Source organism: Adhaeribacter sp., assembly GCF_057359045.1.
In genome coordinates this window covers 1-57,671 of the sequence record NZ_JBMQUD010000104.1, presented here as the reverse complement: position 1 = coordinate 57,671, position 57,671 = coordinate 1, and the positions used below count along the sequence as shown (strand labels likewise).

Annotated in this window: 39 protein-coding genes and 1 pseudogene (1 of these 40 running past the window's edge); 14 read left to right on the top strand and 26 right to left on the bottom strand. The window is 44.4% G+C overall.

Going from position 1 to position 57,671, the window contains the following annotated elements:
* From ACO1R6_RS15915 to ACO1R6_RS15885, 7 genes are all read right to left on the bottom strand, one after another.
* The coding region annotated (locus tag ACO1R6_RS15915) for an ABC transporter permease (RefSeq protein ID WP_486265948.1) crosses the window boundary (this coding region is incomplete at its 3' end): on the bottom strand, positions 1-109 show 109 of its 767 nt. Its footprint begins 658 nt before the window's first position.
* 285 nt (positions 110-394) lie between these two features.
* On the bottom strand, positions 395-2,815 hold the full coding sequence (locus ACO1R6_RS15910; RefSeq protein WP_486265947.1) for an ABC transporter permease: 2,421 nt from the start codon (positions 2,813-2,815) through the stop codon (positions 395-397).
* A 72-nt stretch (positions 2,816-2,887) separates the two neighbouring features.
* Positions 2,888-5,260, bottom strand: a complete 2,373-nt coding sequence (locus tag ACO1R6_RS15905; protein WP_486265946.1) for an FtsX-like permease family protein — start codon at positions 5,258-5,260, stop codon at positions 2,888-2,890.
* A gap of 30 nt (positions 5,261-5,290) precedes the next feature.
* Positions 5,291-7,639 carry an ABC transporter permease gene (locus ACO1R6_RS15900; protein ID WP_486265945.1) on the bottom strand — a complete coding sequence of 783 codons (2,349 nt, stop codon included), beginning with the start codon at positions 7,637-7,639 and terminating at the stop codon, positions 5,291-5,293.
* 44 nt (positions 7,640-7,683) lie between these two features.
* Positions 7,684-10,068: an ABC transporter permease gene (locus tag ACO1R6_RS15895; RefSeq protein ID WP_486265944.1), complete on the bottom strand. Its 2,385-nt coding sequence runs from the start codon at positions 10,066-10,068 to the stop codon at positions 7,684-7,686.
* 48 nt (positions 10,069-10,116) lie between these two features.
* Positions 10,117-12,540 (bottom strand): ABC transporter permease, encoded by a 2,424-nt coding sequence (locus ACO1R6_RS15890; RefSeq protein ID WP_486265943.1) that lies wholly within the window; start codon positions 12,538-12,540, stop codon positions 10,117-10,119.
* Positions 12,541-12,645: 105 nt separating this feature from the next.
* Entirely contained in the window at positions 12,646-13,335 is a 690-nt protein-coding gene (locus ACO1R6_RS15885) for an ABC transporter ATP-binding protein (protein WP_486265942.1), read from the bottom strand.
* 162 nt (positions 13,336-13,497) lie between these two features.
* Between ACO1R6_RS15885 and ACO1R6_RS15880 the strand changes: the two genes are divergently transcribed.
* On the top strand, positions 13,498-13,800 hold the full coding sequence (locus tag ACO1R6_RS15880; RefSeq protein WP_486265949.1) for a four helix bundle protein: 303 nt from the start codon (positions 13,498-13,500) through the stop codon (positions 13,798-13,800).
* 66 nt (positions 13,801-13,866) lie between these two features.
* On the opposite strand, the gene ACO1R6_RS15875 is transcribed toward ACO1R6_RS15880, so the two are convergent.
* The 3 genes from ACO1R6_RS15875 to ACO1R6_RS15865 all read right to left on the bottom strand — a co-directional run bounded on the left by ACO1R6_RS15875 (position 13,867) and on the right by ACO1R6_RS15865 (position 18,361).
* The gene (locus ACO1R6_RS15875; protein WP_486265941.1) at positions 13,867-15,129 is read right to left on the bottom strand and encodes an efflux RND transporter periplasmic adaptor subunit; all 1,263 of its coding nucleotides are present in this window, start codon (positions 15,127-15,129) and stop codon (positions 13,867-13,869) included.
* A 461-nt stretch (positions 15,130-15,590) separates the two neighbouring features.
* A complete protein-coding gene (locus ACO1R6_RS15870; protein WP_486265940.1) occupies positions 15,591-16,166 on the bottom strand; it encodes a hypothetical protein in 576 nt (191 codons plus the stop codon).
* A 122-nt stretch (positions 16,167-16,288) separates the two neighbouring features.
* A complete protein-coding gene (locus ACO1R6_RS15865; protein ID WP_486265939.1) occupies positions 16,289-18,361 on the bottom strand; it encodes a CocE/NonD family hydrolase in 2,073 nt (690 codons plus the stop codon).
* A 304-nt stretch (positions 18,362-18,665) separates the two neighbouring features.
* Between ACO1R6_RS15865 and ACO1R6_RS15860 the strand changes: the two genes are divergently transcribed.
* From ACO1R6_RS15860 to ACO1R6_RS15850, 3 genes are all read left to right on the top strand, one after another.
* Positions 18,666-20,048, top strand: a complete 1,383-nt coding sequence (locus ACO1R6_RS15860; protein ID WP_486265938.1) for a sigma-54-dependent transcriptional regulator — start codon at positions 18,666-18,668, stop codon at positions 20,046-20,048.
* Positions 20,038-21,390: a sensor histidine kinase gene (locus ACO1R6_RS15855; protein WP_486265937.1), complete on the top strand. Its 1,353-nt coding sequence runs from the start codon at positions 20,038-20,040 to the stop codon at positions 21,388-21,390. Before ACO1R6_RS15860 ends, ACO1R6_RS15855 begins: the two co-directional genes overlap by 11 nt.
* A gap of 437 nt (positions 21,391-21,827) precedes the next feature.
* Entirely contained in the window at positions 21,828-23,864 is a 2,037-nt protein-coding gene (locus tag ACO1R6_RS15850; RefSeq protein WP_486265936.1) for a M13 family metallopeptidase, read from the top strand.
* A 250-nt stretch (positions 23,865-24,114) separates the two neighbouring features.
* Here ACO1R6_RS15850 and ACO1R6_RS15845 read toward each other — a convergent pair whose 3' ends face one another.
* Positions 24,115-24,777, bottom strand: coding sequence for a hypothetical protein (locus tag ACO1R6_RS15845; RefSeq protein ID WP_486265935.1), 663 nt, complete (start codon positions 24,775-24,777; stop codon positions 24,115-24,117).
* A gap of 445 nt (positions 24,778-25,222) precedes the next feature.
* Positions 25,223-26,971: an exo-alpha-sialidase gene (locus ACO1R6_RS15840; RefSeq protein ID WP_486265934.1), complete on the bottom strand. Its 1,749-nt coding sequence runs from the start codon at positions 26,969-26,971 to the stop codon at positions 25,223-25,225.
* A gap of 509 nt (positions 26,972-27,480) precedes the next feature.
* On the opposite strand from ACO1R6_RS15840, the gene ACO1R6_RS15835 reads away from it, so the two are divergent.
* Positions 27,481-29,751, top strand: coding sequence for a helix-turn-helix domain-containing protein (locus ACO1R6_RS15835; RefSeq protein ID WP_486265933.1), 2,271 nt, complete (start codon positions 27,481-27,483; stop codon positions 29,749-29,751).
* Positions 29,752-29,825: 74 nt separating this feature from the next.
* Here the strand turns inward: ACO1R6_RS15835 and ACO1R6_RS15830 are convergent, their stop codons facing one another.
* Together ACO1R6_RS15830 and ACO1R6_RS15825 are read right to left on the bottom strand one after the other, a co-directional pair.
* Positions 29,826-30,161, bottom strand: a complete 336-nt coding sequence (locus tag ACO1R6_RS15830) for a hypothetical protein (RefSeq protein WP_486265932.1) — start codon at positions 30,159-30,161, stop codon at positions 29,826-29,828.
* 357 nt (positions 30,162-30,518) lie between these two features.
* Positions 30,519-33,134: a DUF5686 and carboxypeptidase regulatory-like domain-containing protein gene (locus tag ACO1R6_RS15825; protein ID WP_486265931.1), complete on the bottom strand. Its 2,616-nt coding sequence runs from the start codon at positions 33,132-33,134 to the stop codon at positions 30,519-30,521.
* Positions 33,135-33,800: 666 nt separating this feature from the next.
* Here ACO1R6_RS15825 and ACO1R6_RS15820 point away from each other — a divergent pair.
* The 3 genes from ACO1R6_RS15820 to ACO1R6_RS15810 all read left to right on the top strand — a co-directional run bounded on the left by ACO1R6_RS15820 (position 33,801) and on the right by ACO1R6_RS15810 (position 36,606).
* Positions 33,801-34,688 (top strand): carbon-nitrogen hydrolase, encoded by an 888-nt coding sequence (locus tag ACO1R6_RS15820; protein ID WP_486265930.1) that lies wholly within the window; start codon positions 33,801-33,803, stop codon positions 34,686-34,688.
* Positions 34,689-34,896: 208 nt separating this feature from the next.
* On the top strand, positions 34,897-35,937 hold the full coding sequence (locus ACO1R6_RS15815) for an agmatine deiminase family protein (RefSeq protein ID WP_486265929.1): 1,041 nt from the start codon (positions 34,897-34,899) through the stop codon (positions 35,935-35,937).
* A gap of 183 nt (positions 35,938-36,120) precedes the next feature.
* Complete coding sequence (locus tag ACO1R6_RS15810) at positions 36,121-36,606, top strand: regulatory protein RecX (protein ID WP_486265927.1); 486 nt, start codon at positions 36,121-36,123, stop codon at positions 36,604-36,606.
* Between the two features lie 228 nt (positions 36,607-36,834).
* Here the strand turns inward: ACO1R6_RS15810 and ACO1R6_RS15805 are convergent, their stop codons facing one another.
* The 5 genes from ACO1R6_RS15805 to ACO1R6_RS15785 form a co-directional block, all read right to left on the bottom strand.
* On the bottom strand, positions 36,835-37,464 hold the full coding sequence (locus tag ACO1R6_RS15805) for a DUF4230 domain-containing protein (protein ID WP_486265926.1): 630 nt from the start codon (positions 37,462-37,464) through the stop codon (positions 36,835-36,837).
* Positions 37,465-37,511: 47 nt separating this feature from the next.
* Entirely contained in the window at positions 37,512-38,423 is a 912-nt protein-coding gene (locus tag ACO1R6_RS15800) for a 1-aminocyclopropane-1-carboxylate deaminase/D-cysteine desulfhydrase (RefSeq protein ID WP_486265924.1), read from the bottom strand.
* Positions 38,424-38,495: 72 nt separating this feature from the next.
* Positions 38,496-40,928 carry a YfhO family protein gene (locus ACO1R6_RS15795; protein ID WP_486265923.1) on the bottom strand — a complete coding sequence of 811 codons (2,433 nt, stop codon included), beginning with the start codon at positions 40,926-40,928 and terminating at the stop codon, positions 38,496-38,498.
* Between the two features lie 117 nt (positions 40,929-41,045).
* On the bottom strand, positions 41,046-41,309 hold the full coding sequence (locus ACO1R6_RS15790; RefSeq protein ID WP_486265922.1) for a DUF4834 family protein: 264 nt from the start codon (positions 41,307-41,309) through the stop codon (positions 41,046-41,048).
* Positions 41,302-42,051: an FkbM family methyltransferase gene (locus ACO1R6_RS15785; RefSeq protein ID WP_486265920.1), complete on the bottom strand. Its 750-nt coding sequence runs from the start codon at positions 42,049-42,051 to the stop codon at positions 41,302-41,304. Before ACO1R6_RS15785 ends, ACO1R6_RS15790 begins: the two co-directional genes overlap by 8 nt.
* Positions 42,052-42,373: 322 nt before the next feature.
* On the opposite strand from ACO1R6_RS15785, the gene ACO1R6_RS15780 reads away from it, so the two are divergent.
* Together ACO1R6_RS15780 and ACO1R6_RS15775 are read left to right on the top strand one after the other, a co-directional pair.
* Positions 42,374-43,132: an energy transducer TonB gene (locus ACO1R6_RS15780; protein WP_486265919.1), complete on the top strand. Its 759-nt coding sequence runs from the start codon at positions 42,374-42,376 to the stop codon at positions 43,130-43,132.
* A gap of 213 nt (positions 43,133-43,345) precedes the next feature.
* Complete coding sequence (locus ACO1R6_RS15775; RefSeq protein ID WP_486265918.1) at positions 43,346-44,479, top strand: tetratricopeptide repeat protein; 1,134 nt, start codon at positions 43,346-43,348, stop codon at positions 44,477-44,479.
* 102 nt (positions 44,480-44,581) lie between these two features.
* Here ACO1R6_RS15775 and carB read toward each other — a convergent pair whose 3' ends face one another.
* From carB to ACO1R6_RS15760, 3 genes are all read right to left on the bottom strand, one after another.
* Entirely contained in the window at positions 44,582-47,395 is a 2,814-nt protein-coding gene (gene carB, locus ACO1R6_RS15770; protein ID WP_486265917.1) for a carbamoyl-phosphate synthase large subunit, read from the bottom strand.
* 396 nt (positions 47,396-47,791) lie between these two features.
* Positions 47,792-48,724 carry a DUF2167 domain-containing protein gene (locus tag ACO1R6_RS15765; RefSeq protein WP_486265916.1) on the bottom strand — a complete coding sequence of 311 codons (933 nt, stop codon included), beginning with the start codon at positions 48,722-48,724 and terminating at the stop codon, positions 47,792-47,794.
* 181 nt (positions 48,725-48,905) lie between these two features.
* On the bottom strand, positions 48,906-49,307 hold the full coding sequence (locus ACO1R6_RS15760; protein WP_486265915.1) for a thiol-disulfide oxidoreductase DCC family protein: 402 nt from the start codon (positions 49,305-49,307) through the stop codon (positions 48,906-48,908).
* A gap of 174 nt (positions 49,308-49,481) precedes the next feature.
* On the opposite strand from ACO1R6_RS15760, the gene ACO1R6_RS15755 reads away from it, so the two are divergent.
* The 3 genes from ACO1R6_RS15755 (at position 49,482) to ACO1R6_RS15745 (ending at position 52,953) form a co-directional block, all read left to right on the top strand.
* The gene (locus ACO1R6_RS15755; protein WP_486265914.1) at positions 49,482-50,072 is read left to right on the top strand and encodes a 3'-5' exonuclease; all 591 of its coding nucleotides are present in this window, start codon (positions 49,482-49,484) and stop codon (positions 50,070-50,072) included.
* A 773-nt stretch (positions 50,073-50,845) separates the two neighbouring features.
* On the top strand, positions 50,846-51,316 hold the full coding sequence (locus ACO1R6_RS15750; RefSeq protein ID WP_486265913.1) for a hypothetical protein: 471 nt from the start codon (positions 50,846-50,848) through the stop codon (positions 51,314-51,316).
* A 122-nt stretch (positions 51,317-51,438) separates the two neighbouring features.
* Positions 51,439-52,953 (top strand): HTTM domain-containing protein, encoded by a 1,515-nt coding sequence (locus ACO1R6_RS15745; RefSeq protein WP_486265912.1) that lies wholly within the window; start codon positions 51,439-51,441, stop codon positions 52,951-52,953.
* Between the two features lie 95 nt (positions 52,954-53,048).
* On the opposite strand, the gene ACO1R6_RS15740 is transcribed toward ACO1R6_RS15745, so the two are convergent.
* Positions 53,049-53,513, bottom strand: a complete 465-nt coding sequence (locus tag ACO1R6_RS15740) for an OsmC family protein (RefSeq protein ID WP_486265911.1) — start codon at positions 53,511-53,513, stop codon at positions 53,049-53,051.
* A gap of 393 nt (positions 53,514-53,906) precedes the next feature.
* Between ACO1R6_RS15740 and ACO1R6_RS15735 the strand changes: the two genes are divergently transcribed.
* Entirely contained in the window at positions 53,907-54,605 is a 699-nt protein-coding gene (locus ACO1R6_RS15735; RefSeq protein WP_486265909.1) for a hypothetical protein, read from the top strand.
* Between the two features lie 194 nt (positions 54,606-54,799).
* On the opposite strand, the gene ACO1R6_RS15730 is transcribed toward ACO1R6_RS15735, so the two are convergent.
* The 3 genes and pseudogenes from ACO1R6_RS15730 to ACO1R6_RS15720 form a co-directional block, all read right to left on the bottom strand.
* Positions 54,800-56,068 (bottom strand): zinc dependent phospholipase C family protein, encoded by a 1,269-nt coding sequence (locus tag ACO1R6_RS15730; RefSeq protein WP_486265908.1) that lies wholly within the window; start codon positions 56,066-56,068, stop codon positions 54,800-54,802.
* 324 nt (positions 56,069-56,392) lie between these two features.
* Complete coding sequence (locus ACO1R6_RS15725) at positions 56,393-57,259, bottom strand: endonuclease/exonuclease/phosphatase family protein (protein ID WP_486265907.1); 867 nt, start codon at positions 57,257-57,259, stop codon at positions 56,393-56,395.
* A gap of 194 nt (positions 57,260-57,453) precedes the next feature.
* Positions 57,454-57,671, bottom strand: a pseudogene (locus tag ACO1R6_RS15720) (hypothetical protein); the annotation flags it as partial.

The window sequence follows — 57,671 nt, the reverse complement described above, 5'->3', positions numbered from 1 at the left end:
TCAGAATCGCTCCCGTAATACCCAGCGATAACCCCAAAATATTAATAACCGAATGACTCCGGTGCCGCAGCAGGTTGCGCAACGCTATTTTCAGGAAATTGTACAACATGTTATTTTCTTGCTATAGAACACGACACATAACTAATAAATATAACCACCCCCGAACCCCTCCTAAATCAAAAGGGGAACTCGGCCGCCGTCGCCGCTAATACTTCGCCCAATAGTTTATGTCGTTGTTCTTAAATGTTACTGGTTAAACTAAATTAATCCTTAATTAAGCTTGCTACAATAAAACCTATATTCCCAAAATAAGTCGAAATGCTGGGAAAGCTTGGTGGTTATTTGGTTATTCTGGCTAATCCCATCAGTACACAAGTATTTACCTCCTATTTACTTACTCACTTCGCAATGATTTTACCGGGTTGGCTACCGCCGTCCGGATGGCCTGGAAACTGATGGTGAGCAAGGCAATGAGTAAGGCCCCTAAACCTACCAGGCCAAATACCCACCACCCAATGGCGGTGCGGTATTCAAAATCGCGGAGCCATTGCTGCATGGCCCACCAAGCCACTGGCCAGGCAATCAGGTTGGCTATAAATACCAGTTTCAGGAAATCGCGGGAGAGCAAGGCTACAATATTGGTTACCGTTGCGCCTAATACTTTTCGGATGCCAATTTCTTTTTTGCGCTGCTCGGCGGTAAACGTAGCCAAGCCAAACAAGCCCAGGCAAGCCACAAAAATGGTCAGCCCCGCAAATATGGCCAGAATACGACCTACCTTTTGCTCGGCGGCGTACGTTTGGTTAAACCGTTCGTCCAGAAATGAATACACAAAAGGCTCCTCGGGGTTTAAAGACGCCCACTGTTTTTTTAGCGTAGTCAGCAAGCCGGCGGTGTCAGCGGTTTTGGTTTTTACAATCAGGGTACCGGCATTATTGCCCAGGGTCATTATTAGCGGCGAAATGCGCTCGTGCAACGATTTAAAATGAAAGTCCTGGATTACCCCGATTACCCGGAATTTTCTTTTGCTGCCTTGCTGGGTAGTGGTGGTAAAGGTTTGGTTTAGGGCGTTTTTATCCCAGCCAAAAGCCTGGGCAGCCGTTTCGTTTAATATGGCACTGGCGGTATCGGAGGCAAAATCTTTCGAGAAGTTACGTCCGGCTATAAGTTGCATGCCCAGCGTCGGAATATATTGGTCATCTACGTCGTAGCGAAGCGTTTTAATTTGTTGGGCCGCATCCTCGCCGGGATACACGAAAAAATTATTATTGTTGGTGGGGCCCGCCGGCAAATACCCCGACATGCTTACCCGCACTACCCGCGGGTCTTGCAGAATTTGCTGTTGGAAAATTGCTTCCTGCTGGCCCAGCATATACGTTTCGGGCAGCACCAGCACCTGGTCTTTGTTGTAGCCTAATTTAACATTTTGGATATACCGGAGCTGCTGATACACTACCGTGGTACTTACCAGCAAGGTAATAGAAATGCAGAACTGAAAAACCACCAGTCCGCTCCTAAAGCTTAAGCTGTTTTTGCCGGTGGCCAGCGTGCCCTTGAGTACGGTAACCGGCCGAAACCCCGAAAGAACAAAAGCCGGGTAGCTGCCCGCCAACACCCCAACTAGTAAGCCAAACAGCACCAGGCCCGGTACCAGCCAAAAATTAGCCAGGGGCGGCCAGCTTAGGTTTTGACCAGCCAGTTGGTTAAATACCGGCAGAGCCAGGTTCACCAGCAAAATGGCCAGCACCAAAGAAATAATGGTTAGCAGCATAGATTCCAGCAGAAATTGCCAGACCAACTGCCCTTTAACCGAGCCCAGTACTTTCCGGATGCCCACCTCGCGGCCTCGTTTGGCAGCCCCGGCCGTAGAAAGATTCATGAAGTTGATGCAGGCAATGAGCAGCATAAAAACCGCAATGGCCCCAAAAATGTAAACGTATCGTACATCGCCCCGCGGCCCCAGGTCGTTCATAAAATCGGAGTGCAGGTAAATATCGGTGAGGGGCTGCAGAAACAAACCAATATCGTTGCCTTTGGCCCGGAACTGCGCCAGGCTGGTACCCATGCCTTGTTGCATTTGCGGCCCGATATATTTCTCTATCACCTGGGGCAATTTAGCCTCTAGTTGTTTGTAATCGTAACCTTTGGGCAGCACCAGGTAAGTATAATAATTAGAGCCCATCCACGACGGCGATTTGGCTTCTGGTAAACTGGCCATCGAAGCAAAAATATCAAAACGAAAATGGGAGTTGGCGGGGATGGTGGCTATTACCCCGGTTATTTTACAGGAATTATTCGTGCCTTTAAAAGTTAACACTTTGCCCATGGGGTCTTCGTCGCCGAAATATTTTTGGGCCACCGCCTCGGTAATAACTACTGTATTGGGTTGCAGCAAAGCTGTTTTGGGGTCGCCCTTCCGGAAAGGGAGCGTAAACACCTGAAAAAAGTTAGCATCGACGAAGGCAAAACTATCTTCCCGAAACGATTTATTCCCGTAGGTAACCCGGGGCATGCCGTAATCACGTAAGCGGGTGGCAGCCTCCACTTCAGGGTAATCGGCCAGAAGCGCCTGCGCCACCGGCGGCATTACGGTGGCTTCGTTTAACTTTTCGCCCTGCACCTGCCCCCGGAAAATTACCCGCACCATGCGGTCGGCCTTCTCGTTAAAGCGGTCGTAGCTTAGTTCGTGCCCCACAAAAAGCATAATTATTAAACAGGTGGCAATGCCAATGGCTAGGCCCAGAATATTAATAGCCGAAAAGGCTTTGTGGCGCCACAGGTTGCGGAAGGCAATTTTTAAATAATTTTTAAACATGGCGGATAAAATTAAAATGTCTTCATCAGGATTTACCCTGTTTATTTGTTGCTGATAATTTGAGCTGGTTGCTTATTCATCTTTAAGGCTATGCGCCGGATTAACGCGCGCGGCTTTGGCGGCTTGCAGGCCCACGGTTAACCAGGCAATAATTAAAGCCCCTAGCCCGGCTCCAAGAAAATACCACCACGCTAAATTTATCCGGTAGGCAAAGTTATTTAGCCAGTGCCGGGTGGCTAACCAACTCAGGGGTAAAGCCACGAAAATAGCAACCAGAACCAGTTTCGTAAAGTCGCCGGAAAGCAGGTAAACAATGTTTAAGCTACTGGCACCTAATACCTTCCGAACGCCAATTTCTTTCCGTCTTCTTTCGGCGGTAAAGGCGGCTAAGCCAAACAAACCCAAACAGGAAATAAGAATAGCCAAGCCCGCAAAGTACCTTGATAAAGCCGAAACCCTTTGTTCTGCTACATACAAGGCCTGATAATCCTGGTCCAGAAATTTATAATCGAAAGTGAAGCCCGGGTTAAATGTTGCATACAGGTCTTGGAGTTTACCAATAGCTTCTTTTTCTTTTCCGGCCCCTATTTTAACCATGATGGCGTGAGTTTTCTGAGGTTCTAACTTAAAAAACAGGGGTTTTACATTTTCATGGAGCGATTCAAAATGAAAGTCTTCGGTTACGCCCACAATTTCCAGGTCTTGGCCCCATAAGTTAACTTTTTTACCGATTGGGTCTTTAAGCCCCATAGCCGCAATAGCAGCCTGGTTAAAAATAATCTTTGACTCATCGGTGGCAAAATCCTTGGAAAAGGCCCGGCCGGCAGCCATTTGGATGCCCAGGGTTTGAATCAGGTCATAATTAGCTCTTATCATTTCGAAGGCCGTATTTTCTTCCGGATTCTTGCCTGCCCAATCCAAACCACCGGTCGTATTGTGGCTCCCGATAATACTGCGGCCTACGCTGGCGGCATTTACAACGCCGGGTATATTTTTTACTTCCGCCAGAAAGGCATCTTGTTTTTGGTAAAGGCTACCATCTTTCACAAAAAAGAGTAGATTGTCTTTGTCGTAACCCAGGCGTTTGGTCTGGATGTATTCTATTTGTTTGTAAACAACCACAACCGCCACTATCAGCATCACGGATAACGAAAACTGAAATACCACCAGCCCTTTGCGGATGAATATTTCGCCGAGAGAATGCGGCAACTTGCCTTTTAATACTACAATTGGCCGAAAACCCGATAAGTAAATGGCCGGATAGCTACCGGCTACTAATCCGGTAATTACCGTAATACCCAGAAAGACTGCTATCAGGGTAGTATTAATGGGTAGGGCAAGCTGTTTACCGGTAATCTGATTAAATTGAGGTAGCAAAAGCATAACCAGTAAGATAGCTACACCTAAGGACACCAAAGCCATTAACAACGACTCGCCCAGGTACTGAAAAATAAGGGTACGCCGGCTGGCGCCTATTACTTTCTTTACCCCTACTTCTTTAATCCGGCGGGTTGCTTTGGCCGTGGATAAATTCATAAAATTAATGCAGGCAATGAGCAGGATGAAAATGGCGACAATAGCAAAGAGCTTTACATACACGATTCTGCCGCCCGCTTGCACGCCGTTTTCGTAGTTGCCATACAAATACTTTTCGGAATAAGGCTTTAGAAACAGCTTCCGGTTCGAGCCAGCATTTCTGCTCTCTAAAAAATTAGCAATTTTAAGATTGAATGGCGCCACATTGGTGCCTTCCTTTAAAACTACATAGGTATGGGTGCCATCATTCTCCCAATTTAAAACCGATGGTTCTATATTTTTCCAGGCTTCAAAAGGCAGCAAAAAGTCGAATTGTTCAGATGAATTGTGGGGAACGTCTTTGAAGATACCCGATATGATTACCGGCTTTTTAAAAGGTCCCATTTCCCATTGCAGGGTTTTGCCAATAACATTTTGGGTAGTCCGGAATAATTGCCGGGCCAGTTTTTCCGAAATAACAACCGCATTTTTATCACGCAACACAACTGCTGCATCGCCCTGCATCAGCTCGTAGGAAAAAACCTGGAAATAATCCTGGCTGGCAAACTGGCCGGTAGCTTTTATTTTATATTCTTCCCGGCCCGACAAAATAGACTTTGGAAAGTTAGAATAATGCAAAACCGCGGCAGCATATTCTACTTCGGGCATTTCCTGGGGCAGGGTCTCACCCACCAAACCAGCCGTTTTATCACTTACCAGAATGCCACCAACTACCTGCTGGCGCTCCATCACCTGAAAAAGCCTGTTATCTTTCTCATGGAATTTATCCACCGCTAACTCATCGGCTACCCACAGGTAAATAAATAACGTGCAGGCTAACCCCGTAGACAGGCCAATTAAGTTAATGAAAAACGTACTTTTAAACCGGAGAAAACTGCGGTAAGCCAAGAGAAAAGTGTGCCGGAACATAATAATACTTTAGCGGATGTAAAGACTTAACTATTCACTGCGTAAACTTTTTACCGGATTTGCTACTGCCGCGCGTATCGCCTGAAAACTAACTGTAAACAAGGCGATTAAAACCGCCAGTGCGCCGGCCAGTACAAAAATCCACCAGGAAAAAGGCGTACGATAAGCAAAATTCTGTAACCATTGGTGCATTATATACCAGGCCAGCGGCCAGGCTATAATATTGGCAACTAAAACTAATTTCAGAAAGTCTTTGGAAAGCATACCCACAATACCCGCAACGGAAGCGCCTAATACCTTGCGAATACCAATTTCTTTGGTGCGTTGCTCGGCGGTGTAAGTTGCCAAACCAAATAAGCCTAAACACGATATAATAATAGCTACCAACCCAAACGTATTCACCATGCTGCTGATTAACATTTCGTTCCGGTAAAGCTTTTCGTAATCTTCATCCAGGAAATGGTATTCGAACGGATAAGCTGGATTAAGCTGCCGCGCGATTCTTTCGGCAGCCCGAACAGCATCGGCGGTACGTCCGGGCCGGGGCCTTACCAGGTAAAAATTGGTCCAGGAGGCATGATATTGCAACACAAGCGGCTGAATGGGTTGGTGCAGGGAAGCCAGGTGAAAATCTTTCATGATGCCAATAACCCGGCCTTTTTGCCTCTGAAATGTAACTGGTTGCCCTAGAGGGTCTGGTAAACCCATTAGTTTAGCCGCCGCTTCATTTATCAGCACATTAACCGAATCGTTCCCGTTTCCTTCGCGAAAATCCCGCCCGCGTAAGAGTGGAATTTGCATGGTTTTTACAAAATCATTCCCTACGCGCATCTGCCAAACGGTTTCAGTGCGGCTTTTCGGGTCTTTGCCCGGCCAAAACAAATTACCCGTGGTATTCGATTGTATATTAATTGGCAAAGAACCGGTAGTAGATACCGCACTTATAGCATCGGAACGCAGCAATTCTTGCCGGTACACCTGGCGTTTAATGCCTAAGTTTCCTTCTATGGGCACGTAAAAAACATTTTCCCGATTTAAACCTAAGTTTTTGGTTTGCAGATAATGCATTTGCCGCCCCACCACCAGCATACCTACTATTAAAAAAATAGACAATACAAATTGAAAAACAACCAGCCCTTGCCGGAGCCGGGCGACATTTACGCTGGTTTTAAGTACTCCTTTAAGCACCCGTACCGGCGAAAGCGAAGACAGGAACAAAGCCGGGTAACTACCAGCCAATAAGCCGGTAATTACCACCAGCGCTAACAGTCCGGCCCACAATTGCGGCGAAGCGAGGTTAAGAAATAATTGTTTTTGGGTAAGATTATTTATAACCGGCAGCGCCAGTGTAGTTATAACCAAAGCCAGCAGCAAAGCCAGGAAAGCCATTAGCAGCGATTCGCCGATAAATTGCTGCATCAGCGATGAACGGTTGGCACCAATTACTTTACGCACGCCCACTTCCCGCGCCCGGCCCGCCGAGCGGGCGGTAGATAAATTCATGAAATTAACGCAGGCAATAAACAGTGTAAACAGGGCCACCAGCCCAAACAAGCGTAAATATTCAATACGTCCGCCTACGGGTTTGCCGAGATGGTATTTGCTGTATAAATATACATCGGCTAAGGGTTGTAAAATAGGCCGGACGGTGCCAATACGCGGGTCGGGGTCATATCTTTGTATCAGGCCCCGCATACTTTCCTCGGCCTGGGCTGCTGTTACGCCCGGCCGTAATTTCACGTACGTCTGAAAGCTATTATTACTCCAGATACGCATCCAATCCTGCTCAAATACTTTAAAATTTACAATCCAGTTAAAGCGCACCGACGAGTTTAAGGGCACGTTTTCGATAACGGCTCCTACCACATAATCTTTGGCATTATCTAACCGGATGGTTTTCCCAACTACATCGGTTGAATTAAAATAAGTAGTGGCTACTTCGCGGGTAATAATAATTTTATCCGGCGATTGCAATGCCTGTTGCGGGTTGCCCCGGAGTACCGGAAACCGGAATACATCAAAAAAATCGGCAGAGGCGTAATACCCCGGCTGTTTAAAAGACTTTTCGCCGACACTGAGCAGCAGGTTTTCTGGCCAACTTATTTTCGTGGCTTTTTCTACTGCCGGAATATCTGCTTTCAGAGCTTCGGTAAGCGGGCTGCTGGTAATATCGTTGGTGTACTCACCCTCTAACAGGCGTACCGCATAAATGCGGTCTAGTTGGGGGTAAAAACGGTTAAAGCTTATTTCGTCTTGTATCCAAAGTCCGATTAGCAACGTACCGGCCATGCCCAAGGATAAACCAAATAAATTAATAAAGGAAAATACCTTGTGGCGCAGCAAATTACGAACGGCAATTTTGAAGTAGTTGTAAAACATAGTTTTATGGTTTATAACACGCAACTAGTTGTAAATTATTTATATTATTCACTCCGCAAGCTATTTACCGGGTTGGCAATGGCAGCTTTAATGGCCAGGAAGCTTATGGTTATTAAAGCGATAAAGATGGCCAGTACGCCGGCCAGGGCAAACATCCACCATTGTATTTTTATTTGATAAGCAAAATCCTGCAACCATAAATGCATTGCATACCAGGCAATAGGGGTAGCAAAAACAAAAGCCGTTAATATTATCTTAATAAAATCTTTGGAAATGAGGGTGGTAATATTTAGTACGCTTGCCCCTAATACTTTCCGGATACCTATTTCTTTTACCCGCCGGCGCGTAGATAAAGCAATGAGCCCCAGCATGCCCATACAGGCAATGGCAATGGTTAGGAAGGCAACATAATTGGTTATTCTTAAAATACCCGAAAGCAAATTATATTGCTCTCCTACCAGGTCGTGCATAAAATGGTAGGTAAAAGGCCGTTTGGCCGGCATAGCTTTAAACTGCTTTTCGATGCTGCCCAAAATTTCTTTACTATGGCGCATATCCAGGTTTATACTTAAATATTTATTTTGGTTCAGGCCTGGTTTGCCGCGATAGGATTGCACCAAAGGTTCAATTGGCTTTTGTAAATCGCTGTAGTGAAAATCTTTTATTACCCCAATAACCGTCAGGGCTTCGTTGTTTTCGCCGCCGGGTTTTATTTGCTTGCCAACAGGATTGGTCCAGCCAAATGCTTTTGCAGCCGTTTCATTCAGCATAATGCTTTTCCCCTCGCTGGCCGCTAAATCATCATTAAAGTTGCGGCCTTGCGCAACCGGTATTTTAAAAGTGCGGATAAAGCCGGCATCAACGCTTGGTTGGCGCAGCTTTACCTTTTTATTTGTTTCTACATCTACATAGTCATTGTAATTAGACCAGTACTGGGTGGGAATTTCCTGGGTGGTGGAAAAGGATTTTACGTAAGGGTTGCTCCGCAAAGAATTCAGAACAACGTCAAACTTGCCGGCGGCCGCTTGAGGATTTTTAAAAGCCAGGTCCAGGTTAATGACCACCACATTATCTTTGTCGAAACCCAGGGAGGCCATTTTCATGTAACCTATCTGCTGGTTTAAGATTAAGGCCGCACAAATTAATATAATCGCCAGGGTAAATTGTAAGCCAATAAAGGTATTCCGGACGGTGCTATTATCGGCCTTACTGCTAATATTTCCTTTTATGGTATCGGTTACTTTTACGGCGGTTAAATGAAGGGCCGGATACGAACTAATGATAACAATGAGTACCAGAATACCTAACGTAAATAAAATAAACAGCAGATAATCTTGTCGCCACTGAAATATTACTTCACCCAAATCAGAGCTTATTATTTTATTCATTTGGGGCAACAGGAAATTGGTAAAGACCAGGTAACCAAATAATAAAGAAACCAGCATAATCAGCGCATTTTCTACACAAAACTGCGTGATAATACGGCGCTTGCCCGCCCCCAGCATTTGCCGTACGGCCACTTCTTTGGTGCGGGTAAACATGGTTGCGGCATTGAGGTTGAGCAGGTTAACCATTACAATAAGTAAGATAAATACAGCCGCCGCCACGGCCCCGGCAATAATGGTACTAATATTGGTATCGGCTTCCTGGGTAATTTGCGCAAAGGGCGCCGTTTTAACCGTGTTTACTTTTACTTCGGGAGGAGAATATTTCTGAAAAATGGTATTTATTTTCTGGTCTAACCTTTTGGGGTCGGCGCCTTTGTGCAAAAGCAGGTAATTAGAGGCAAAGGTATTGTACCAATCGGCGCCTCTCTTAAAATCTTCCGTATCGCTCAGGAGCCGCATGGGCAGCAAAACATCGGCCTTTATAGTAGAATTAGACGGTATTTTTTCTAACACGCCGGTAACCGTAAGCAGAATAGAATCGTCGGCGGTTATTATTTTTCCTAAGCCTTTTTCTTTACCAAATAATTGCTGTTCTAAATTTTCCGAAATAACCACGCTAAACTTTTGGCTTAAGGCCGTTTCCCGGTTTCCGTCCTTTAGCTTAAAAGAAAATACTTTAAAAAAATCGGTATCTACATAAGCCGTATTTTCCTGCGCTTCCTGATTGCCGTATTTTAGCCAGGGCCAGTTCCAGCTTTGGATGTGCGTGGCAGCTTCTACTTCCGGGGCGGCTTTCTGTATTTCGTATAATAACGGGAAAGAAGTTTGGCTGTAGCCGTTGCCATCGGGCGCATACGTTTTCAGGTAATACATCCGGTCTTTGTTTACCTGAATGCTATCGATGGTATAATACTGATAGATTAATAAGCCCAAGGCCATTACGCTCGCTAACCCCAAAGACAAGCCAATAATATTAATAAAAGTGTAACTTTTTCTTTTAAGCAGGTTGCGCCAGGCAAGTTTAAAGTAGTTGGTTAGCATAGAATAAAAAGCTTTTATGGTTGAAAGCCGTAGCGGTTAATTTTTAGATTATTCCGTCCGTAAATTCTTTACCGGGTTAGCCAACGCGGCTTTTATGGCCTGGAAGCTAACGGTGAACAAAGCGATTAGCAGCGCTAATACGCCGGCTAAAACAAATACCCACCAGCCAATAGTAGTTCGGTACTCAAAGTCCTGGAGCCATTGGTGCATGGCCCACCAAGCCAAAGGCCAGGCCAGCATATTAGCGATTAAAACAAGTTTGAGAAAATCTTTAGAGAGCAGCGACACCAGGTTCGGCAGGGTAGCACCCAGTACTTTGCGGATGCCTATTTCTTTCCGGCGCTGCTCGGCAGTAAAGGTAACCAGGCCAAACAAACCCAAACAGGCCACAAAAATGGTAAGGCCAGCGAAGATGCCCAAAATGCGGCCAATTTTCTGTTCGGTCTGGTACGTTTGGGCAAAACGCTCGTCCATAAAGGTGTATTCCAGCGGTGCCTCGGCGGCAAAGGCACTCCATTGCTGCTTGATAGAAGTTAGCAAACCGGCCATATCTTGGGTTTTGGCTTTTACAATCAGCGAGCCGGAGTTATTGCCCAGCATCATGAGCAACGGCGTAATACGCTGGTGCAACGATTGAAAATGAAAATCTTTGACCACTCCGATAACCCGGTACGTAGCCTTAGTGCCGTTATTATCAATAAAGCAGGTAACCTTACGCCCCAGCATATTTTTACCCCAGCCAAAAGCCCGGGCAGCCGCTTCGTTAATAATCATGCCGGTAGAATCGGTAGCAAAATCTTTCGAAAAATTACGGCCGGCTAATAATTCTATTCCCAGGGTTGGGATATAATTAAAATCTACCCGATACTGACGCGTACTCACACTTTTGGTGGCATTGTCTTCGGGCAGTACGACTGAATTGTTGGAATTAGTGGGGCCAACCGGCAGGTAATCCGACACGCTTGCATTTACCACCCGCGGGTCTTGCAGGAGTTGCTGCCGCATTACTTCTTCCTGTTTGCCTAACACGTAGGTATCGTGCAGCACCAACACCTGTTCTTTATCGTAGCCAATTTTCTTGTTCTGAATATAGTTTAGTTGCTGGTACACCACGGTGGTACCAATAATTAAAGCAATGGAAATAAAAAACTGAAATACCACCAGGCCGCTGCGTAAACTCAAGCTTTCTTTACCGGCTGTAAGGGTTCCCTTGAGTACTTTAACCGGCTGGAACGACGACAAGAAAAATGCCGGATAGCTGCCCGCCAACACGCCTACCACTAAACCAAACAGCAACAAGGCCGGTACCAGCCAGAGATTAGCCGTAAGTTGTAAGTATAATTCTTTGCCCGCTAAATCGTTAAAAACCGGCAAGGCCAGGTACACCAACAAGATACCCACTACCAGGGCAATAGCAGTGAGCAAAACAGATTCGAGTAAAAACTGCCGGACCAGGTCGCTTTTTACCGAACCCAGCACTTTGCGGATACCTACTTCGCGGGCTCGCTTAGCGGCACCGGCTGTAGAAAGGTTCATAAAATTAATACCGGCTATGAGCAGCATAAATAAGGCAATAGCGCCAAAAATATACACGTACCTAATATCGCCGCCCGGCTCCAGGTCGTTACTTAAACCCGAACGCAAATGAATATCGGTGAGCGGTTGCAAAAATAAACCGACGTCGTTTCCGATTTTACGGAGCTGTTCCAGGCTCATGCCCATGGCTTTTTGCACTTCCGGCCCCATGTGTTTTTCCAGGACCTGCGGCAATTTGGCTTCCAGCTTTTTGTAATCATAGCCCGGGCGCAATACCAGGTACGTATTAAAGTTATTGCTCATCCAGGTTGTTTCTTGCGCTTCCCGTATGCTGGCCATCGAAGCAAAAAGGTCGAAATGAAAATGAGAATTGGCGGGCACCTTGTCCATTACCCCGGTTACTTTATAACTCATCTTCTCACTTTTAAACTGCAATACCTTTCCTATGGGGCTTTCATCGCCAAAATATTTATGCGCAATGGCGCGCGAAATAACAATGGTATTGGGTTCAAGCAGGGCTGTTTGGGCATTTCCTTCTATAAAGGGCAGCGTAAACACCTGAAAAAAGTTAGCGTCTACAAAAGCAAAGGCATCTTCTTTAAATGTTTTATTTCCGTAGGTAACCAAGGGCGCCCCATAAGTCCGCAGGCGGGTAGCTTCCTCAATTTCGGGGTAATCGGCGAGAAGCGTTTGGGCAGTAGGTGCCGCAGCAGTAGGGGTGGCAATTTTTTCCCCGTTCAGCGTAGCTTTAAAAATAATGCGTACAATCCGGTCTGCTTTCTGGTTAAACCGGTCGTAACTCAGTTCATCCGCAATAAACAGCATAATAACCAGGCAGGTAGCAATCCCAATGGCTAAGCCCAAAATATTAATGGCCGAAAGCGCCTTGTGGCGCCACAGGTTGCGAAGGGCAATTTTAAAGTAGTTTTTGAACATAACAGTAGGCAATCAAGAGCCGGGGAAGCTCCTGTTGGGGCCTCCTGCACTAATAAAACAAATGCATTAATAAGATAGGCAGGGCTTTATACCCGATAATATTTACTAAACAGTAAACTGCTCGCGCACATTTTCCATTACCACTTCGCCGTCGAGTAACCGGATAATGCGGTGGGCATAGCGGGCATCGTGCTCGGAGTGGGTAACCATTATTACGGTAGTACCGGCTTCGTTTAGTTCGGTAAGCAGTTCCATTACTTCGTTACCGTTGGTCGAGTCGAGGTTACCGGTCGGCTCATCGGCCAATATTAATTTAGGAGTGTTTATTACCGCTCTAGCTACTGCCACCCGCTGCTGCTGACCACCCGAAAGTTGCTGCGGAAAGTGGTTGCGGCGGTGCATAATCTGCATTTTTTCGAGTACTTTCTCTACTTTTTCTTTCCGTTCGGCGGCGCTTACGCCCAGGTAAATCAAAGGCAGTTCCACGTTTTCAAACACCGTCAGTTCATCTATCAGGTTGAAACTCTGGAAAACAAAACCAATATTTTTCTTGCGCAAGTCGGCGCGGTTGCGCTCGTTAAACTTACTTATTTCGGTACCCAAAAACTGAAAGCTGCCGCCATCCGGCTCATCCAGCAAACCCAAAATATTCAGCAGGGTAGATTTACCACAACCCGATGGCCCCATAATGGCTACAAATTCGCCCTCGTTTACCTCAATGGACACTTTGTTCAGCGCTTTGGTCTCCACTTCTTCGGTCCGGTAAACCTTTTCCAAGTTTTCTATTTTAATCATTGCTAAGTGATTAGTTTTTAGTTATTAGTGGTTAGTTCTTCTAACCATTTTATCTGTTTTGAATTTTATTCTTCTCTGTTTGTTTAATTCTCAAACTCTCCTGGTATGAAGAATTTCAAGGATTTATTAATATAGCAACGCAGCCATCAACTTACACTTAATATTTATAAATCTTCTGCATCTTTCCCTCCAGAAGAAAAGTTCGGTCTCACAAGTCAAATCCGCCGTTCCAGCGCCTCCATCCCTACTAATATTGCTGAAGGCAGTGGCCGCCAAAGCTATGCTGAATTTCATCGGTTTCTGACAATTGCCATGGGTTCTGCTTCTGAACTTGAATATCAACTTATATTAGCAAAAGACCTTTCATACCTTTCCGAACCGTCTTTCTCTTTGCTTAATAATGAACTTATGGAAATCAAAAAGATGCTAAATTCCTATATTCAGAAAGTAAAGAGTAGTTGTTAACTTTGAGTCTTTAGATATTAGTGTTTAGTTAAAAAATCAGAAAAACTAATAACTAATCACTAACAACTAATTACTTGAATCATTAATCACCAACTCACCCATGTCTTCGTAGCTCTCGTAGCTGCTGGTTACTACTTTGTCGCCGGGTTCCAGGCCTTCCAGCACTTCGTAATACTCCGGGTTCTGCCGGCCTAAGCGAATATCGGTGCGGTAAGCTTTTTTGCCGTTTTCATCAATTTTAAATATCCAGTTGCCGCCGGTTTTCTGGTAAAAACCACCCTTGGCTACCAATATTGCCTGGGTCTGGTCGCTCAGGGCCAGGCGTACCTGCAAGGTTTGTCCCCGCCGGATGCCCTCCGGTACTTCTTTCGTAAATTCCATATCTACCTGAAACTGGCCGTTGGTAACCTGGGTAAATATTTTTTTCACGCTGAGTTCGTAGGTTTTACCGTTAAAGGCAAATTCCCCTTTTTGGCCGGTAAAAATGCGCGAAATGTAATGTTCATCAATATTAGCGCGCACTTTAAAACCATTGAGTACATCTATCTGGCCAATGCGCTGCCCGCGGGTTTTCGATTCGCCAATTTCGGCGTTTAAAGAAGTAATCTGGCCGCCCACCGGTGCTTTTATGGTCAGGTCGTCCATTTTCTTGCGCATCAGGTCCAGGTTGCTTTTCATGCGGGTTACCGATTCCTGCATCTGGCTTATCTGATGCTGCATCGACATAGAATCTTGCCGCAAAGTTTGCTTGGTTAACTGGCGTTTGCGCACCTGGTAATTGTAATTATTCTGACTTTCTAAATATTCCTGGCGGGGTATTACTTTATCTTCGTACAGCTTTTTATTCATGTCGTACACGCGCTTGGCCTCGGCTAGTTTGTAATCCACATCGGCCAATTGGTTTAACTGGGCAATGCGGTTTTGCTGCATCAGGTTGCGGGTATGCTGCAGGTTGTTAATCAGGTCAAAAACAGCCGTTTCGCGGTTTACCATTTCCAGTTGCAAATCGGTGTTGGTTAGCTGGATAATGGGCTGGCCTTCGGTAAGCGGGGCGCCGTCTTCTACTAATATATTCTGTACTTGTCCGCCTTCGGTGGCATCGAGGTAAATGGTTTTAATGGGTAGCACTACGCCATCAATCGGAATAAATTCCTGAAAATTGCCTTTGCTTACCTGGCTAATAGTAATGCGCTGCGTATCAACATTTAATTTAGCTTTTCCGGTAGTAGAAAAGAAGCTGGCCAGTACCAGCACCGCCAGTAACCCCGACCCAATAATCAGCATAACCTTTTTGGGTGTCCACTTCTTCTTTTTAATTAGTACATCCATTTTATTGCATTCATCAGCCGGACACTTCTGGTCCTTGCATGTATTATAGTAAGAACCATACCAAAAGAATAAAACCCTGTTTACAAGTTAATTATAGTGCTTATTTTCCAGATAAGCCGGTAAATTGTCCGGTTATGATACACCCGCCTGTTCGCTTCTGAAACACAGGCACAGCCGCAAACCAGGGGCTCTCTGGCCGGTATAAATTAGCCAGAAAGTTGGGTAAAATAAATAAGCCACCGCAAAAAATATCGCTAGGCTCAAAAATATAAAAGCGGTTTAGAATAGACCGGATTTGTACAATATCCTAAAAATAGACGCTACCGTACTAATGCTCTTCCAAAATAGATTTTAGAACTAGATGAAGGCTCAAAAGGTAAAAGAACGCTTATTATCCTCAATTTATAATTTCTAATTTTTACTTTGGGGAAGTACTAGGATAAAGAGCGATTTAGTGGTTTTTAGGTGTGGTTAGGTGCTGACGTATTTATATTTTCTACTATGTTATCGTCTTCCATAGTTACTACAATATTAAAAGTCATTGAAAATTGATATACCAGTATAACAATCGCAAATCTAAATTGACTATCATCAAATCCAGTAAAAATCCCAACTAAACTTGCTGATATAAAAGACAGAATTGACATTATTATAACTTGTTCCCATCTAATAATAATTGCTCTTAATGCAATTTTGACTATTAGTATAACTAAAGTTGATGCTACTAAATATGATATTACATGCCAACCAAACTTATTATTAAAATCAACATTTAATGACATTTCAATTATTTGAGCCCCAGAGGGCGACAAATAGAAAAATATTAGGAAAAAGGAAACAGGTATAATAATGTAAAAAAAGTCTGCTTTTATGTATTTATTATTACTTAAAGTTAATGCTAACCCAAATATTATAGGAACTAATAAAAGATTTATAGTAAGGTTTTCTTTATAATACCCAAGGATGGAACAAAGAACAGTTGCTATGAATAACCATAAAAAGGTTTTCTTCTGCCTAAAATTGTATACCTCCAACATATTTAAATCTATTACAATAATTTCATTTGCACTTACCCAATCTGTTGCTATAGTCCGCACAAAAGATACCAGCAGTCCTATCAGCCTGCCGGTTTACAAAAAATATTACCCCTCGCCTTCTACTATTTTTGCAGTACCCGCACTTTCAGGTGCGAAGGTTGGGTGGGCGTAAAATATACTTTGTGGGTAGCCTTCTGAAAATCGGCTTCGCCGGCTTCGTAAATATTTACAAATTTCTGCGGATTACGGTCGACGAGCGGAAACCACGAACTTTGCACCTGCACCATTATTTTATGTCCTTTCCGGAAGGTATGGGCCGCATCCTGCATATCAAATTTTACTTCGGTTACCTGGTTAGGCAACAGGGCTTCGGGCTGCGCAAAACTGTTCCGGAATTTGGCCCGCATTACTTCGCCCCGCACCAGCAACTGAAAACCACCCATTTTCACATTCGGGCGCGGACTATCGTTGGGCGCATCGTTGGGGTAAACATCAATCAGTTTTACCACAAAATCGGCATCAGTGCCGGTGGTAGCCACAAACAAATTGGCTAATACGTTACCCGCTAAGGTAATATCTTCGGTTAAAATGTCGCTCTCGTACACCAATACATCCGGGCGGGTAGCAGCAAAACGTTGATCTTCGTACATAAAATCGCTACCCCGGATTATTCTGATTTCAGAAGTAAAAGGTACAGGTTTGTGCGGGTCGCTGATGTACTCATCGAAACCAACACTAACCGGTTCGCTCTGGGGTGGGGCAAACGACAATTTACCGCCCGGGTGCAAATACAGATTTTCTTCCTGGGTTTCTTTGGGTGGCCAGGCACTATATTGCTGCCATTGGTTAGCACCGGTTACAAAAATATAAGCTTCTGGCAGTTTAGGCTCAGGGGCACCTTTCAGATGGTGCATAAAAAAAGGAAATTCAATATTGGCGCGGTAAAACTCGCTGGTTTTGGCTCCAAAACGAATATCGCCTAAATATTCACCGGAAGATCGCGCCCAACCGCCGTGAATCCACGGGCCCATAACCAAGGTATTTTTGCTCTTCGGATTTTGGCGTTCAATGCCTTCGTAAACTTTAAGCGGACCGTATAAATCTTCCTGATCGAACCAGCCGCCTACGGTAAGTATGGCCGGTTTAATATTTTTCAGGTGCGGTACGGGCGTCCGGGCTTGCCAGTAAGCATCGTAATTATCATGCGCCATCATCTGGTTCCAGAGCGGGTTAGTGTTTTTAAAAATCTTTTCGTTTATATTCTTCAGGGGGCCTATATCCAGGTAAAACTGGTAACCATCGGGGGTGCCGTACTGGTTAAAAGCGGGTGCCCGCACCGGCGAAGGCATGGGCCGGGGCTGACCAAAAGAAGATAAAAAAGCAAACGTACCCATCAGGAAAAAAGCGCCGTTGTGGTGCCGATCGTCGCCCATAAACCAATCGGTAACGGGCGCCTGCGGCGATACGGCTTTTAGCGCCGGGTGGGCATCTATGGCGGTAACCGTGGTATAAAAGCCGGGAGCCGAAATTCCCCAGGTACCTACTTTCCCGTTGTTGTTATTTATATTCTTCAGGAGCCAGGCAATGGTATCGTAGGCATCGGAGCTTTCATCTACATCGGTTTTTTTCTTTTTGTTCGGGATATACGGCCGCACCGCCACAAACTCGCCTTCCGACATAAATTTACCCCGCACATCCTGGTACACAAAAATAAACCCTTCGCGGGCAAACAGCATAGAGGGACCAATGGCGGGCTTATACATATCCTGGCCGTACGGGGCAACGCCATAAGGCGTGCGGCTGAGCATAATCGGGTACTTTTTAGATGTATCTTTGGGCACGTAAATAGCCGTATAAAGCTTTACCCCGTCGCGCATGGGCACCATTCGTTCCAGCTTGGTGTAGTTGGCCCGGATAAACAGCGAATCGTCTTTAGGAGTGCTCACCTGCCCCCGCACAGAATTTAAGCCTAGAATCAAAATAAAGCCTAAACCTAAGAACCTTGCTTTGCCGGTACCGGTGAGCAATGAGCAGAATAAATTTTTCATGAATAAGCGACCCATGGTAAGATAAACCGAAGGTAAAACATTAATGTAATCGGTCAAATTTACCTGGGTACTTTCGTTTTTCCTAAGCGGTTGTTGCGGGGAGGTGCCGCCGGCTAAAGTAATTTTATAATTGGGTGAAACGCGCAAATAATGGCCGGAAATCTAAAAGTAAGTACCGGTAATAAAATTTATTTACTTTAGGCGCCAACTTAGGAAAGCTGCAGCCGGTAATCTTTTGCATTTATTTTCTTTTACCGCGCCTGTTATTTAGTTTTACCAGAGGTACTGCCATTCCTTTAATTGGTAATAACTTAATATTTGATATAACTTTACCTCAAAACGCACGGGCCCTATTTCTACCGGCTCACCAATAATAAAAAGGTATTTAATATTAAATTGTCTGTTTTTTGCTTATTTTAAGCGTTATAAATTATTTTAATTTAAGTAGAACATGATTTCTAGAAACGCGCGCGTGTTGGTAGTAGACGACGAAAGCGATGTACTTTTTGCGGTAAAAATGTTGCTCAAAACCGAAGTAAAAGAAGTGGTAACCGAAAAAAATCCGGAGAACCTGCTTTCGCTGCTGAGCAAGCAAAACTTTGACGTTATTTTCCTGGACATGAACTATAAAAGTGCCTTAAACACGGGCAACGAGGGTTTTTACTGGCTTAGCCGTATCCTGGAAAAAGACAAAGACGCCACCGTTATTATGATTACCGCTTACGGCGATATTGGTACGGCCGTGCGTTCTTTAAAAGCTGGTGCCACTGACTTTATTGTAAAGCCTTGGCACAACGATAAACTGCTGGAAGCGCTCCAAACGGCCCTGGAAACCAAAACCGGGAAAGGGAAAAATATTACCACCGGCATATCGGGTAAATCCTCGGCCTCCTTCGCCGATTTTGATATGCTGGGTGCCTCCGAGGCCATGCAGGAAGTTTTTCAGAAAATCGAAAAAATTGCTCCCACCGAAGCCAACGTATTAATTTTAGGCGAAAACGGCACCGGTAAAGAATTAGTAGCCAAAGCCCTGCACCAGAAATCTTTCCGCTCGGCCAAACCTTTTATAACCGCCGATTTGGCCGCCATGAGCGAAGGCATTTTTGAGAGCGAGTTGTTCGGGCACAAAAAAGGCTCTTTTACCGATGCCAAGGAAGATCGCGTGGGCCGCTTTGAGGCCGCTTCGGGCGGTACCTTGTTCCTGGACGAGATTGGCAATATTTCGCTGCCGCAGCAAGCCAAACTACTCACGGTTTTGCAAAACCGCCAGGTTATTCCGCTGGGCAGCAACGCCCCTATCCCGATTGATATTCGGCTGGTATCGGCTACGAACGTACCTATTTACGAACTGGCCGGTAAAAACCAGTTCCGGAAAGACTTAATTTACCGCATTAATACCGTAGAAATTATGTTGCCGCCTTTGCGCGACCGCGACGACGATGTGCTATTACTGGCCAAGCATTTTGCCGGCGTTTACGCCCAACGCAACCACAAACCTACCCCCGATTTCGACCCGGCTACTTTTAAAAAGCTAAAACAACACAGTTGGCCCGGTAATATCCGGGAACTGCAGCACGCCGTAGAACGGGCCGTTATTTTGGCCGAAGGCAATGTACTTAAACCCAGCGATTTTACTTTTTCGGCCATGGAGCAGCCGCAACCGGCTCCAACTGCATCGGTTGCCCCTGATGGCCCCTTACAGTTAAACGAAGTAGAGAAAAATACCATTTTGCGGGTAATTGAACGCAACAACGGCAACATAACCAAAGCCGCCAAAGAACTAGGCATTACCCGTACCGCCCTTTACCGCCGCCTCGAAAAACATGACATTTAAACGCCTCGAAATCGGAATATTTATCCGGCTGCTGCTGCTTTTTGGATTGATGTACATAGCCGTATATTATATCATTCACCCCTCGTACGTGCAGGTGGTATTTGCGGCTTTTCTGATTGTAATTCTGGTAATAGAACTGGCAGGTTACGTTACGCGCAGCAACAACGAACTGGCCAAATTTATTATGGCTGTAAAGTACCGCGATTTTTCGCAGCAGTTTAACGAAAAACACACCAACCCTTCTTTAAAGCAACTGCACCACGCTTTTAACCAAATAAATAATACCTTTAAACAGCTCAGCTCTGAGAAAGAAGCCCAGTATCATTATTTGCAAACCATTCTGGAGCTGATTGATACCGGCATTATTTCTTTTGGTGCCGACGGCGAAGTAGAATGGGTAAACGAGTCGTTTAAGCAAACCATTGAAGTACCTTTTCTCAAAAATATTCACTCGCTCCGGAAGCGCAACGAAGTATTGTACGAGGCCATTGTTAACCTGAAACCCGGTAATACCTCTTTGGTAAAATTAATGGTTGGTAAAAAAACCATGCAATTGCTGCTATCGGCTACCTCGTTTATGTTGCACGGGAAACATCTTACGCTGGTAGCTTTTAAAAACGTAAGTAACGCCCTCGACGAAACCGAAACCGAAGCCTGGCAAAAGCTGCTCCGGGTCATGACGCACGAAATTATGAACTCGGTGGCACCCATTGCATCACTGGCCGATACGCTGCGCCGCCACGTGCGCCTCGAAAAAGAAAAAGTAACCGAACCACCCCAGTACAACACTGATTTGCTAGACGATGTAGACGAAGGTATTGGCATTATTCAGCACCGCAGCGAAGGTTTGTTAAAGTTTGCCCAGATTTACCGCAACTTCAGCAAAATTACCAACCCCAATCTTACCACCGTTTACCTGGAGGAGCTCTTCAACAGCATTAGCGCCCTGTTAAAAAACCAGCTCGAAGCGCAAAATGTAAAGCTGATTACCACCGTTACACCGCCCGATTTAGTTTTCCAGGCCGATTCGCAACTGATGGAGCAGGTACTCATTAACTTGGTGCTGAATGCCGCCAAAGCCGTGCGTCACCGCGATAACCCCGTGGTGCAGCTGGTTGGCCGCATCGGCGATAACGAGCGCGTAGCCATTGATGTTATCGACAACGGTACCGGCATTCCGCCCGAACTCCTCGACAGCATTTTTATTCCGTTTTTTACCACGCACAAAGACGGCTCCGGCATTGGCCTGAGCTTGGCCAAACAAATTATGCACCTGCACAAAGGCAATATTCAGGTAGAGTCGGTAGAAGACGAAGGCACGGTGTTCCGGCTGCAGTTTTAGGTAATCCGATAACGCCAATCAAAAGATTGGCTATCCGAAAAATACGTAGAGTGCTGTGCTAACACTACGCATACCTGAGCTCACAGAGCGGGCTAGCGCTTTATTTATAATATTTATAACAGCATAGAAGCCGAAGTACAAAGTACGGTTGCAGGCAAACCGTTAAGCCCTGAAAGGGCGTAAGCTGTCAGCACCGGGTGGAGCCCGGTGGGTAAGTTGCCGGATGCGGTTAAAAAGCCCTGAAAGGGCGAAATATTTTCTTCTCCCTGGTAATTACCCCATCTTTTCCGCCACTTACCCTAAAATACCCGGTGCGTTACCTAATTACGAAGCGGCCCGGCTCGTTGTAAAATCTAAAATAAAAAACTACCTTGAGCAATATTTTACCCTTTCAGAACAATTCAAATCTTTATTCATTAACCTGACCTATGATTAAAATGAAGGCAAAATCCCTGGGGATTGCTTGTGCAGCCATGGCGGCAATAGTAGCTACCGGTTGCAATAAAAACACCCAGAAAAACACCGAACTTCACTCCGGCATTATCCGCGAGAATATGGATACCACCGTGGCCCCCGGAAATAATTTTACGGCTTACGTAAACGGCAACTGGGTTAAAAAAACACCTATTCCGGCCGACAAATCAACCTACGGCGTGTTTCACATTCTTAACGACAAAGCCCAGGAAGATGTAAAAGCCATTATTGAGGCTTCGGCCAAAGGCGAGTTTGCCGAGGGAACCGAAGAGCAAAAAATTGGTAGTTTGTACGAATCGTACCTGGATACCAAAAAGCGCGACGAGTTGGGCATTAAACCTTTGGCGCCCGAGTTCCAGAAAATTGCGGCCATCAATAATTATAAAGATTTGGCCGGGTATTTTGCTTACGCGAATAAGTACAGCAACATCGTGCCCATGAATGTGCAGGTTACCGAAGATTTTAAAAACCCGAAGCAATACATGCTCTTAACCTGGCAAGGTGGCCTGGGCTTACCCGAGCGCGAATATTATTTGCTGAACGATGCTAAATCGAAAGACATCCGGGCCAAATACGTAGCGCACATTGAGAAGATGTTAACGCTGGCGGGCATTGCCGATGCCAAAGCCAAAGCAGCCCAAATAATGGCCCTGGAAACGCAGCTGGCTACCAAACACATGAAAAAAGAAGACACCCGCAACATGGTGGCGCTTTATAACAAGTACGCGGTAAAAAGCCTGAACACGTTAATGCCCGATTTTGATTTGCCGTATTTATTGCAGCAGGCCGGTATTAAGCAAGACAGTATTGTAGTTGCGCAGGTAGCCTATACCAAAGATTTAAACAATATTATTAAAGCTACGCCCCTCGATACCTGGAAAACCTACCTACAGTGGAGCCTGGTGCATGGCGCGGCCACTGTTTTAAATACCCCGCTGGATCAGGAAAACTTTAATTTTTATAACAAAACCCTGAACGGCATGCAGGAACAACGCCCGCAATGGCGCCGGGCCGTTGATGTGATAAACGGCAGTTTAGGCGAAATGGTAGGGAAAGTGTACGTGAAAAAACATTTTCCGCCCGAAGCCAAAGAACGGATGGATGCCCTGGTGAAAAACTTATTAAAAGCTTACGAGTCTAGTATTAAAGAGCTGGATTGGATGAGCGAAGACACCAAAAAGCAAGCCCTGGATAAATTAAACAAGTTTACGCCCAAAATTGGCTATCCCGATAAATGGCGCGATTACTCGGACCTGAAGATTGTGAAAGGCGATTTGTTTGGCAACATGATGCGGGCCACCGAATTTGAGTACAACCGCAATATAAATAAACTGGGCAAGCCCGTAGACCGCGGCGAGTGGTACATGACACCCCAAACCATTAATGCGTATTACAACCCGCCGTTAAACGAAATTGTGTTTCCGGCCGCTATTTTGCAACCGCCTTTCTTTGACCTGAACGCCGAAGATGCCGTTAACTACGGTGCTATTGGCGGCGTTATCGGTCACGAAATTGGCCACGGCTTCGACGACCAGGGCAGCACCTTTGATGGCAATGGCGTAATGCGCAACTGGTGGACCGAAAAAGACCAGCAGGAATTTAAAAAGCGTACGGGTTCTTTAGAGCAGCAATACAATGCGTTTAAGGTATTTCCGGACTTAAATGTAAACGGCGCATTTACCTTAGGCGAAAATATTGGCGACCTGTGTGGTTTAAGCATTGCCTTAAAAGCCTATAAACTTAGCTTAAACGGCAAAGAAGCCCCGGTACTGGATGGTTTTACCGGCGAGCAACGGGTATTTATTGGCTGGGGACAAGCCTGGCTGAACAAAGCCCGCCCGGAAGCCCTCCGCAACCAGGTAAACACCGACCCGCATTCGCCGGCCAAGTTCCGGGTAAACGGCGTAGTCCGGAACGTACCGGAATTTTATACCGCCTTTAACGTAAAACCAACCGATTCTTTGTATTTAGCGCCAGCGCAAAGAGTTAAAATCTGGTAATAAAAACCTGATTGGTAAAAAAGCAAAAGCCTGTTTATGTAGATAAACAGGCTTTTGTGTTTAAGAGAAATCAATCGGCGTTAAACTTTTTCCCGTGTCCTATCACCCTTACAATGCTGGTACAAGTGTTAAGCGAAGTATGACTTATACCATTGAAGGATATAACGCCAATCAGGAGATTGGCTCTCCGAAAAATGTATAGAGCACTTCGTTAACTCTAAGCATAACGGGGAGAACATACTCCTCTTATTTACTTATTCTGATTTTTAATTATTGCAATAAAATCTTTTAGATTTTCATTCAACATTTTTAACTCTTTTGAGATATTCATATTATGAATCAAGAAATCTTGTGAATCAGTAGCTGGAGACACTTTTTTTCTATACTGTTCTAAAGATATTTCAAAATACTTCTTTTTGAAACTCTTATCTGATTTATTTAATTTATATAAAATATATCCACTAAAGGTTAATTCTCTATTCTCCTCCTTAGCTCTTTCAAACAATTTAGTTGTGCTATCTACAAGTATTTGAAGTATTTCATTTTTCACCATAACTGGAATGTAAGGAAAATTGGCCTCTTCCTTAAAAATATTAATTATAGGTTTGTTCCATTCAATTTTTACATCATAGGCATTGCTGCCACCGCTGTTTACTAATCGCAATTGAATAATACGGGCTCTGCTATCTAAATCGAAAAGAATGTTTATATCTGGTTCTGCATCATCTTCTTGTTTCCATAAAATTGGTTGAGACATTGCAGCGGATATTATTGCTGCTATTACAGCTAATCCACCTGCTACTGTTCCCCATTCGTTTTTTATTAAAGCTTCAAGTAACACATAAATAGATATTGCAAAAGCCGTAATAAGAATCGCTACTATAAGGCCTCGGCGTGTTTCTTTTTTAATCATACTTTATAGACTTTAATCTGTAAATTAACAAACATTTTAATTAAGCCATTTAGCCTTATAAAAGAAAAATTCGGATTGTGACCTTCCCATAACTGGCCACAATCCTTACTAAACTTTCAAGCTTACTAATACTTTTTTAGTATTCACTCCCGCTGTTTGGAGTCTTCCGCAGGAGACTGCAAACTTTAAATAAACGGCAGGAACTCTGTTCCGGTAAATACAGATACAAATTGCTACCTGACTAACCTAGCTACTTACTTTTATTCATGTAATATCCAAGCGGCTGTAAGTATGTAGTCATCCTCCAGAAAATTAGAAATAGCTGAGATATCGCGCAAAAAAACTGGGGCTGTTGTGTTACGACCAGAACTGCTGGTTCCTAATAATATTGCTGCTTTTTCAAACCAAGCCCTGTTAAGGCAATTTGCCAACAAAAATACTCGGGCTATTTTAATACAAGGGTCATCCAGGTAAATGGCTGGTCGGGGTTATTGCCCGCGATGCTTTCGCTATAAATTTTCCCGTTCTGGCCAGGGTTTTCGGTTAAACAAATATTAAAACCAAGGCGCTTATTCCGGGTCGGCTTTCCGCCCACTACCGACCACGGAATAGCCAATTCCTGTACATAACCGGTAGCGGTAATTTTACTCGTAGTTTTCAGGCGGGCGGTATTTTGTAGCTCAAACCAAGTTCCGTTGCGGCCTTCTTTAACCGTTAAAATATTACCAGCCGAAAGAAAAAAACTAAAAACACCTTTATCTGGCTTTTCATAGGCGTTATTGGCCGCGTCTAGCTGTACCATAACGCCATCATTTTCTGCATTAACCGACGAATTGGTAAAGATATTTTTGTCTTTTACCCGGCTCCGCACATACAAATATCGGTTATCGTAACGTACCTGGCTGGTAAGTTGGGTGGGGCTTTGGTGCCCAATAAAAACCGGGAATGCTGCTAGCCGCCCGGTTTCGTTTGTAGCTCCGGCCACGAATATTTTTTTCTGATGGGCTTCTAATTCCGGAATAACCACTCCTTTTATCATCCATACTTCGCGGGTGCCATTAGCAGCGTAAGCATTGGTGCTGGTAAGCGCAATAACGGTGTTATCTTCTAAAACGCTCAGGCTATTCCAGAGTCCGGATTTATTTACCGGTATGGCAAAGGGGGCGGTTTTGCGGTTGAAATTACGGGCTTCATCAGTACCCAAAACCACTTTCATTTCGGCGTTGGCCAGTTTATTCGGTCGGCCTTCGGTGCCCTGGTAAGACAAAATTGTTTCGCCGGTTTTTAGTTGTCGTAGGTAAGGAGCACCCGCATACACCGCCTCGTCCAGCTTTTCGGCCAGGGCATAGCTGCGTTCCGGGCTACTGCCGGTTACCGTTTGGGCCCAGTTGCCTGCCACCGTACTCCGGATAATATAAGGTTTAAAATCGCCGGTACCGTTATCTTCTATGGCCACTACCAAGCCCTTATTCTGCTGTAGCAATAAAGGTGCGGGCATACCATCGCGTTTTCCCGCTCTAAAACTTACCACTTCCGGTTGCGTGGTCCAGGTTAGGCCGTTATCGTTAGAGCGGAGTAAAGAAATATTCTGTTCTTCCGATTGGGTATAAGGGCCTTCATTGGCAAAGTACAACTGAATTTGGTTACTGGGCAATTGAATAGCGGCGGGCTCCCAGCAGCCATTCTCGAACTGGTAGCCGGCCTGGTAAAGCAAGCGTTCATCGGTCCAGGTTAAGCCCCCGTCATAGCTTTTTTTCGTCCGGATGCCAAATTTACGCGCGGGTCCGATAGCGTGGGGGCGCGGGTTGTAGCAAACCAGCAAAGATTTATCGTGTAGCTCCAGTATATCCGGAACGGCCAGGTTAAAGCCCGCCGGTTTGGCCGCCACCGTTACCGGCCCCGACCAGGTGTTGCCTAAGTCTTTACTCGTAACGGTTAAAATATTTCCGTCTGCTTCATATACGCAAATCAAGGTTTTATCGTGGCGTTGGATAAGACGGGCATAACCATTGTAACGGGCTCCGGTTTCCGCCGCAGATACTTTCCGCAATGAGGTGTAATCCCAGGCTATGCGGCTACCGGTTACCGGCGGCTTGCTCTTTATTTTTCCTGTACCCGGTGTTGCCTGGTTATGGTTACCCAACCAGATTAAAAAGCCCAGAAAAGCAAATCCTATTTTTGTAAATACTAACATTACCACAAAATATCAGAATAAATTTACCCGTGGTAAACTACAAATAATATTCCTGGGTGGGCATAAATATTCAGAAAAGTGCCGCCTGGGTTAAGCCTATTAGGTATGTTTTAAACCCGAAAATTAAAATGGGAAAGAGCTGAATACTCACCCACTTAGCGGCTGTTCTGCTTGCTGGATGAAAACACGCAGCAAAGGCAAACCAGGCTACTCCGTTAGCGCGAGCTTATAGTTTGGACTTTCTTTAAACTCTAAAGCTATATACAATTCTAGTTTTATATTATTCGACTTAATTACTTGTTCATTCTGATTACATATTTTTTTATTTAACTTAAGAACAAGCTACCAGCGGAGTGTATGCAAAAATCTTATTCAAATAAAACGGCCAATAAGATAAGAATATTGACCTTTACTTTAGAAATGATTTTACCTTGCGCTTACTTATACGTAAATATTGCTTGGCATTTTATTAGGGCTTATCCTGCTGAGCTTATCTGAGTACATTTATTATGAGCATCACCTCCACCGAAAAAGATATTGCCGCTTTGGCCGCGCGCTTCGTGAACAACACGCATCGGCACGTATTCCTGACCGGCAAGGCGGGTACCGGCAAAACCACTTTTCTGCGCTACATTACCAGCCACACGCACAAACAGGCCGTAATTGCCGCGCCTACGGGTGTAGCGGCCATTAATGCGGGGGGCATTACGCTGCACTCACTTTTCCAGTTGCCGTTTGGGGCTTACGTGCCCGATAATAAATTACCCGCCAGCCAGCATTACCAAAATATTAACACCCGCGAGTCGCTTATCCGGGGTTTGCAAATACGGGGTAATAAACGGCGGCTGTTGCAGGAATTGGAATTATTAATTATTGATGAGGTAAGTATGCTCCGGGCCGATTTGCTCGATGCGATAAATACAGTGTTGCAGGTAGTACGGCGGCAAGGCAGCGTACCGTTTGGCGGCGTACAGGTGCTCTTTATCGGCGATTTGCTGCAGTTGCCACCGGTAGTAAAAGACCAGGAGTGGCAGGTGCTGCAAAGCTATTACAAAAGCCCGTATTTTTTCGATGCCCAGTGCTTACAAGGGCCGCACCAACCGCTGTATATTGAGCTGGATAAAGTATACCGGCAGTCCGACGATACCTTTATCCGGCTCCTGAACAATTTGCGGCACAACCGGCTGCTTCCGCAAGATGCCGCCTTACTCAATAGCCACTATCGCCCCGACTTTCGGCCCACGCCCGAAGACCCGTACATACAACTTACCACCCACAACCACAAAGCCGATACCGTTAACCGCGAAGCCCTACAAAAGCTACCGGGCCAATCGTATTTTTTCCAGGCCGAAATAGACAAAGATTACCCCGAGCACCTGTACCCCATCGATGCCCGATTGGAACTAAAAGCTGGCGCCCAAGTGATGTTTATTAAAAACGACCCAACCGGCGAAAAGCGCTTCTTTAACGGTAAAATTGGTAAAGTAGCCGAAATAAATAATAATGGTTTTCAGGTAGAATTTCCGGACGATAATACCCGCGTAAAAGTAGAAAAGTACGAGTGGCAAAATATCAGGTACCGTTTTAACGAAACCACCAACGAGGTAGAAGAAGAAGTTTTGGGTACTTTCCGGCAGTTTCCGATACGGCTGGCCTGGGCCATAACGGTGCACAAAAGCCAGGGGCTTACCTTTCAGAAAGCCATTCTGGACCTGGGCAACGCCTTTGCCCCCGGACAGGTGTACGTAGCGCTCTCGCGGCTGGTATCGCTGAATGGATTAGTACTTAGTTCGCCGGTACCCACCGTACTTCCCACACAGGACCAAGCCATAACAGGATTTGCCGGTAGCCTTGCCAAAGAAAATTTAGAAACGGTACTGGAAAACGAATCGCAGGTTTTTCTAAAAAATTCGTTGCAGCGTTGTTTTGATTTTGCGCCTTGCGCCGGGCACCTGCGCCAGCACCTGCACAACTACACCAAAGACGAGCAACGGTCGGCCAGGCAGAAATATTTACCCTGGGCGCAAGCCTTAATCGAGGATTTTAACAAAGAAAAAACCGTAGCCGATAAATTTGGTCAGCAACTGGCCCGTTTAATCCAGGAGCAACCCTTAAACCTAAACGTATTAGAAGCGCGCATTGGAGCGGCCGCCGAATATTTTCGCCCACGCCTGAAAGAACTAAGCCGTAACGTAATCACGCACATGGGGAAAGTAGCCGAAGAGAAAAAGACCAAACAATACCAGGCTGAACTAAAAGAAGTAGAATCGCATGTATTCCGGCTGCAGCAGCACCTCGAAAAAGCCGCGGCCCTGCTCACCTCTTTCCGGGAAGGAAAAGAACTCACGAAACAAGCCGTACCGCAGGTAGAAGCCGAAGAACGCAAACAAATATTGCCACCTGGTCGCTCGTCGCGCACCGCCAAGAACAAAGAAAATACCGCTGCTGAACCACAAGCCAAAGGCGAGAAGAAAGAAAAAGGCCAGACCCAACAAGAGAGTTATCAACTGTATCTGGAAGACAAAAGCATTGAGGAAATTGCGACCTTACGCGGTTTGGCCCATACCACCATTGAGGGCCACCTGGCCCGCTACGTGCAGTCCGGCGATATTCCGATAGAGACGTTTCTGGACCCGGTAAAGCTGGAGCAAATTCTTACTGTAGCCCGCACCCTCGATACCGATCAACTCTCACCGATTAAGCAATTATTAGGCGATGAATTTTCTTACACCGACATCCGGTTTGCGGTAGCTTACGCCAAGCGATCAGAAGCGCAATAATCTGGAGCTATGCCAATGGGTAAAGCCTAAATAATGGTTTTGGTTCCGGCCAGAGGTTTAACTAACCCAGAAGGCTACTTTTGCCGGTTGGCCACCCGCTGGAGCTGCGGCAGGCTTAGCGCCAAATCTTTGATAAAAGAATGGTTTCTGTTTTCGCGCGCCTCAAACGACTCATTACGCGCCAGATAGTACCACCTTTTAAAATTAAGATCGAAACTACCATCCAACATGTAACAAAAGGTATTACTATTCCATTTAGAAAGTACGGCGCGCTGCGGTTTTAAAGATTTATGCCGTACCCAAATCACATCGCCGTGCCGGAAATACCTGATATTAATTTGTAATTCTCTCCATAAATAAATTAAAACCAATAAAAATATCAGGAAAACTTCAACGGCGAATATTAGCATAGAACTTAAAAATATTAAGGGTTAGCAATTGCATTGATGTAGCAAGTAGGCTATAATTTTCTTAAAACCAAAATAAAAATACTATTGGATATTAGATTTATACTCCTTATAATTATTCTTTTTTTAAATAAATTTTAATAAAAAGACCCAATATTCCAGGCTAGTGCAGGATAAGCAATCTTATAATTTACCTTGGCTAACGCAATTGTTAAGCGCAGCGGCACTGGTACCTTTCCATGGAAGATCGTTTTTAAACTGGCAAAGCAACAGACAAAATAAGTTTTAAAACTTGCCTTACGGCATATTTTTGTTCCCTGCCAATAGCGATCCAGAACCTGGCTAAAAAAATTTAATTCATCAAAAACCAAATCCAACCCGGATGCCGGAACCTACTTTTTCCCGCGACTGGAAACTGGTAAAGAAATCGACCCGCAATATTTTAAAAATGTGTTCAATGCCTACCCCCAGCTCTAAATAATTATCGGAGGCTTGGGTGCGTAAATAATTAAGCGTTACTACTTCCTGCCACTTTAGCTTCCGGAATAAAGGTATTTTGTTAAAAATAAACCCGTTAAATTCGTGGCTGTAATGTGCTTCTAAATAACTGTGGGCGGTGCTATATCGGTAATAATCCAAAAGCTGAAAACCACCAAAATTACCCGCGTAAATGGTGCGGTTGCCGTTAAAGTGTTTGTAGTCCATAAACCACAACTGCTTTTTGTTTAAGAAAGTACCCACCTGCACGCTGTAACTGCTATTGCCCACCAAACCAAATACCAAGCGGTCTCTTACATTTAAAGTTACCTGGTCATAATCTACATCGCTGCCCAATATTCCCGCAAAACCTTTGGTGTACTGGAGCCGGAAAGTAGGGTATTTACTCGGTAAAACCCACTTCTCGGTGGGGCGGGTAATGTAGCGCTGGCCGGGCCGGTACTGCAAGGCTATGCTGCCTACCAGAGCCTGGTGACGGTTAAAAGATGTATTGGCCAGCTCGGCATTTACAGGTGTGTTTGATGTAAAGTGCCGGTTGGGGTAATCTTTAAAAGCATAATCGGTAACATTTTCCAAAGGCCTGCGGTCGGCGTACTCAAGAGAGGGCATTAAAAAAAAGCCGTTGAAAAGCTCCGTGCGGTAAGCGGCCGTAATAAACTGCTTTTGGTATAACTTCAGGTAATTTTGCTCGCGGGCCAGCGTGTAGAGGCTGTTCCAGATTGGCGCAATGGGCTCGGCGCTGTTAAACTGACTAACAAAACGGCCTACTCCACCCGAAATATTGCTGAATTTAAATGGGTTAAAACTGTAGCTGCCTCTTACCTGTGCCTGCCACTTTTGGTTAGCAAAACCGTAGCGCAAAGTGGGGGTTATCTCGTAATTTTTATTTGTTTCCTCGTTCCATTTCTGGTACTGCACCTGTGCATTAATTACGGTGCCTTCTACGGTATTATACTGCAGCAACGACGAGCCCTGCGGAAAAGCCAGCAAGGGGTCTAGTGAGTAGCTGTATCTTTTAAAAGTATTGCGATAGCTATATCCCGACAAAAACAAATTGGCTACTTCAAACTTATTGCTTTTTTTGTCTAAAGAATCTTTGTAGGGTTTAGATTCTTCTATTACCCGGATGCTATCTTTTACCACGTAGTCTTTTTCTTCTTCTTCCGTTAGCGGAATCGGCCGGATTTCGGCCCAATACGTAGAGTCGCGTTTATTTGCTTCTTTTTCTACTACCATTACCTCGCTCTTAACGGCCTTTTTATTAAACAAGGCATCGGCTTTGGCTTTTTGCTGTCGCCGGAACTCTTTTTTCCGGGCGGCGAGTGTGGCACTGGCTATTACCGGTTCGGGCGTATTTTCTGGGGCTGCAGGCTGAGGCGCTGGATTGCTTTCGGGCGCGGTAGGGTAAGCCGGCTGCACCTGATAATTAGAATAAACCGTATTAAAATAGCCGTTGCCTTTAAACCCGAAAGAATCAAACTGTACGGTCATTTTTTGGGTGAGCAGCCGCCAGATGTTGTTTTGCACCGGCCCAAAGCTCTGCTGAATGCGCAAGGTATCGGCGTACTCTATCTGGTGCGCCTGCGTTAGTTTCAGGTTAAGGCTGTGCAGCCGCCACGAATCGTCGATGATATAAATATAGCCTTCAAACGCCGGGTCGTTGCGACGAATAGGCGTAACTTTTATTTTGTTGATGAACTTACCGTTTTCCTGGGTAGCACCAATTAATTTATAGCGGTAAAACAGCAAGGCATTATTGGCTAGCGGCGATACAAAAGCCCGCTCGCTTAAACCCGGTGCCCGTAATAAATTTTCGTAAAAATTAAAGTTAACCCGACCGGCCCGGTTAAAACTAAACCCTTTGCTGTCGCCGCTAACTTTCGACGAAATCATGCGCTCGTGCAGTTTATTTGGCTGCCGGAAACTCAGTTCGCTTACCGTTTCGGATAAATACACAATGCCGGGTTTCAGGTCGTTTACTTTTACGCCCAGCACGCGATTGGGCACGCTCGTGAGGCGACCCAATACTTTGGTATATACCCTACAATTATAGGCCAATGCTTCGTTTAAATGGTATTTCCGGCGGGCAATGGCGGCTTTTACAATGGCATAGGCAGGGTCTTTTTCGTTTGCTTTTACTTCTATTTCTTTCAGGCTGTATACATCCAGCACCAACGCCACATTGCGTTCTACATCAGTAGTCCCTATTTCTACGGTTTCTACTTTGGCCTGGTAGCCTACGTACTGAAAAACTATTTTATATGTGCCTGGTGCCAGGTTTATCTGGTAATAGCCTTGCTCATTGGTAGCGGTACCAGTAGTGGTGTTTTGAATATACAACGTAGCAAAAGGCAGCGCTTCGCCGTTTTCGTCGGTTACACGGCCTTTTAAAAGCGCGGCCCAGCTCACACCAGAAACGAAAAAGAGAAAAAACAAAAGCAAATATTTACGCATACCAGCTGCTCGGAATTCTGTCACAATTTACTAATGTAGATGCGGTTATTTTTTGTAAACGGGGCAAAGGGTTTAAAATTTTCCTTTCTGTACGTAACTGAAAGGTAATTTTGGTATGATTAGCTGTTTTTAAGTTATAAATAAGTAAATGGTTTGTCTTTTGAAAGATTACATCTTTCAAGGTGGTGGTGCTAACGGTAAGTTTTAGCCTAAGTTAGCTCCCGGCCGCGGGGCCCCGTCGGTGCGTTTAGGCTGTCTAAGCTTGTTTTCCTCCTATCGTCGGAATGCCTCGTCCCTCGGCACCACAACCTTAGAAGGCCTTTACCCCACGACTGCCGGAGTTTGCCTGTAGTGAACGTTTTTCCACCTTAAAATTTAAATAAAAATCTGATTATCTAAGCGTTTACTACAACAAGTTACCTCAAATGCTGCGTTATCGGAACTCCTTCCCTATTTTAGGGAAGGTGCCCGGAGGGTGGAAGGGTAAACCGGAGTTAAGGAAATTAAACGCTTTGTAATTTTTAAACCATCAGACCGGTTCTCTTTTACTAACGTGAGAAAGAGTTAGGAAATGAAGAGCCATCACATTATTTCACCTCCACCTTAACATATTCTGTTAAATCAGAACTAACTTGCACCCCAATATTGTTGCAAACTGATTTTAATCTATTTTAAAGCCCAAAAGGATAAATGTCATCAAACGCAAGAGAAAATAAAGTGCGGGTAGGTCTGGTGCAAATGTCGTGTACCGCCGAGCCCCAGGAAAACCTGAACAAAGCCGTAGATCGTATTCGCGAACTGGCCAAAGATAATGTCCAGATTGTTTGTTTGCAGGAATTATTTACCTCGCTTTATTTCTGCGACGTAGAATCTTACGACAATTTTAAATTAGCCGAAAAGATTCCGGGTCATTCTACCGATGTATTAAGTGCTTTAGCGGCGGAATTAAACGTGGTAATTATTGCCTCTTTGTTCGAGAAACGCACGAACGGCATTTACCACAATACTACCGCCGTGCTGGATGCCGATGGTTCTTACCTGGGCAAGTACCGGAAAATGCACATCCCCGACGATCCCGGTTATTACGAGAAATTTTACTTTACGCCCGGCGATTTAGGCTATAAAGTTTTTGAGACCAAATACGCTAAAATTGGCGTGCTGATTTGCTGGGACCAATGGTACCCGGAAGCAGCCCGTATAACAACCTTGATGGGTGCCGAAATATTGTTCTTCCCAACGGCAATTGGCTGGCACAAACTCCAGGAAATAGACACCAACAACGAGCAGTACCAGGCCTGGCAAACCATTCAGCGCGGCCACGCTGTGGCCAATGGCGTGCCGGTTGTAGCGGTAAACCGCGTGGGCATAGAAGGCGACATGCGGTTCTGGGGCGGTTCTTTTATCTCCAATCCGTTTGGCCGGTTGTTGTACCAGGCCTCGCACGAAGAAGAAGAACTGCATATTGAAGAACTAGACTTAGCCAAAAGTGATGATTACCGCACGCATTGGCCGTTCCTCCGCGACCGTCGCATCGACTCCTACCAGCCTATAACCAAACGGTTTATAGACCAGGATTAAGAAAATATTTAACCGGCCCGAATTGGTATTTAAACCGATTCGGGCCTTTGCATTTTTTATCTTTTATATCGTAAACTATATAGGGTAATAAGCTACTACGTTTGCCCTTGCCGTGTCTTATGACCGGCAAGTGAGTAACAGAAAAGCTAAGCAGGCTAACCATAACATTAAAAGATAATTTTCACAAGCACATCACCTATTAACACCTATGAAAACCCCTAAGGAACTGGGTTATTTTTTCCCCGCCGAGTGGCATCCGCACGAGGCAACCTGGCTGAGTTGGCCGCACAAAGAGGCTTCCTGGCCTGGTAAAATAAATACCATTTACCCGTACTACGCGCAGTTTATAAAAGCAGTAGCCGCCGGCGAAAAGGTACATATTAACGTAGTAAACAACGCCATGCAGCAGCAGGCAACCGGCTATTTAGAGCAAGCTGGGGCCGATTTAAATAATATTCATTTTTTTCTGCACCCCACCAACGATGCCTGGTGCCGCGACCACGGACCGGCTTTTTTAATTAACCCGGCTGCCGACCCTAAAAAAGTTATTGTAGACTGGGATTATAACGCCTGGGGCGGTAAATATTCACCTTATGATCTGGATTGCGCCATTCCCACGCACATTGCCAAACATTATAATATTCCGGTTTATTACCCACAAATTGTAATGGAAGGCGGTTCCGTAGATTTTAATGGTGCTGGTACGGTACTAACCACCACCGCTTGCCTTTTAAACGAAAACCGGAACCCGCACCTGAACCAGGACCAGATAGAAAAATATTTAACCGACTACTACGGCGTAGAACAAATACTTTGGCTCGAAGACGGCATTGTAGGCGATGATACCGATGGCCACATTGACGACATTACCCGCTTTGTAAACACCGATACGGTACTAACAGTAGTTGAAGAAAACAAGAACGACGAAAACCACGCCCCGCTGCAAGCAAACTTAAAAGCCTTGCATAAAATGCGGCTACTCAACGGCAAGCAACTAAATATTGTAGAACTGCCCATGCCTGCGCCGGTTATTTACGACGACCAGCAGTTACCTGCTTCTTACGCCAATTTCTACATTGCCAATGCCGGGGTTATGGTGCCTACCTTCCGCGACGCCAACGATGAACGCGCTTTAGAAATAATCCAAAGCTGCTTCCCGGACCGGCCGGTGATTGGCATCGATTCTACGGATATTATCTGGGGCCTCGGCAGTTTTCATTGCTTAAGCCAGCAGGAGCCCAAGGTTTAAACCTGTCTTTAGTATCAGGTAGTAAGTAGCCAGTAGCAGGAAAATATTGTTTGATAGAGGTATTTTCGAGACAAAAGCAGTTTTTTAAACGTTATACTCTCGGGAAATAAGTTAGCAGATACCTCAGTATTTTGAGACAAAATTACCGTTCCTGCTACTTGCTACCTGAAACTGAATCCGTACATGTTTGAACCGAAAAAGAATAAATCCTACACCAAAAAAGAAGCCCTGATAAAAGCGGCGGCTTATTGCGCTTACCAGGAGCGCAACCACCAGGAAGTTCGCAGCAAATTATTCAGCTACGGCCTCGACCCCGACGAGGTAGATGAGGTAATTATTCAGCTTTCAGCAGAAAAATTACTGGACGAAGAGCGCTATGCCAAAGCTTACGTCCGCGGCAAATATACCCTGAAACGCTGGGGTCGCCGTAAAATAATGCAGGGCCTCAAAGCCAGCCGCATCTCTGATTATTGTGTAAAACAAGGCCTGAAAGAAATTGACCCGGACGTTTACGAAGAAAACCTGAAATACTTACTCGAGAAAAAAGCCCGCACCGAGAAAGAAAAAAATCCCATGCTCCGGAAACAAAAATTAGCTTACTACCTCATGAGCAAAGGCTACGAAAACGATTTGGTGCAGGACGCACTAAAGGTGCTTGACGATTTGTAATTTGCTACTTTAGATAAAGGACCGGTTTACCGCTTTGAAAATCCCATAAAAGCTTGCCCTTGCCGTGTGTTTTTCACCAGCAAGTAGTTAGACTAAAGCTAACAGATTGGCGGTAATAACACCACCAATGGCCACTGGAAATATTTGTGAGGAAAGGCTATACAGAAATAAAGGATTTAACCTTACTACACATACGGTTTAATTGGGGGTAACTACCTTTACAAAACATTATCTTTGGGGTGGTATTACCGGATTTTTGTTTTGTTTTTTCCGGACTAAAACCACTGTTTTACCGGTCATCCCTTCCAGCATCGGCTTCAGAATCTTATCGGCGTTTTGGGCGGTTTGTTCCAATATTCCTGCGTTTAAAGCCGACCGACGCACATTCTTTTCGGCAAATTTATAGGCATCATCAACCAAAGTAGCATCCTGAAAATAAGTATTTTCCATGGCAAACACCTTGGATTTATTGTGGTCTACTTTAAAATAGCAGATTTCGGGTTCGGGCAAGTGAATGGTAATGGTAGAGTCGTTGGTGAATTGCACATCCTGGCGGGTTACCTGGGTCATGTCAATACAGCCAACGGCTTCGCCGGCTACAATCAGTACACTTTTGGAGTTGGGCAGCCACCGCGAAACTTCTTTGCTGTACTCTACCACATCTTTGAAATTATACCGCACCAATTCCATGCGGCCCAAACCTTCTATTTTGGTGAGTACCGTATTGTGCGTTACCTGCACCGTTTCCTGGGGTTTACCCAAAATGGTATCTTTAAAACTGCGCCAGATAAACAGCCCAACAAAAAAAATTATCAGTAAGGGTAGTACTTTACGAAGCAGGTAGATGAGAAAAGACATGTTTATAATGGATTTATAGAAGTATACGCAATAACCAAACCAATTAGCTATGTAAGCCTAACCCCTAACCGTTCCTGCATACCCACTATGCCCTGCAAACCGCCGGTATGTATCGCCAGAATAACGGAACCTTTATTAAAATAATTTTGCCGGATTAAATCGTAAATTCCAAACAGCATTTTACCGGTATAAACCGGGTCTAACTGCACCTGGTGCTGTTGTTTACAATAGCGGATAAAATATATTAATTCGGGTTTAACTTTGGCGTAGCCGCCAAAATGGTAAGCGGTTTGCAATTCCCAGTTGGGGTAGGTCTGGCCAGTGTAGTCCTTTACTAATTGGGTAATGCCTTTTGTTAAAAATTCGCCGCCTTTTAAAGCCGGAAAACCGAGAATATGTTTTTCGCCGGCTAAACCCGCAATTAAGCCAGCTACGGTACCGCCGGTACCAGCGGCGCAACAAAGGTAATCGTAAATAAGAGGTATTTCTTTTACTATCTCGGTACAGCCTTGTACCGCCAATAAATTGGTACCGCCTTCGGGCAATACATAAGCCTCCGGATATTGCTTTTGCAGATTTTCTAAAAAGTCGGGAGCGCTTTTGTGCCGGTACGTTTCGCGGTCGAGGTACTGGAGTTGCATGCCGCAGGCGGTAGCAAACGCTAAGGTTGGATTTAGAGGAAGATGCGCTTCGCCCCGGATAAAGCCAATCGTCTGAAACCCAAACGCTTTACCCGCGGCGGCTACGGCAGCAATGTGGTTAGAATAAGCACCGCCAAAAGTAAGTAAGGTATTTTTGCCCTGCTCCCGGGCGGCCAGCAGGTTGTATTTTAACTTGCGCCATTTATTGCCCGAAATGGTGGGGTGCAGCAAATCTTCCCGTTTTAAATATACCTGCACCTGGTGGGCTTCAAAAAGCGGGTCGTGCAGTTGCTGAACGGGGGCGGGATTAGGTAGCATGTGGAAGTATAGCTAAAAAAAATAGCGATGAGTTTTGCCCCTCATCGCTATGAAATCTTGGCTTAAATAATATTATTCTTTAACCGGCGTGGTGCGAAAAGCATAAAATATACCGCCAAACACCACCAAGAGCATCAGGATAGAAGATACCAGCGACACGGTATTCCCCAGCGCGTATTCTTTGGGCTCGAACTTAAACTCAATAGTATGCTGCCCCGCCGGTACCGGCATGCCGCGCAAAATATAATTTACCCGGATATGATCTACGGGTTTATTATCGAGGTAAGCTTGCCAGCCATCTTTGTAGTAAATTTCAGAAAATACAACAAAACCTTCTTGGACAGCCGTAACCGCATATTTTAAATTATTGGGTTCGTAGCTGGTTAATTTTATTTCGGAGCCAGTGGCATTATATTCTTTTTTGGTCACCGAAAACTTAGAAACATCTACCACAGCTTCATTAACCGGGGTCAGGCCGGTAAGAGCGGCTAACTCTTCGTCGGGGTTGTTAACCGTAATAATATTTTGCACAAACCAGGCGTTGCCCAGCGCCTGCGGATTGCGTTGTACCGGGTTGTTGGGATCGGTGGTAATTAAATAGCGGGTGTTCAGCATATTTAATACTTCGGTATTGTTTTGGGAGATATGCCGATCGATTACATCTTGATAACGGCGTAATTTGGCCCCATGGTAACCGCCAATCGATTTATGAAAGTAAGAGGTACGCGCATCCTGGAAAGGACTAGCAGCCAGATTTAATACCCGGTAACTTAAATCTTTATCCTGCAAAATGGCCTGATCGGCGGGTGTAGGCTCAAAGTGGGTTTCTACGAGGCGCTTCTGAAAATCGCCGTTGTTCAGGTACCGTTTATCTACCGACCACAAATCGATCAGGATTAACAAACCAATTACCAAAGTAGCGTTAGTAGCCGTAAGCTTTTGTTTCAGGTAGAAATACAGTACACCGGCAGCTAATAAAATAAATATTAAAGACCGGAAAGCATCGCCGCGCATCATGCTTTGGCGGTCGGCACGTAAAGCGGCTACAGGCCATTGCATTTGCTCTAGTTGCGCATCTACTACGCCTACGTAATCGGCCATACCCGCGAATAAAGCAACCAATAAGCAAATACCACCTGTAATACCGGCGGCTAAGGTTAATTTACGCTGGGCTTCTTTGGCATTGGTTTTATTTAGTTGTAGAAAGCGGTACAGCGCAAACATCGCCAGCAATGCAATCGAAAACTGTGCAATTACCAAAGCCATTGCTACCGCCCGAAACTTGTTGTAGCCCGGAAAATAATCGAACATGAAATAATTAAAGGCTTCGAAATTATGGCCCCACGCCAACATAATGGAAAGAATGGTAGCCACCAACAGCCAAATTCTAAATCGTTTTTCAACTAAGAATAAGCCCAGTATAAACAAAAAGCAAACAATGGCACCCACGTAAACCGGGCCACTGGTGCTGGGTTGCGCGCCCCAATACAAAGGCATATTTTCGAGCAGCTGCGCCATTTGGTTGGGCGGCACGCCTAGTTGGGCAAAAGCTTTTCCGGTTTCAGAGTCATCGCTCAGGCTGCCCTGGCTGGCTCCCCCGTTAAAGTTAGGAATAAGTAATGTTAAGGTTTCGCTTACGCCGTAGCTCCACTGGAATGCATACTCCCGATCTAAACCGCTCGACTGCTTATCGCCGCTATTGGCTTGTTTTAGTTCGGATTTGCCCCGGATGGAATATTTACCGTATTCCAAAGCCGTATACAACCGGCCAAAACTAACACCGGCCGCAATTACTGCTACCAGGCCCAGCACTACCACGCGCTTCAGGTAATCGCCCAGCCACTTTTCTTTGATGGCATACACCAACTGCACAATCCCGAATATCAGAACCAACAATAAAAAGTAGTAAGTAATTTGCGGATGGTTGGCCCGGATGTGCATGGTTAAGCCAAAACCAAATAATGCCGCGCCCAGCCACAACCGCTGACCGCCGCGCCGGAAAGCATAAAGTAACCCAGCCAAAGCCAAAGGCACAAACGCAATGGCGTACGATTTGGTATTGTGGCCCGCCTCCAGAATTACAATATTATAAGAGGTAAAAGACAAAGCAATGGCCCCCACTACCGATAACCACGTGCTCATGCCCATGGCCACAAACAAAATATAAGCGCAAATCAGCGTTACAAAAATATTGGCAGCTACCGGCGGCAAATAAAAAGTCATGGGTTTCAGGAAGAGCCCAAATAAATCGCCGGGGTAACGGGTGGCAATCAGGTAAGCCGGCATGCCACTAAACATGGAGTTGGTCCAGAGCGGTTCTTCGCCGGTTCGCTCGCGGTACTGTTCTATTTCGTGCGACATGCCCTTGGATTGCAGAATATCGTTTTGCACCAGGCTTTTATCTTCGAAAATGATCGGCGAGAAATAAGTGGCCGTTAAAACTAAAAAGAAAAGTACGGCCAGCAAATGCGGCAATACCTGGGCCTTAAAGTCAATTCTGCGCATGAAGTCTAGAAATCGTGATTTAATTTTGGCTTAGATATTTCCTGGCTTTCCGGCTGGGCACACCATACCGGATTAAAACAGGAACTTATCTGTTGGTTAGACGGGAAAGTTAGGCAATTATTTTACTTCTTCATAATCTACGTACTCGCCCCCGCGGAAGTCTTTGGGCTTGGGCTGCTCCGGAATGTAATCTACCTTAACTTTGCCCTCCGGCTGGGGCTCTGCTGGCCGCCGGTAAGCATTGGCATCTTGCATATTTACAAAAGTGCCGTTACGAATAGTTCTTTTCACAAATGCTTTGAGCGCCCATTTTAAAATATAGGGCATTACAAAACGCATAAATAAAAAGCTCAGAAATAATATTATCAGAAATTTAGTCATCAGTCAAAAATTTAAAATAAAAATCGCCTTGGTGCGACATAAGTTCAACACCATTACAGGGCAATAACGTTTGATTTGGGGATAAAATATAAGCATTATACCCAATACCGGTTAGTAAAGCCGCTACTTCTTGCCGGTTTTGGGTGCCATTCAGCTCGGTTTGGATAACGGGTTTAAACTTACGCAGGGTCTCCTGCATGTGCCGGAACACTTCAAACTCATACCCTTCTACATCGCATTTAACAAAATCAAGGCGGTTCAGGTTAATAAATAATTCGTCCGGAATTTTCATTTCTACGTCGTAGGTGCGGGCGTAAGAATCTTTGGCCGAACTCATTATTTTGGTCATGCCGTGGTGCAGCAAACCGTCGCGTTCGGGTGTACCCATTTTAATGCGGGTATTTTCGCCACCTAGTGCATAAGGCCACATAGTTAAGTTAGCAACACCACTCAGTTTTACATTCTGCCGCCAGATTTCCTGAAACATGGGCACCGGTTCTACGGCCAGCACTTTACCGGCGGGCCCAACTAAGCGCGATAAAATAGTAGAATAATAGCCCAGGTTAGCCCCGATATCGATGCAGGTAAAACCCGGCTGAATTATTTTTTTAAGAAAGAATATTTCGGGATATTTCTTCTGCATCAGGCCGGCCCGCACCATCAGCAGGTAAACCCGGCTCACGAACCGGATGTAGTTTTTAAACCCCAGGGTTTTTACCAAAAATTTGCGCAGTTCTTTCAAAGGCCGTTGTTAGCTGGTATGTTTTTAATAACGGCGCAAAGGTAATAATATTTAAATAAACCAGCTTGCCCGCAGCTCTCGTCTGTTTGTAAAGAAATATGATAGCCAACAATATTCTCTCTCTGTACAGTTGTGCGGAGAGCACTGCATTAACTTTACGCATAACATAAGAGATAATATTCTATAAATTGTTAAAATACAGCGCGTAATCTACTCTAAAAAGAATCAGCCTGATTTAAAATATTAAAACAGTCACTATCTGTAAAACATCTATTTATTTATATATTTACAGGCTCTTTATACCTCCTATTGCTTTAAAATTTTGAAATCCATCAGATCAATCCTTGTCTTCTTTTCCCTTCTTTTGTTTTTAGCTATTTCGTGTTCACCTAAAGTTCAAGTTCAATCAGATGCTAAAAATATGATGCCTTTGCCTGTGGTAGCTGATAAGGTAGAAATTATGTATACGGGAGAAACCGTACCAACAGGCGCAGAGCAGATAGGCAAAATCAAAATTACCGATAACGGCCTTTCTATTAATTGTGGTTTACTGGAAATCCTGAATTTAGGGAAGGCACAGGCACAACAAGCAGGCGGAAACATTCTATACATTACAAAAATCAGCTTACCCGACACCTGGAGCACTTGCTTCCGCATAGAAGGGATCGTTTATAAGCATATAACTCATTCTGTGGTTCAAACACCAACGGAAGAAGCGAGGAATACAACCAACCAAGATGATATAGAAATTGTAGAAAGACAACCCGGGTTTCCTGGCGGGGAGGCCAGCCTGCAATTATTTATTGCCAAACACTTTGTTTATCCGGCTACTGCTTTAAAAGACAAAGTAGGCGGTTTAGTGATTTTGCAATTTGTAGTTGATAAAACCGGAAAAGTGAGCAATGTAGAAGTAAAGCAGGGTATTCGTTCCGATCTAGATGAAGAAGCAAAACGCCTGGTAACTATATTTCCTGAATTTACACCTGCTTTCCTAAATAACCGAGCAGTAAGTTTCAGGTACACGATACCCATGAGATTTTCACCTCCGGCCCCATTATTTAAAAAGAAAGGGAATAAATAAGGGCTTTAAGATAAGCCGCGTTTTTTAAGAATGGCATACCGGAATCAAGCTTTAAATAAAATTTGTGCCTCTCTTTTCTCAACTAAAGCTAAAATTTAAATATTAGCCAAATCGCTCAACCTCAAGCATTTTCCTTACTTTTTAATATTAAATTATTTATTTATTCTGATAATTTATTTTTACATTGATTTGTCAATGAAATCATGAAAAAATATGCCCCTGAAAGTTAAATTCCTGTTATTTCTTTCAATCATAAGTATTTCGGTAAAGGCCGTTTGGGCCCAGGATACCAATGCGCCGGGTTACAGCTATACCAAAGGCAATGATTTATTAAAAGCCAAACGCTACAAAGAAGCTATTGCGGCTTACGATGTATACCTGGCCCATGATCCATTACTAGCCCAAGCCTTTAACAACCGGGGTATCGCTAAATTAGAATTAAAAAATTACCAGGGCGCACTCGCCGATTTTAACCGGGCCATAGAACTAGAGGGCTCTAACCCACAAGGTTACCGGAACCGGGCAATTACCAAACTCCGGCAAAAAAAGTATGCCGAAGCCCAAGCCGATTTTACCGAGGCCATTAGGTTAGCTCCCAAAGAGGCCGACCTGTACGTGGCCCGCGCAATGGGCCTGATGTTAACAAAAGCGTATAGCAAAGCCCTGGCCGACTTAGACCAGGCAATAGCCTTAAAACCAACGGCTCAGGCTTATTTAGAAAAAGGAGATTGTTTATTGGCTTTAAAAGATAACCAAAACGCCATTAAAGCATTTAAAGAAGCTATAAACCTGGATCCTAAATTAGCCGATGCTCAGTATAAAGCCGGTTTGGCCTACGACCAGGCCGGTAACACCGAAGCCGCCATTACCCATTACATGAAAGCCACCCAACTAAACCCCAATATTGCGGAAGCGTTCTTTAATGCCGGCACTTTAAAATTTGAGCAAAAAGATTACAACGGCAGTTTAAAAGATTTTACCGCTTTTATCTCCTTTTTACCCAAAGCACCCGCAGGCTACGTTAACCGGGCCATGGTACAAAAAGAATTAGGCAATTTAAAAGCCGCCATTGCCGATTGGGATAAAGCCATTAGCTTAAAAGGCAAAGATGCCAGCTTTTACAACGAACGCGGCGAATTAAAAATAAAAACAGGCAATTTCGACGAAGCCGAAAAAGACTTTACGTTTGCCATAGGTTTAAACCCCAAAAGTGCGCAGGCTTATTTTGGCCGGGGCTACGCGCGGGTTGCGCTTAAAAACAGAACTGCCGGCTGCCAGGATTATCAAATGGCCAAACAATTAGGTTCGCCGCACGCTGCCAAATTTATAGCCCAGGTTTGTAAATAAGCTTTTTATTAAAATGATTAAAAGACTTGTTTTAATAAATAATTTCGGGATAAATACCAGGTAAATAAAAAAGGCTCCTGCTTAAGGAGCCTTTTTTATTTATTATACACTCAGATACAAATTCCGTTCAGCGTAAACTTTGGTAAAATATTCATCTTCCAGGTCGTCGATAAAATAAATGGCCTCGCCGGTAGATTTCATTTCCGGACCGAGCTCTTTGTTTACTTCCGGGAATTTATGATGCGAGAATACCGGCACTTTAATGGCATAGCCTTTTTTAACCGGGTTAAAGTTGAAATCTTTCAGCTTTTTCTCGCCCAGCATTACCTTGGTGGCGTAGTTTACATACGGTTCCTGGTAAGCTTTGGCAATAAACGGCACGGTGCGGCTGGCCCGCGGGTTAGCCTCTATAATGTAAACCAAACCGTCTTTTATGGCAAACTGAATATTAATTAAACCTACCGTTCTTAAAGCCAAGGCAATGGTTTTGGTATGTTGCTCAATTTGCCGGATGACGTCTGCGCTTAAATCGAAGGGCGGCAGCACGGCGTAGGAGTCGCCGGAGTGGATACCAGCCGGCTCAATGTGCTCCATTATACCAATGATGTAAACGTCTTCGCCGTCGCAAATGGCATCGGCTTCGGCTTCAATGGCGTGGTCTAAGAAGTGATCTAGGAGTACTTTATTACCGGGGTTATCTTTTACAATATCTACTACCTGGGCTTCGAGTTCTTTTTCGTTGATTACGATTTTCATGCTCTGGCCACCCAATACGTAGCTAGGGCGCACCAACAGCGGGAACTTCAGGTCTTTGCAAACTTCTAAAGCTTCTTCGGCGCTGGTAACCGAGGCAAATGGTGGGTACGGAATGTTATTATCGCGCAACAAGCTGGAGAAAGCACCGCGGTCTTCAGCTAAATCCAAAGCTTCAAAACTGGTACCTAATATTTTAATACCGTAGCGTTCTAATTTCTCAGCCAGTTTAAGGGCCGTTTGGCCACCTAACTGTACAATTACGCCTTCCGGTTTTTCGTGCAGAATAATATCGTAAATATGCTCCCAGAATACCGGCTCAAAATACAGTTTGTCCGAAATATCAAAGTCTGTAGAAACCGTTTCGGGGTTACAGTTAATCATGATGGTTTCGTAACCGCACTCGCGGGCGGCTAACACGCCGTGTACGCAGCTATAATCGAACTCAATTCCCTGCCCGATGCGGTTCGGACCGGAGCCCAGCACTACTACCTTTTTGCGGTCCGAAACAGCAGATTCGTTCTCGCCTTCAAAAGTAGAATAATAATAAGGTGTTTTGGCTTCGAATTCGGCGGCGCAGGTATCTACTAATTTAAACACGCGATGAATACCCATTTCGGTACGCTTTTTATGCACTTCGCTTTCTTTGCAACCAAATAAATAGGCAATCTGGCGGTCGGCGTAGCCTTGCTGTTTGGCGCGGCGCATCAGTTCTACCGGAACGGTTTCTAGGGAGTAACGACGCAGGGTTTTCTCGGTATCGTTCAGTTCCTCTATCTGGTGCAGGAACCACGGGTCTATTTTAGTTATTTTCTGAATGGTAGAAGTAGGAATACCAAACCGCATGGCATCTTTCACGCTAAACAAACGGTTCCAGCTAGCATTGGTCAGGCTATCGATGAGCAGGTCGTAGTTGGTCATTTCTTTGCCGTCGGCGCCAATACCGTTGCGTTTAATTTCCAGACTCTGACAAGCTTTCTGCAGCGCTTCCTGGAAAGTACGGCCAATGCCCATTACCTCACCCACCGATTTCATCTGCAAGCCTAATTTTTTATCGGCGCCTTTAAATTTATCGAAGTTCCAGCGGGGTATTTTTACAATTACGTAGTCCAAAGCCGGCTCAAAAAACGCCGAAGTGGTTTTGGTAATAGCGTTTTTCAGTTCATCGAGGTTATAGCCAATGGCCAGTTTAGCGGCAATTTTGGCAATGGGGTAACCAGTAGCTTTAGAAGCCAGCGCCGAAGAGCGGCTTACCCGCGGGTTAATTTCAATGGCAATGATATCGTCGGTCTCGGGGTTTACCGAAAACTGCACGTTACAGCCGCCGGCAAACTGACCAATACCGTTCATCATTTTAATGGCTAAATCGCGCATCCGCTGATAAATGGTGTCGGGTAAGGTCATGGCCGGGGCCACCGTAATCGAGTCGCCGGTATGGATGCCCATCGGGTCGAAGTTCTCGATGGAGCAGATAATAATAATATTCTGGTTGTTGTCGCGGAGTAATTCCAGTTCGTATTCTTTCCAACCCATAATGCTTTGCTCTACCAGCACTTCGTGGGTAGGCGAAGCGTGCAGGCCGCGGGTTAAGGCTTTATCAAAATCAGCCGGGTCGTTTACAAAGCCGCCGCCGGTACCACCTAAGGTAAACGAAGGCCGAATAACCAGCGGGAAGCCAATTTCCTGGGCAATTTCTTTTCCTTCTAAAAACGAGGTAGCGGTGTAGCCTTTACACACGTTTACACCCAGTTCCAGCATCTTCAACCGGAATTTCTCCCGGTCTTCGGTGGTTTCGATGGCTTTAATATCTACCCCGATGATGCGCACCCCGTATTTTTTCCAGATGCCAGCTTTATCGCATTCAATTGCCAGGTTCAGGGCCGTTTGGCCACCCATGGTTGGCAATACCGCATCAATTTTATGCTTTTCTAAAATCTCGATGATGTATTTCTTTTCCAGGGGCTTCAGGTACACGTTATCAGCGGTAACACTGTCGGTCATGATAGTAGCCGGATTGGAATTGATGAGGGTAACTTCTATTCCCTCTTCCCGCAGAGAGCGGGCGGCTTGGGTGCCGGAGTAATCAAATTCGGCGGCCTGACCAATAATAATGGGGCCACTACCAATAATTAAAACGGATTTTATACTGTTGTCTCTGGGCATGCTAGCTGTATGAATAAATTGCGCAAAGGTAGGCAAAAAGTTAAAAGTTAGTAACCCAAAGTTAAAACTTTTGAAAAATAATAGAATTAAACAGTCTTATATCCTTAATTATAAATACTTTACGAGCAAAGACAGAGAAACAAAAAGGAGCAATATTTTTATGCTAGCCAAATAATATTTTAAGATTGGCTCTTCTTAAGTTGATTGGATTTAGCCCGTACCCGGTAGAAATGCGGCAATAGGAAAACGTACTGATTAAGTAACGGCAAAAATACTTGAATGGTAGTTTTAGCGCTTGCCAGCAAACAGGAGTAATAAAAGTTTACTTTAAAATAACCCAAAAACGAAGCGGCCTGCTTTAGAAACAGGCCGCTTTGTTTGAGTAACAATTAAAATTTATACCGTAGTAATTTGCTCTGGTTCGTTTAACGGAGCGGCCTGTTCATTGTCTTTTCGCTTACCGCCTAATATCTTTTTGAGGTAGTAAAAAGCCGCCATTAAAACGCCGGCAATAATTTTCCAGAATTTTAACAACAAGGCAAAAAAGCCTACTTTGGCCAAAACCTTACCGGCAATTAAACCACCTACGCCGTAGGCGGCTACTTTATCTACACCAGGGTTAAAATCGCTGTAGCGGTTGCCGTCGGTAAAGTCTACGGCCGCCAGCACCTGCGGAATATCTTTTTTAACGGTTGGTAAAATATCGATATCGCCAATTACATTTAGCATTAAGTAGCCTTTGCGGCCCAATATCCGGATGTTGTAGTTCAGGGTATTTTTTTCGCTATCGGCAAACTTTAGTTCTTTGGCCCAATGCAATTTATGGGTTTTCTCGTCGTAATACGGGGCGCTGGCCCAGCCCACCAATTCTACGGTTGGGTAACCTTCCTGGGCCCGGGCAGGATTACCATCGCGGGCATCCTGCTGCATTTCGGTGAGCAACTCGTCGTATTTCAGGTCTTTGGCATCATCGTCTTCAATGTAGCCGTCTTCGGAATAACTTATGTCTATGGCATACGTTTTTTCGTCGAAAGGACCTAAATCAGCGGGAAACAGCAAACCCAGCGTGGTAGAATCGGGCGGGTTGCCCCACAACTGGGTAAGCACATACTGACTTTGCTGGGCACTAAGATAACGGTAACCAGCCGGTACCTGCAAAGTAGCTAAATCTTGGCCCAAGGTTACTTTACCAGTTTGGTAGGTAAACGATTTCTCGATGCGTTCCTGCATTTGCCGCACCGAATCTTGGGGCGTAAGCGGCTTATCGGCGAGTAACCGGAGCGGTAAAAATAATAAAACGATTAAAAATACAGGTAGATGTTTTTGCATGCAGCTTAGGTTAAGTTTATAAATATTAGATAAAGGTAATATTTATAAACTTAATCCAAAAGCAACTTATAAGATATTTTATATTTTTAATATTACAGCCAATAATCGTTTATACTGCATTTGTTTTAACTATATTTTTATTCAGGCAGGTGTACGTCGGCACCTCCTATCGGCTTAAACATTAAAGAAAACGGGTTTTTAGCTCAGGCGTGGGCAGCATACAACTTTCCTGCCGGCCAAACCAACGGTAGCGGTTACGGGCAATAAATTTGTATACCGCATCGCGGAGAAAAGCCGGTAAAATGATAGCGCCGTAAAGTAGTGGCCAAGGCCCGGTTAATTTCCGCAGAATATGCAAGGCCGCCGCCGATTGCTGATAATACCGATTGTTCTGGATAAGCACAATTGAATCTATGCCCCGTTGCAGCGGCGGCAAGTCTTTTAACAATGCCTGGGCCGTTTCGGATTGTAAAGAAGCAAACCGAAACTGTTGGTCCGGATCGTGGTTAATTACAAATTGCACAAAGCCGTTGCATAAATTACACACGCCATCAAATAAAATTATGGCTGGTTGGTTTTTCATGGAAATAAACTAAAAGTAATTAGTTGGGGTAATAAATATTGCTGGCAAAAAACAAGCTGTAGCCTAGTAATTGCCTTTTACCTATTTAACGTAGTTTACTGGCAGCGGTTTTTACGCCTGTTTTTAAACCGTCGGCAAGTGGTTAGAAGCAATTCTGCTTTGGTGTGAGCAAGCATGTTAAAAAACTCGGCACAATGTAAGAACTTAATAATATCAAAAATGGCGAAACTGTTAGATAAAATTGTAATTATTGATATTGAAGCAACTTGCTGGGAAGGAAAACTGCCAGCAGGAATGGTAAATGAAATTATAGAAATTGGTATTTGTTTACTAGATGTTGAAACCGGCGAGATTACAGGTAACCGCGGCATATTGGTTAAACCCGAACGCTCTACAGTAAGCCCGTTCTGTACCGAACTAACCACCATTACACAAGAAATGCTCGATAATAATGGCATTTATTTTAAAGAGGCATTGCAGGTTTTAAAGAAAGAATATAGTACTACCAGCCGCGCCTGGGCAAGTTTTGGGGCGTATGATCTAAACCAGTTTAGGCGGCAATGTGCTGAATTGGATTTAGGCTATCCGTTTAGTCCATCACATATTAATGTAAAAACAATATTTGCCTTAAAGCATAAACTAAAGCATGAAGTGGGTATGGATGGCGCTTTAAAATTATTAGGAATACCTCTGGAGGGCACCCATCATAGAGGCATAGATGATGCAAAAAATATTGCAAAAATTCTTCGAACTATGCTGCTATAAGCCCAAATCCCTAACTATATAAGCTGCGCTGGCTGGTGTAAAGCGCTTTAACATAATACTATACTACTAAGAGACGTAAATTCTCCTTTATATTACAAATACTTCACGGTCCTGTCGTCCTGGATAACGCGGTAAGGCCGAACATTAATTTTGCGCCATATTACACCTAACAGCAAATTCTGTTTATAAGCCATCTTTGTAGAATGTTACAGCATACTTCGGCAGATTTATATAATATAAGTTGCTACATAATTAATGGCTAATCTGGTCCCAAACCAATTGCGCTGGCACCAAAAGTCATGGTTACCAAAGCCTGCTGCATTTCTTTCTTTGGGTGGGCGTTAAACACATTATAAATGTTTCTTTGCTCGCGCACCAGCAATTATTGCGTTTTTTTAAACGAAACAAAAAAATATCTGGACCCTCCCTTTCCGGAAGCAGCGCAGTGCTAATAAGCCAAAAGCAATACACTCCAAGCGAAAGAACGGTAGTATTTTATTATTTACATTCTTTTAAAATAATGTAAATAGATGTAATCTACAGCCTTTTTGTTTTAAATAATAAAGCAATGGCAGCTAGGGTAAGCCAAACTTATTATTAATAGAATGTAAACTTTTCGAGTAAAAATACGGACTACTTTTGAACGAAATTATACCTAAAATAAGAAATAATTATAAAAATGGTAAAATTATATAACCTTATAAATCCCAGTATCCGTATTAAGGAACTAATTACCAAAAAGGTTACAATTTTAAATAAGAAATCAACCAACTATGAAAAAAAGGAATCTGATAATCGCTTCTGCCTGCATGATGGGCTCTGTGCTTTTTGCCTGCTCTTCTACCAATACCGGAGCCGACACTACTGATGGCACTACCTCTGGTACCGACACTTACGGCACCACATCTGGTACTACTTCAGGCACAACCGGCACAACCACGGGTACAACTACCGGAACTACCTCGGGCGGTACTACTACTGGCACAACCACCGGTACTACTAGTGGCGGTACAACCACTGGCACTACCGCTGGTACCACTTCCGGCACAACTACTACCGGCACAACTACTACCGGCACTACCACGGGTACAACTACTGGAACTACCTCTGGCGGTACTACTACCGGTACTACAACCGGTACTACTTCTGGTACTACCAGTGGTACCACAACCGGTACTACCAGTGGCACTACCTCTGGCGGCACTACTTCCAGCACAACCGCTGGTACTACTACTGGCAGGTAGTTACATGTTATTTTAAATATTAATTTTTAATAAAAAGGCAAATTTCTGATTCAGATATTTGCCTTTTTACTTTTCTTACGGTTAGACTTACTATGTTTTACGGGGTGGTACCAAGTTAATTTATGGCGTACCTGTTACTTTACTTCAAAAAAATTTTTACGGTAGATTTGCGCGCCCTGGCTTTTATGCGCATTGGGGTAGCCATTATTATTTTAACTGATTTAGCCATCCGGGCCACCGACCTGGAAGCCCATTATTCTAACATGGGGGTTTTGCCGCTCCACGTCATGTTTCAGCACGTGTGGGACCCTTATTATTTTTCTTTTCATACCTTAAGTGGCTTGTGGCAAGTACAGGCTTTACTATTTTTATTTGCCGCTATGGCGGCCCTTTGCCTCTTGGTTGGCTACCATACCCGTACGGCTACTGTTATCTCCTGGCTGCTGTTGGTATCGTTGCAAAACCGCAATACACTTATATCGCAAGGCGGCGACGATTTGCTGCGGTTACTTTTATTTTGGGCCATGTTTTTGCCCTGGGGCCGCTATTATTCTATAGATGCAGCAGCTAAAAAAGAAGCTATCGATACCCCAACTCCCTATTTTAGTGCCGCCACTGCGGCCTATATTTTACAGGTTTGCTTTGTCTATGTTTTTACAGCCTTAATAAAAACCAGCCCCGAATGGCGCTCCGAAGGCACTGCCCTGTACTACGCCCTTAGCCTCGACCAGGTATTAATGCCGGGAGGCAAGTTAATCTATCCTTACCCGCTTTTACTCAAGTACCTGACCCACTTTACCTTTTTTGCCGAGTTATTCTTGCCCCTCATATTATTTATACCGGTATTTACTTCTTTCTTCCGGCTATTATTTATTGGTATAATTGCCTCTTTTCACGTGGGCATTAGCTTAACCTTGTTTGTGGGTTTGTTTTACTTAATAAATTTTGCTTCGATATTAGGCATGTTGCCGCCCGGAGCCATGAACTGGTTCGATAGTAAAGTAACACCTTTATTTTACCGGATAAAACAGCGGTTAAAAGAAGCGCCGTTAAGTACCCGCAATCTTTTCCCGGTAAGTATGCAAATAAAGTTTACGCCGCCAACCTGGTTAACGAAACCGCGGCGCCGCCAAATCCGGGAAACCGTAGTAATATTTTTTTTGCTGTATGGCATCTGGTGGAACCTGGACGTAACGGTTTTTAAAGGCAGAATAATGTCGGAGGGGAATAGGTGGGTAGGCACTTTGCTTCGCCTAGACCAGTACTGGGGCATGTTTGCGCCCGCCGTATTTAAAGACGATGGCTGGTATATTCTGGAAGGTGTTACCCAAAATAACCAGCACATAGATTTAAACCGCAGCGGTAATAGGGTAACTACGGCCAAACCCGCTTCGGTAATGGCTTTATTTAAAAACGACCGCTGGCGCAAATACTCCGAAAATTATTTATTTGTTTACAACGAATATATGCGTCCTTACTACTGCAATTTTATGCTTCGCCGTTGGAACGAAGAACATCCTCAAAAACAAATTATTGATTTAGAAGTAATTTACATGAAGGAGGTTACCTTGCCCAACTACCAGGTAGAACCCATTAAACGCGAAGTATTATGCGCCTGCTCCCTACAGAACGAATAAACTAAATATCAATTTGTTAATTTATTTAAACAGATACTTTCCTCTTTGATTATTATCCAGAGGAAAATATTGCTGCGTATTAATACCCCTTTAGGTTAAGGCTCCAGAATGGTTTTTACCCGTAAGCCGGCCTCCAAGGTTTTCTGAACCGGGCAACGCGCCGAAATATCTTCCAGGCGTTTGCGCTGCTCCGGACTTAAATTACCGTGTAAATATAACCTTTTGGTTACCTGGCTTAGCTTTGTATCTTGTTTATCACAGTTAGCACAATCGCTGGTATGGCTGCGTTCATGCGTAAGCTTTACTTCGGCTCGCTCTAAGGGCCAGCCTTTGCGTTGCGCATACATTTGCAGGGTTATAACCGTGCAAGCGCCCAAAGCACTTAAGATATAATCGTATGGGTCGGGACCGGCTTTAACTCCAGCCGGCAATCCCGATTCATCAACCACAAAGCTTTGCCCTTCAGTCTCAATCTGGGCTACCATACCGGCACTACTTTGGGCACTTACCACTACTCCGCTCATTTCTTTATTCTTTTGTTTTACTAAATCTTGCTTCATTAATTTTGCTATATCCTCCGCTCAATCTGTAATGGGTTTGCCCGGTAGTGACCTGCACTTTGCCTAAAGAAATATTATTTGGGGGGGCAAAGCCCACGGCGCCGGATTTTACCTGGCTATACCCACTAAATGCGGGGTCAGTATATAATTATTACTATATCCGGGGCTACTTTATATGTAACTGAAAATCAATATTTATTTTTTTATAAGCCATTATTTTTTTCTGAAAATGGTATTCTTTAAACCAATCCCGAGCACCGCTCCCAGCCAGTAAGTATTTTACGTAAACAGCCAGGGATATGGGTACCGAAAGAATTTCTCCTTTTGCTCTACTGAAAAATTCATTACTTTTATACTTATCGTAGTTAAATTGTCTAACCTTAGCCCCTTTTTATGAAGACAATCTCTCTTTTTTCTTTTATTATTTTATTTTTATTTACAGTAGCTAATGCCCAGGTAACCAACAAGTCTGCTGCTACCGGCGCCAAGCCCGACCCCAAAACCAGAACCTTACAACAACAATATAATTCGCTTAAATTCATGTCATCTACCCACACCGAATTTAACCAGGATTATAAGGTAGTAAAACTAAGAAACCTGGATGCGCTGTGGCGAAATGTGGAAGATACCCTACGGGCCCGTGAATTAAAAGTAAAACAAGCCCGCAAGGGAATAGAGCAAGAATTGCTGCAAGCCAAAAAGAGCCTACAGGAACAAGCAGCCCAATTAAAAACTTTACAACAGGAAAATGCTCAGAAAGAACTGGAAGTACAAAAAAGTGCACATAATGTAGCCAATATTTCGTTTATGGGCCTGGACATGAACAAAACCACTTTCGTGATTTTGAGTTGGGGCATTATTTTAATATTATTGGTGGTATTGGGTGTTTTATTTTATCTCTACAAAAACAGCAAATATGTTACCGATGAAAAAATAAAAGCATTTAGCGACATAGAACAGGAATTTAAAAACCATAAACAAATTGCCCGCGATAAAGAACTTAAAATTAAAAGGGAGCTACAAACCGAAATGAACCGGGTAGAAGATTTAAAACAAGAAATTCAGATGCTCCGGAAACAAGGACAACTTTAATAAGGATTTACTTTCCGATGAAAGTTTTCTATTTATTTAGTTCTGGCAGCTATGCTTAATTTCACACCTTACCTTAATTTTAAAATAACAGGCCGGAATTTAGCAGTCCGGCCTGTTGCAATCCCCAATTTTATCTCTCAACCCTTTCGGGGTTACAGCTTAAACCTAGCCAATTACCTGAATTAAACTTACATTTAATTAACCGGTGTAGCTTTTAACTCAGCCAAGGCTTTGGCAATTTCCTGTTTTTCTTTCTCATCCTCTACGGCCTTTTTATCATGTTCGGTTGGGTCGTAAAATTTAATAATATGTTGTTTTAACGACGGCGTTAAGTCTTTAAATTCGTTTTTAGCTAATTTTTGCAGTAATTCAGCGTAAGCTTTATCGGCTTTGTGGTAGGTGCCGGGTTGTATGCGAGAGCCCGTGTCAAAATCGGTATTGGGCAAATTTAAATTACTGGTATTTATAGATTTAAGCCCGAGGTTATACTTATCTACGGTGGTGGTAAAGCTCTCCATAAATAATTTTTCGGCGGCGGGCGTAGGCGGTTTAAACGTGAGCGGCCGTTGCGGCCCAATTTTAGGTAATATGCGTAACAGCCAGCTTAAAAATTTTTCCCATAGGTTGGGTTCTTTGTAAGTATTTCCCCAAGCTTGCTGGTAGCTCGCCTTGCTTAAACGATACTGAAATTTGCGGCGGGTAATACCAGGCTGTGCTTCTTGTATCTGGCTTTTTTTCATGCGCCAGGCGGCCCGGGTAAGGGTAGGGAAAATGGTACTTACCGTACGCCGATAGCTACCAATGGCCAACTCCAGGCTCACAAACTGCTCTTTTAATTCCAGCCCGTAGGTTTTCTTAAAAGCCCGCTCCAGTACCTCCTTGCTCACGGCAAAGCCAATAAAATCGTGGTAAGCTTCAGGGGCATAATTGCCGCGGGCAACTTGCAGCACATCAAACCCAAGTTCCATTTTTACGTGCGCCAGCGGGTCTTGCTCATAGGTAATTACATTGCCAAATTCTTTTTTGAGTTTGGGGTAAACCAAGGGCACCGCTTTGTTCGTAGCCATGGCGTGGCCGTAATTATCGGCGTAATAATGGGCCAGCGCACCCAAAGCAAATGCATATTCTTCCAGGTTCTCCGATTCGGCTAATAAATTTAGAATAAAATCGCCGGTGCGTACGTAATGTACTACATCGGTAAAAAACTTACTCCCAAACGGGTAATAGCCCATATCTTGTATAATGGCCCCACCATAAGCTTGCGCATGGGCTTTTTTTAATTCGTCGGGGGTAGCCGCCGGAAACCTTTTTTTGAGCAATGGCACTAAATAATCGTCCCAGGAAACATCAATAATAGCCTGGTGCGTTAACACACTATAAGCCCTGGCTGGGGCAGGTTTAAACAACACAAGTGCCAACAACAGACATAAATAAAGTAAAATTTTCCGGGTAGGTTTCCGCATAAAAGAAAATAGCTTTTGCCTACTTACTTATACGTAGGCAACAAAGCATTATGCGTTTTATACGTAAAATATAGAATTATAGATATATACGTTAAATAAATTTAGCAAAAAAGGCCATCAGCCATTAAATATATCTAAACGGTAAACCAGCTATTTTTCCGAGGTCATAAGTACGATTACCAGAAAGGTAGCCGTTAAGGGTATCGCAGAGATGATACTGTAAAAAATAAGGTTAGCGATTGGCTTTAAAGTGTGGTTGATTTTTATTTTAAACCCACCACTAAAGCTAATCGCTAACCCGAAAGATAAAATATAGATGATTATTTAATAACTCAGTTCTGCTATTACCGGTAAGTGGTCGGAAGCATAACGTTCTGGTATTACCCGGTTAGATAATACTTTAAATGGTGAATTATTAGAAAAATAAATAAAATCGATGGTACGGTTGGGCTTATCCACCGGAATAGTGGGCTCGCAGGTTTGGCAAGTGCGGGTAAAGCTTTTATCCATTAAAGCAATAGCGCTGCTGGTGGGGGTAGCATTAAAATCGCCGGCTACAATAAAAGGCAGGTTTTCCTGGGCTGCTAAATCAATAATGGCTTGTACCTGCGCATCGCGGTTTTGGGCACTCCGCACATCTAAATGCGTGCTGCCAAACCGGATAGTTTTACCGCCCGGTAAGGTTAGTTTACCGGTTGCCAGTACACGGGGTTCGCTTTTTGCATCGGCCCCGGAAGGCAATTTAATAACGGTAGTTTGGCTAAGCGGATATTTAGATAATATGGCTACCCCGTAATCGCCGCCTTGGTGATCAATGGCTTTGCCGAAGAACACCTGCATGTTTAGCTTCTGGGCAATAGCGGCGGCCTGGTCTACCCCGCCGGCCCGGGTTGTTTTTACGTCTACTTCTTGTAAAGCCACCAAATCCGGAGATTCGTTTTTAATAGTTCTTACAATAGCATCCAAATCAATATCGCCGGCTTCGCTTTTACTGGGCGGGTTACAATGATGAATATTATAACTCATTACCCGCAGGGTTTTATTTGCCGCTTTAGCAGTATCTCCTGAACCACCGTTACTTATTTTATTCGAGCAGCTTAACAAAAATATGGCAGCCCATACTACCGTAAATAACCTGGCAGCACTACTGGTAAAATATTGTTTAAAAAAGGAGGCGAATTGGATAATCATACAAAAGTAATTATTACAAATATTTAGAATAATCAGGTGGTTTTAAGTATATTAAACCAACCATTTTTGCCGCTTACCGGCGTTATTTATACTTTTCAAACTATTCCCTTTCCTGATCTTTCTTTCGGAAAGACCGGGAAGGGATATAAGTTTAAGCAGATGCCAACAGTGGCAATAAAACAGTTTAAACGCTTTTAATATTTGTAGCGCACAAAAGCTTCAATGGCTTCGTAGTCGGCGAGACCCAGTTTATCGTAAATTTTAGCCGTTTCGCGGTTACGTTCCTCGGCGCGGGCCGGGTCGATGATGCCCACCATGCCGAGGTACACGAGCTCGCGCTCCAGCGACTCGTCCGCCTGCGCCGGCTCGTGGTCGGCGAGCGATCGGTAGGCGACACCGAGCGGCCGCAGGG

What these genes read in the sequence shown, in the direction of transcription:
- ACO1R6_RS15910 (WP_486265947.1), bottom strand. Translation starts at nt 2,815, where the DNA reads ATGTTTAAAAATTATTTAAAAATTGCCTTCCGCAACCTGTGGCGCCAC.
- ACO1R6_RS15905 (WP_486265946.1), bottom strand. Translation starts at nt 5,260, where the DNA reads ATGTTCCGGCACACTTTTCTCTTGGCTTACCGCAGTTTTCTCCGGTTT.
- ACO1R6_RS15900 (WP_486265945.1), bottom strand. Translation starts at nt 7,639, where the DNA reads ATGTTTTACAACTACTTCAAAATTGCCGTTCGTAATTTGCTGCGCCAC.
- ACO1R6_RS15895 (WP_486265944.1), bottom strand. Translation starts at nt 10,068, where the DNA reads ATGCTAACCAACTACTTTAAACTTGCCTGGCGCAACCTGCTTAAAAGA.
- ACO1R6_RS15890 (WP_486265943.1), bottom strand. Translation starts at nt 12,540, where the DNA reads ATGTTCAAAAACTACTTTAAAATTGCCCTTCGCAACCTGTGGCGCCAC.
- ACO1R6_RS15885 (WP_486265942.1), bottom strand. Translation starts at nt 13,335, where the DNA reads ATGATTAAAATAGAAAACTTGGAAAAGGTTTACCGGACCGAAGAAGTG.
- ACO1R6_RS15875 (WP_486265941.1), bottom strand. Translation starts at nt 15,129, where the DNA reads ATGGATGTACTAATTAAAAAGAAGAAGTGGACACCCAAAAAGGTTATG.
- ACO1R6_RS15870 (WP_486265940.1), bottom strand. Translation starts at nt 16,166, where the DNA reads ATGTTGGAGGTATACAATTTTAGGCAGAAGAAAACCTTTTTATGGTTA.
- ACO1R6_RS15860 (WP_486265938.1), top strand. Translation starts at nt 18,666, where the DNA reads ATGATTTCTAGAAACGCGCGCGTGTTGGTAGTAGACGACGAAAGCGAT.
- ACO1R6_RS15855 (WP_486265937.1), top strand. Translation starts at nt 20,038, where the DNA reads ATGACATTTAAACGCCTCGAAATCGGAATATTTATCCGGCTGCTGCTG.
- ACO1R6_RS15850 (WP_486265936.1), top strand. Translation starts at nt 21,828, where the DNA reads ATGAAGGCAAAATCCCTGGGGATTGCTTGTGCAGCCATGGCGGCAATA.
- ACO1R6_RS15845 (WP_486265935.1), bottom strand. Translation starts at nt 24,777, where the DNA reads ATGATTAAAAAAGAAACACGCCGAGGCCTTATAGTAGCGATTCTTATT.
- ACO1R6_RS15840 (WP_486265934.1), bottom strand. Translation starts at nt 26,971, where the DNA reads ATGTTAGTATTTACAAAAATAGGATTTGCTTTTCTGGGCTTTTTAATC.
- ACO1R6_RS15835 (WP_486265933.1), top strand. Translation starts at nt 27,481, where the DNA reads ATGAGCATCACCTCCACCGAAAAAGATATTGCCGCTTTGGCCGCGCGC.
- ACO1R6_RS15830 (WP_486265932.1), bottom strand. Translation starts at nt 30,161, where the DNA reads ATGCTAATATTCGCCGTTGAAGTTTTCCTGATATTTTTATTGGTTTTA.
- ACO1R6_RS15820 (WP_486265930.1), top strand. Translation starts at nt 33,801, where the DNA reads ATGTCATCAAACGCAAGAGAAAATAAAGTGCGGGTAGGTCTGGTGCAA.
- ACO1R6_RS15815 (WP_486265929.1), top strand. Translation starts at nt 34,897, where the DNA reads ATGAAAACCCCTAAGGAACTGGGTTATTTTTTCCCCGCCGAGTGGCAT.
- ACO1R6_RS15810 (WP_486265927.1), top strand. Translation starts at nt 36,121, where the DNA reads ATGTTTGAACCGAAAAAGAATAAATCCTACACCAAAAAAGAAGCCCTG.
- ACO1R6_RS15805 (WP_486265926.1), bottom strand. Translation starts at nt 37,464, where the DNA reads ATGTCTTTTCTCATCTACCTGCTTCGTAAAGTACTACCCTTACTGATA.
- ACO1R6_RS15800 (WP_486265924.1), bottom strand. Translation starts at nt 38,423, where the DNA reads ATGCTACCTAATCCCGCCCCCGTTCAGCAACTGCACGACCCGCTTTTT.
- ACO1R6_RS15795 (WP_486265923.1), bottom strand. Translation starts at nt 40,928, where the DNA reads ATGCGCAGAATTGACTTTAAGGCCCAGGTATTGCCGCATTTGCTGGCC.
- ACO1R6_RS15790 (WP_486265922.1), bottom strand. Translation starts at nt 41,309, where the DNA reads ATGACTAAATTTCTGATAATATTATTTCTGAGCTTTTTATTTATGCGT.
- ACO1R6_RS15775 (WP_486265918.1), top strand. Translation starts at nt 43,346, where the DNA reads ATGCCCCTGAAAGTTAAATTCCTGTTATTTCTTTCAATCATAAGTATT.
- carB (WP_486265917.1), bottom strand. Translation starts at nt 47,395, where the DNA reads ATGCCCAGAGACAACAGTATAAAATCCGTTTTAATTATTGGTAGTGGC.
- ACO1R6_RS15765 (WP_486265916.1), bottom strand. Translation starts at nt 48,724, where the DNA reads ATGCAAAAACATCTACCTGTATTTTTAATCGTTTTATTATTTTTACCG.
- ACO1R6_RS15760 (WP_486265915.1), bottom strand. Translation starts at nt 49,307, where the DNA reads ATGAAAAACCAACCAGCCATAATTTTATTTGATGGCGTGTGTAATTTA.
- ACO1R6_RS15755 (WP_486265914.1), top strand. Translation starts at nt 49,482, where the DNA reads ATGTTAAAAAACTCGGCACAATGTAAGAACTTAATAATATCAAAAATG.
- ACO1R6_RS15750 (WP_486265913.1), top strand. Translation starts at nt 50,846, where the DNA reads ATGAAAAAAAGGAATCTGATAATCGCTTCTGCCTGCATGATGGGCTCT.
- ACO1R6_RS15745 (WP_486265912.1), top strand. Translation starts at nt 51,439, where the DNA reads ATGGCGTACCTGTTACTTTACTTCAAAAAAATTTTTACGGTAGATTTG.
- ACO1R6_RS15740 (WP_486265911.1), bottom strand. Translation starts at nt 53,513, where the DNA reads ATGAAGCAAGATTTAGTAAAACAAAAGAATAAAGAAATGAGCGGAGTA.
- ACO1R6_RS15735 (WP_486265909.1), top strand. Translation starts at nt 53,907, where the DNA reads ATGAAGACAATCTCTCTTTTTTCTTTTATTATTTTATTTTTATTTACA.
- ACO1R6_RS15730 (WP_486265908.1), bottom strand. Translation starts at nt 56,068, where the DNA reads ATGCGGAAACCTACCCGGAAAATTTTACTTTATTTATGTCTGTTGTTG.
- ACO1R6_RS15725 (WP_486265907.1), bottom strand. Translation starts at nt 57,259, where the DNA reads ATGATTATCCAATTCGCCTCCTTTTTTAAACAATATTTTACCAGTAGT.